43 protein-coding genes and 1 pseudogene (2 of these 44 running past the window's edge) are annotated in these 57,671 nt (G+C 66.9%); 20 read left to right on the top strand and 24 right to left on the bottom strand.

Annotation, left to right across the window (positions count from 1 at the left end):
- Positions 1 to 517, bottom strand: the 5' portion of a protein-coding gene (gene eccD, locus AB0I14_RS22395) for a type VII secretion integral membrane protein EccD (protein ID WP_358026056.1). It extends 989 nt beyond the left edge of the window; the window shows 517 of its 1,506 coding nt (coding positions 1–517); the start codon lies at positions 515 to 517; its stop codon lies off the left edge, out of view.
- Positions 518 to 562: 45 nt separating this feature from the next.
- On the opposite strand from eccD (AB0I14_RS22395), the gene eccCa reads away from it, so the two are divergent.
- The 13 genes and pseudogenes from eccCa (at position 563) to AB0I14_RS22330 (ending at position 30,837) form a co-directional block, all read left to right on the top strand.
- Positions 563 to 4,600 carry a type VII secretion protein EccCa gene (gene eccCa, locus AB0I14_RS22390; RefSeq protein WP_358026054.1) on the top strand — a complete coding sequence of 1,346 codons (4,038 nt, stop codon included), beginning with the start codon at positions 563 to 565 and terminating at the stop codon, positions 4,598 to 4,600.
- Positions 4,597 to 6,033: a type VII secretion integral membrane protein EccD gene (gene eccD, locus AB0I14_RS22385; protein WP_358026052.1), complete on the top strand. Its 1,437-nt coding sequence runs from the start codon at positions 4,597 to 4,599 to the stop codon at positions 6,031 to 6,033. Before eccCa ends, eccD (AB0I14_RS22385) begins: the two co-directional genes overlap by 4 nt.
- A gap of 26 nt (positions 6,034 to 6,059) precedes the next feature.
- Positions 6,060 to 7,415: a type VII secretion-associated serine protease mycosin gene (gene mycP / locus AB0I14_RS22380; protein ID WP_358026050.1), complete on the top strand. Its 1,356-nt coding sequence runs from the start codon at positions 6,060 to 6,062 to the stop codon at positions 7,413 to 7,415.
- A 51-nt stretch (positions 7,416 to 7,466) separates the two neighbouring features.
- A pseudogene (locus AB0I14_RS22375) lies at positions 7,467 to 8,963 on the top strand (AAA family ATPase); the annotation flags it as partial.
- Between the two features lie 249 nt (positions 8,964 to 9,212).
- On the top strand, positions 9,213 to 9,677 hold the full coding sequence (locus AB0I14_RS22370) for a YbaB/EbfC family nucleoid-associated protein (RefSeq protein WP_358026048.1): 465 nt from the start codon (positions 9,213 to 9,215) through the stop codon (positions 9,675 to 9,677).
- 4 nt (positions 9,678 to 9,681) lie between these two features.
- A complete protein-coding gene (locus AB0I14_RS22365) occupies positions 9,682 to 9,978 on the top strand; it encodes a hypothetical protein (RefSeq protein ID WP_358026046.1) in 297 nt (98 codons plus the stop codon).
- A 55-nt stretch (positions 9,979 to 10,033) separates the two neighbouring features.
- Positions 10,034 to 27,001: an alpha/beta hydrolase gene (locus AB0I14_RS22360; protein WP_358026044.1), complete on the top strand. Its 16,968-nt coding sequence runs from the start codon at positions 10,034 to 10,036 to the stop codon at positions 26,999 to 27,001.
- Positions 26,998 to 27,258 (top strand): hypothetical protein, encoded by a 261-nt coding sequence (locus AB0I14_RS22355; RefSeq protein WP_358026042.1) that lies wholly within the window; start codon positions 26,998 to 27,000, stop codon positions 27,256 to 27,258. The genes AB0I14_RS22360 and AB0I14_RS22355 overlap by 4 nt, the downstream gene beginning before the upstream one ends.
- A gap of 2 nt (positions 27,259 to 27,260) precedes the next feature.
- Positions 27,261 to 27,497, top strand: coding sequence for a hypothetical protein (locus AB0I14_RS22350; protein WP_358026040.1), 237 nt, complete (start codon positions 27,261 to 27,263; stop codon positions 27,495 to 27,497).
- Between the two features lie 4 nt (positions 27,498 to 27,501).
- Entirely contained in the window at positions 27,502 to 29,043 is a 1,542-nt protein-coding gene (locus AB0I14_RS22345; protein WP_358026038.1) for a hypothetical protein, read from the top strand.
- Positions 29,044 to 29,149: 106 nt separating this feature from the next.
- Positions 29,150 to 30,091, top strand: a complete 942-nt coding sequence (locus AB0I14_RS22340; protein WP_358026036.1) for a hypothetical protein — start codon at positions 29,150 to 29,152, stop codon at positions 30,089 to 30,091.
- Between the two features lie 6 nt (positions 30,092 to 30,097).
- Entirely contained in the window at positions 30,098 to 30,544 is a 447-nt protein-coding gene (locus tag AB0I14_RS22335; RefSeq protein WP_358026034.1) for a YbaB/EbfC family nucleoid-associated protein, read from the top strand.
- Positions 30,541 to 30,837 carry a hypothetical protein gene (locus AB0I14_RS22330; RefSeq protein WP_358026032.1) on the top strand — a complete coding sequence of 99 codons (297 nt, stop codon included), beginning with the start codon at positions 30,541 to 30,543 and terminating at the stop codon, positions 30,835 to 30,837. Before AB0I14_RS22335 ends, AB0I14_RS22330 begins: the two co-directional genes overlap by 4 nt.
- 4 nt (positions 30,838 to 30,841) lie before the next feature.
- On the opposite strand, the gene AB0I14_RS22325 is transcribed toward AB0I14_RS22330, so the two are convergent.
- The 13 genes from AB0I14_RS22325 to AB0I14_RS22265 form a co-directional block, all read right to left on the bottom strand.
- Positions 30,842 to 32,602 (bottom strand): hypothetical protein, encoded by a 1,761-nt coding sequence (locus tag AB0I14_RS22325; protein ID WP_358026030.1) that lies wholly within the window; start codon positions 32,600 to 32,602, stop codon positions 30,842 to 30,844.
- A 30-nt stretch (positions 32,603 to 32,632) separates the two neighbouring features.
- Positions 32,633 to 32,953, bottom strand: coding sequence for a hypothetical protein (locus tag AB0I14_RS22320; RefSeq protein ID WP_358026028.1), 321 nt, complete (start codon positions 32,951 to 32,953; stop codon positions 32,633 to 32,635).
- Between the two features lie 39 nt (positions 32,954 to 32,992).
- Entirely contained in the window at positions 32,993 to 33,691 is a 699-nt protein-coding gene (locus AB0I14_RS22315) for a 3-oxoacyl-[acyl-carrier-protein] synthase III C-terminal domain-containing protein (RefSeq protein ID WP_358026407.1), read from the bottom strand.
- 304 nt (positions 33,692 to 33,995) lie between these two features.
- Complete coding sequence (locus AB0I14_RS22310) at positions 33,996 to 34,775, bottom strand: ESX secretion-associated protein EspG (RefSeq protein WP_358026026.1); 780 nt, start codon at positions 34,773 to 34,775, stop codon at positions 33,996 to 33,998.
- A gap of 89 nt (positions 34,776 to 34,864) precedes the next feature.
- A complete protein-coding gene (locus AB0I14_RS22305; RefSeq protein ID WP_358026024.1) occupies positions 34,865 to 35,155 on the bottom strand; it encodes a hypothetical protein in 291 nt (96 codons plus the stop codon).
- Between the two features lie 20 nt (positions 35,156 to 35,175).
- Positions 35,176 to 35,445 carry a WXG100 family type VII secretion target gene (locus tag AB0I14_RS22300; RefSeq protein WP_055118232.1) on the bottom strand — a complete coding sequence of 90 codons (270 nt, stop codon included), beginning with the start codon at positions 35,443 to 35,445 and terminating at the stop codon, positions 35,176 to 35,178.
- Between the two features lie 77 nt (positions 35,446 to 35,522).
- Positions 35,523 to 36,335, bottom strand: a complete 813-nt coding sequence (locus tag AB0I14_RS22295; protein ID WP_358026022.1) for an ESX secretion-associated protein EspG — start codon at positions 36,333 to 36,335, stop codon at positions 35,523 to 35,525.
- Complete coding sequence (locus tag AB0I14_RS22290; protein WP_358026020.1) at positions 36,332 to 37,417, bottom strand: PPE domain-containing protein; 1,086 nt, start codon at positions 37,415 to 37,417, stop codon at positions 36,332 to 36,334. Before AB0I14_RS22290 ends, AB0I14_RS22295 begins: the two co-directional genes overlap by 4 nt.
- A 48-nt stretch (positions 37,418 to 37,465) precedes the next feature.
- Positions 37,466 to 37,759 (bottom strand): PE domain-containing protein, encoded by a 294-nt coding sequence (locus tag AB0I14_RS22285; protein WP_358026018.1) that lies wholly within the window; start codon positions 37,757 to 37,759, stop codon positions 37,466 to 37,468.
- Between the two features lie 25 nt (positions 37,760 to 37,784).
- On the bottom strand, positions 37,785 to 38,849 hold the full coding sequence (locus AB0I14_RS22280) for a hypothetical protein (protein WP_358026016.1): 1,065 nt from the start codon (positions 38,847 to 38,849) through the stop codon (positions 37,785 to 37,787).
- A 249-nt stretch (positions 38,850 to 39,098) separates the two neighbouring features.
- On the bottom strand, positions 39,099 to 39,383 hold the full coding sequence (locus AB0I14_RS22275) for a hypothetical protein (protein WP_358026014.1): 285 nt from the start codon (positions 39,381 to 39,383) through the stop codon (positions 39,099 to 39,101).
- Positions 39,384 to 39,651: 268 nt separating this feature from the next.
- Positions 39,652 to 40,005: a YbaB/EbfC family nucleoid-associated protein gene (locus tag AB0I14_RS22270; protein WP_358026012.1), complete on the bottom strand. Its 354-nt coding sequence runs from the start codon at positions 40,003 to 40,005 to the stop codon at positions 39,652 to 39,654.
- Positions 40,002 to 40,319: a hypothetical protein gene (locus tag AB0I14_RS22265; protein WP_358026010.1), complete on the bottom strand. Its 318-nt coding sequence runs from the start codon at positions 40,317 to 40,319 to the stop codon at positions 40,002 to 40,004. The genes AB0I14_RS22270 and AB0I14_RS22265 overlap by 4 nt, the downstream gene beginning before the upstream one ends.
- Positions 40,320 to 40,432: 113 nt before the next feature.
- On the opposite strand from AB0I14_RS22265, the gene eccA reads away from it, so the two are divergent.
- Both eccA and AB0I14_RS22255 read left to right on the top strand, forming a co-directional pair.
- On the top strand, positions 40,433 to 42,241 hold the full coding sequence (eccA, locus tag AB0I14_RS22260) for a type VII secretion AAA-ATPase EccA (protein ID WP_358026008.1): 1,809 nt from the start codon (positions 40,433 to 40,435) through the stop codon (positions 42,239 to 42,241).
- Between the two features lie 16 nt (positions 42,242 to 42,257).
- Positions 42,258 to 43,286, top strand: a complete 1,029-nt coding sequence (locus tag AB0I14_RS22255; protein WP_358026006.1) for a MinD/ParA family protein — start codon at positions 42,258 to 42,260, stop codon at positions 43,284 to 43,286.
- A 6-nt stretch (positions 43,287 to 43,292) separates the two neighbouring features.
- Here the strand turns inward: AB0I14_RS22255 and AB0I14_RS22250 are convergent, their stop codons facing one another.
- Positions 43,293 to 44,057 (bottom strand): methyltransferase domain-containing protein, encoded by a 765-nt coding sequence (locus AB0I14_RS22250; protein ID WP_358026004.1) that lies wholly within the window; start codon positions 44,055 to 44,057, stop codon positions 43,293 to 43,295.
- Between the two features lie 9 nt (positions 44,058 to 44,066).
- Between AB0I14_RS22250 and glpK the strand changes: the two genes are divergently transcribed.
- Positions 44,067 to 45,587 (top strand): glycerol kinase GlpK, encoded by a 1,521-nt coding sequence (glpK, locus tag AB0I14_RS22245; protein WP_358026002.1) that lies wholly within the window; start codon positions 44,067 to 44,069, stop codon positions 45,585 to 45,587.
- A gap of 4 nt (positions 45,588 to 45,591) precedes the next feature.
- Here the strand turns inward: glpK and AB0I14_RS22240 are convergent, their stop codons facing one another.
- From AB0I14_RS22240 to AB0I14_RS22230, 3 genes are all read right to left on the bottom strand, one after another.
- The gene (locus AB0I14_RS22240) at positions 45,592 to 46,269 is read right to left on the bottom strand and encodes a hypothetical protein (protein WP_358026000.1); all 678 of its coding nucleotides are present in this window, start codon (positions 46,267 to 46,269) and stop codon (positions 45,592 to 45,594) included.
- A gap of 19 nt (positions 46,270 to 46,288) precedes the next feature.
- The gene (locus AB0I14_RS22235) at positions 46,289 to 47,023 is read right to left on the bottom strand and encodes a PadR family transcriptional regulator (RefSeq protein WP_358025998.1); all 735 of its coding nucleotides are present in this window, start codon (positions 47,021 to 47,023) and stop codon (positions 46,289 to 46,291) included.
- A 72-nt stretch (positions 47,024 to 47,095) separates the two neighbouring features.
- Positions 47,096 to 47,614, bottom strand: coding sequence for a PadR family transcriptional regulator (locus AB0I14_RS22230; protein WP_358025996.1), 519 nt, complete (start codon positions 47,612 to 47,614; stop codon positions 47,096 to 47,098).
- A gap of 58 nt (positions 47,615 to 47,672) precedes the next feature.
- Between AB0I14_RS22230 and AB0I14_RS22225 the strand changes: the two genes are divergently transcribed.
- Together AB0I14_RS22225 and AB0I14_RS22220 are read left to right on the top strand one after the other, a co-directional pair.
- Positions 47,673 to 48,983 carry a carotenoid oxygenase family protein gene (locus AB0I14_RS22225; protein ID WP_358025994.1) on the top strand — a complete coding sequence of 437 codons (1,311 nt, stop codon included), beginning with the start codon at positions 47,673 to 47,675 and terminating at the stop codon, positions 48,981 to 48,983.
- Positions 48,984 to 48,998: 15 nt separating this feature from the next.
- Positions 48,999 to 50,159 carry a cation:proton antiporter gene (locus AB0I14_RS22220; RefSeq protein WP_358025992.1) on the top strand — a complete coding sequence of 387 codons (1,161 nt, stop codon included), beginning with the start codon at positions 48,999 to 49,001 and terminating at the stop codon, positions 50,157 to 50,159.
- Here AB0I14_RS22220 and AB0I14_RS22215 read toward each other — a convergent pair.
- On the bottom strand, positions 50,125 to 51,057 hold the full coding sequence (locus AB0I14_RS22215; protein ID WP_358025990.1) for an AraC family transcriptional regulator: 933 nt from the start codon (positions 51,055 to 51,057) through the stop codon (positions 50,125 to 50,127). The two genes, AB0I14_RS22220 and AB0I14_RS22215, sit on opposite strands and share 35 nt — an antisense overlap.
- A gap of 16 nt (positions 51,058 to 51,073) precedes the next feature.
- Positions 51,074 to 51,832 carry a methyltransferase domain-containing protein gene (locus tag AB0I14_RS22210; protein WP_358025988.1) on the bottom strand — a complete coding sequence of 253 codons (759 nt, stop codon included), beginning with the start codon at positions 51,830 to 51,832 and terminating at the stop codon, positions 51,074 to 51,076.
- Positions 51,833 to 51,930: 98 nt separating this feature from the next.
- On the opposite strand from AB0I14_RS22210, the gene AB0I14_RS22205 reads away from it, so the two are divergent.
- On the top strand, positions 51,931 to 52,410 hold the full coding sequence (locus tag AB0I14_RS22205; RefSeq protein ID WP_358025986.1) for an anthrone oxygenase family protein: 480 nt from the start codon (positions 51,931 to 51,933) through the stop codon (positions 52,408 to 52,410).
- On the opposite strand, the gene lfrA is transcribed toward AB0I14_RS22205, so the two are convergent.
- Genes lfrA through AB0I14_RS22190 form a run of 3 tightly spaced genes read right to left on the bottom strand, consistent with a single transcriptional unit; the run spans position 52,401 to position 55,416 of the window.
- Positions 52,401 to 53,927, bottom strand: coding sequence for an efflux MFS transporter LfrA (lfrA, locus tag AB0I14_RS22200; protein WP_358025984.1), 1,527 nt, complete (start codon positions 53,925 to 53,927; stop codon positions 52,401 to 52,403). The genes AB0I14_RS22205 and lfrA overlap by 10 nt on opposite strands.
- A 27-nt stretch (positions 53,928 to 53,954) precedes the next feature.
- On the bottom strand, positions 53,955 to 54,530 hold the full coding sequence (locus AB0I14_RS22195) for a TetR/AcrR family transcriptional regulator (RefSeq protein ID WP_358025982.1): 576 nt from the start codon (positions 54,528 to 54,530) through the stop codon (positions 53,955 to 53,957).
- A 52-nt stretch (positions 54,531 to 54,582) separates the two neighbouring features.
- On the bottom strand, positions 54,583 to 55,416 hold the full coding sequence (locus AB0I14_RS22190; RefSeq protein ID WP_358025980.1) for an RDD family protein: 834 nt from the start codon (positions 55,414 to 55,416) through the stop codon (positions 54,583 to 54,585).
- A gap of 32 nt (positions 55,417 to 55,448) precedes the next feature.
- Between AB0I14_RS22190 and AB0I14_RS22185 the strand changes: the two genes are divergently transcribed.
- Positions 55,449 to 56,441 carry a stage II sporulation protein M gene (locus AB0I14_RS22185; protein WP_358025978.1) on the top strand — a complete coding sequence of 331 codons (993 nt, stop codon included), beginning with the start codon at positions 55,449 to 55,451 and terminating at the stop codon, positions 56,439 to 56,441.
- Here AB0I14_RS22185 and AB0I14_RS22180 read toward each other — a convergent pair.
- Positions 56,438 to 57,671, bottom strand: partial view of a DUF58 domain-containing protein gene (locus AB0I14_RS22180; protein WP_358025976.1) — the 3' portion only. It continues 89 nt past the right edge of the window; the window shows 1,234 of its 1,323 coding nt (coding positions 90–1,323); its start codon lies beyond the right edge, outside the window — the gene reads right to left on this strand; the stop codon is at positions 56,438 to 56,440. The two genes, AB0I14_RS22185 and AB0I14_RS22180, sit on opposite strands and share 4 nt — an antisense overlap.

Here is a 57,671-nt window from a genome sequence, read left to right as displayed (position 1 = left end):
CGGGTCGGCCCGCCCAATGCGACAGCACCGAAGCCAGCGTGACGGCGGCGGCCGCGGTGACGCCGAAACCGGCCAACGCGGTCGCGTTGCCGGCGAACCAGCGACGTACGGTCCCCAGCGCGACGTCCTGGGTGTCGTCGACGTCGTCGAACAGCAGTGGACTGACCGGCTGGCCCGCCGCGCAGATCATCAACAGATCGCCGTCGTGGATCCCTGCCTCACCGAGTGACAGATGCGGGGCGATCGGTGCGCCACCCAGCGGGGCCAGGGTCCACTGGCCGTCGGCGGCGTCGAACTCGATGATCGCGTCATTCGCTGAGATCTGTTCATTCGCGATATCGATGACATCGGGAATGTACTGGGCGATGCTGACGTGTGCAGGCAGCCCGACGTCGATGTTCAGCCCGCCGACTACCAGCGTCAGTCGGCTGAGTTCGGGTTCAGCTTCGGATTCGAGATCCGACTCAAGTAGGGTCACAATCCAGTCGGCCTCCTGCGCAATGGGATTGCTCGACACGAACAATACCCAGCATCCGGCTCCGCAGCTTCCGGGGAGGGCAGGTTGAGTACGCAGGGATTCGTCCGCCGACTTCGGGTGGCGCCGCCGAGGATGCCCGGTGGCGAGGTCAGCCTGGCCCCACCGCCAGAGGTTCCGCGGGCCATCCCGGGCAACCTGATGATGCGCCTCATGCCGTTCGTGATGCTGGTCGCGGTCATCGGCATGATCGCGCTGATGATCACGGTCGGCGGCCGGGACATGGCCAGAAGCCCGATGTTCCTGCTCTTCCCGATGATGATGATCATGTCGATGGTCGGCATGTTCATGGGCGGCGGGAAGGGCAATGGCAAAGCCGCCGCCGAGCTCAACGAGGAACGCAAGGACTACTTCAGTTATCTGGCGAATCTTCGCGAGGAGGCAGATACCACCGGGGCCGAACAACGTACGGCGCTGGAGTGGAGTCACCCCGATCCGCGCGCGTTGACCGATGTGGTGGGCACCCGACGGATGTGGGAGCGGCGGCCCAGCGACGCGGATTACTGCCATATCCGGGTCGGTATCGGGACCCACCGGTTGGCGACCCGATTGATGGCCCCCGAGACCGGCCCGCCCGAGGACCTGGAACCGGTGTCGACCGTGGCGCTGCGCCGGTTCGTCAAGACCCATTCCGTGGTGCACGCGCTGCCGACCGCGGTGTCGCTGCGGGCGTTTCCCACCATCACCTTCGAAGGCGAACGCACCCTCGCGCGGCAGTTGGTGCGCTCGATGGTGTTGGAACTGTGCGCCTTTCACGGACCCGACCATGTGCAGGTGGCGATCGTCACGGCCAACCCGGACGGGGAGAACTGGAGCTGGGTCAAATGGCTGCCGCACGCGCAGCATGCGTCGACCCGCGACGGCATGGGTTCGATGCGGCTGCTGTTCCCCACGCTGGAGCTGATGGAGACCGCGCTCTCGGCGGAGCTGGCCGAACGCGGCCGGTTCACCCGCAACTCGCAGCCGACCCAGGGACTCAAACAACTCGTGGTCGTGCTCGACGACGGATTCGTCACCGGTGACGAGCAGTTGATCACCGATGCCGGGTTGGACAGTGTGACGCTGCTCGACCTCAACGGCCTGCGCGCCGGCGCCTCGGCCCGCCGCAGCCTGCAGCTGGTGGTCGAGGGCGATGACGTGGCCGCGCGCACCGCGGTGGGCGTCGAACGATTCGCCACCCCGGACACCATCACGATCCCCGAAGCCGAGACCACGGCCCGGCGGATCGGGCGTTACCGCCCGGCCAACGCCGCGCACATCGTCAGCCTGGAAGCCGATTCGCGGGCGGTCGATCCCGGTCTGATGTCGCTACTGAAGATTCCCGACGCCGCCGGGATCGTGCCCGAACAGGTGTGGCGGCAGCGGTCCCCGCGCGAGCGGCTGCGCGTGCCGATCGGTATCACCCCGAACGGTCAGCCCATCGAACTCGACATCAAGGAGGCCGCCGAGGGCGGGATGGGCCCGCACGGGTTGTGTATCGGCGCCACCGGATCGGGAAAGTCGGAATTTCTTCGCACCCTGGTGCTTTCGATGATCACGTCGCACTCGCCCGAGCAGCTCAACCTGGTGCTGGTCGACTTCAAGGGCGGGGCGACGTTCCTCGGCCTGGACGGGATCGCCCATATCGCGGCCATCATCACCAACCTCGAAGACGAACTGACCATGGTGGACCGCATGCGCGATGCCCTGGCCGGTGAGATGAACCGCCGCCAGGAACTGCTGCGCTCCGCCGGAAACTTCCCTAACGTCACCGAATACGAGCGCGCCCGGGCCGCGGGTGCCGACCTCGACCCACTGCCCGCACTGTTCATCGTGGTCGACGAGTTCTCCGAGCTGCTGTCCCAGAAACCGGATTTCGCCGAGCTGTTCGTGATGATCGGCCGGCTGGGCCGGTCCCTGCACATGCACCTGCTGCTGGCATCGCAGCGCCTGGAGGAGGGCAAGCTGCGCGGCCTGGACTCGCACCTGTCCTACCGGATCGGTCTCAAGACGTTCTCGGCCGGTGAATCGCGCAGCGTGCTCGGCGTGCCCGACGCGTACCACCTACCCAGCGTGCCCGGTTCGGCGTTCCTGAAATGCGATGCGTCCGAACCCATCCGGTTCAACGCGTGCTACGTCTCGGGGGACTACGTCAAGCCGCGGGTATCGGCGCGCACCGGGCGGGTGACGCACTTGGGCGCGCTGGCGCCGAAGCTGTTCACCGCGACGCCGGTCAAGAAGGATCCGGTGGCCGCGAGAATGCCGTTGCCGCACGAGATGCCGGAGTCGGAGCCCGAGCGGGCGAGTTCCGGCCCCACCAAGACGACGTTGCTCGACATGGTGGTCAGCCGGTTGCGCGGCCACGGCAGGCCCGCACACGAGGTGTGGCTGCCGCCGCTCGACGACAGCCCCGCGGTGAACGAGCTGCTGCCGGAATCAGATTGGTCGGCGCCGGCGAACGTCAACGGCCGGTTGTGGATGCCGATGGGCGTGGTGGACCGGCCCTACGATCAGCGTCGCGACGTGCTCATGGTGGACCTGTCCGGCGCCCAGGGCAATGTCGCTGTGGTCGGCGGGCCGCAGTCGGGCAAGTCCACGGCACTGCGCACGCTGATGCTGTCGGCGGCCGCTACCCACAGTCCCGAGCAGTTGCAGTTCTACTGCCTGGACTTCGGCGGCGGCACCCTGAGCAGTCTGGCGAAGTTGCCGCACGTCGGCGGGGTGGCCGGCCGGATGGACGCCGACGCGATTCGGCGCACCGTGGCCGAGGTGGCCGGGGTGCTGCGGTCCCGCGAGCAACTGTTCCGTGAACTCGGGATCGAATCCATGCGGGATTTCCGTCAGCGTAAGGCGCGGCTGGCCGCTCTGCCGCCGGCCGAGGCCGCGCAAGATCCGTTGAGCCAGGACAAGTTCGGCGACGTCGTGCTGGTGGTCGACGGGTGGGCGTCGATCAAGAGTGATTTCGAGACACTCGATGCGGTGATCCAATCGCTGGCCATCCAGGGCCTGTCGTACGGCGTGCACCTGGCGATCACGGCGTCGCGCTGGATGGAGATCCGGCCTGCGGTCAAGGACATGCTCGGCACCCGGGTCGAGCTCCGTCTGGGCGACCCGATCGACAGCGAGGTGGCGCGGCGGTCCGCTGAGCTGGTGCCGATCGGGCGGCCCGGACGCGGTATCAACTCCGAGCGGCTGCACATCCTGATGGGGTTGCCCCGACTCGACTCCAGCTCGGCGGTCGAGGATCTGCCCGCCGGAGTGGCCGGCGCCGTCGAGGCGGTGCGCGCGCGCTACCAGGACCGCGAGGCGCCGAAGGTGCGGATGCTGCCGCACGACGTGAACCGCGACGACGTCGTACGGGCGGCCCGCGATACCGGGCAGCTGAGCAAGGCCCGAATTGCGATCGGGATCAACGAAGAAGAACTGGCCCCCGTCGTTCTCGACTTCGATTCCCAGCCACACCTGGTGGCCTTTGCCGACACCGAATGCGGGAAGACCGGTCTGCTGCGCAACATCGCGGCGGGCGTGATGGAGAACGCCGGCCCGGTGGAGGCCAAGATCATCCTGGTCGACTTCCGTCGCTCGATGCTGGGCGTCGTCCCCGACGAATACCTCGGCGGCTATGCCACGGCCCCGCAGTCCTGCAACGATCTGATGACCGCACTCGCCGGTGCGCTCAAAGATCGCCTGCCGCCCAACGACATCACCCAGCAGCAACTCAAGGAACGCTCCTGGTGGTCGGGGCCGGATCTGTTCGTGATGATCGACGACTACGACCTGATCCCCGGCGGATCGCTGAGCCATCCGCTCGGCCCGCTGGTGGAGTATCTGCCGCAGGCCCGTGACATCGGTCTGCGCGTCGTGGTCGCCCGGCGCAGCGGCGGTGCCGGGCGGGCGATGATGGATCCGATCATCGGGCGTCTGAAGGACCTGTCCTGCAACGGTTTGGTGATGAGCGGTAGCAGAGACGAGGGCGGGCTGTTCGGCGGATACAAGGCCACCGCGATGCCTCCCGGCCGCGGCATGCTGGTTTCCCGGACCACCCGTAGCGGCGTGGTCCAACTGTCCCGGATGCCCGACCTGTGACCGGGGTCGAGGAGCTTCGCGAGGTCCACGTGGTGTCCGCGGCGCCCGAGGCGATCCGGGTGTCGGTGGTGGGCGGCCGCACCCAACTCGATGTCGCGCTGCCGGCCGATGTCCCGGTGGCGGCGTTCCTGCCGGAGTTGGCCCGGTTGATCAAGTCCCGCGACGCCGAACGCAACGACGACCTGGCCGACCGCGACGAGCGACGGACGTTCTGGGTGCTCAGCCGTGCCGGTGGGACCGGCGTGCTCGAGCCTGATCTGACCCTGCGGGCCGCCGGTGTGGAAAACGGTGAGCTGCTGCATCTCTCGGCCCGCCGGGCGTTGTCCCCGCCCACTCTGTACGACGATGTGGTGGATGCGGCCGCCCGGCTGAACCGCGCCTCATATGCGGCCTGGAGTGCCACCGCGGCGGCGACGATGGCCTTCACCGGGTTGTGGCTGTGCTCGGCGGTGTGGGTGGTGCTTCTGCTGGCACCCGCGTTGTCGGCGTACCGGTCGGTGATCATGGGCGCGGCGGCGCTGACGATCGCGGCGCTGGTCGTCGGCGGCGCACTCGTGCGCCGGACGCTGACGCGGGCCGACATTGCCGCAGCGGTGGGGCCACCGGTGATCGCCATCGGCACCGCGGCAGGCTGGGTGCTGGCCGCGCCGCGCGGGGCGATCGGCCTGGCCTGCGGATGCGCAGTGTTGTTGGGGCTCACCGCGATCTGCTACCGCGTGATCGGTGCGGGCCACTGGTCGTACGTCACGGCGGCGGTCGTGCTGGGTTTCGGGACGGTGGCGTTCGCGAGCCGCGCGTTGGGCGCGCCCGTCGCGGTGGTGGCCACGGTCGTCGCGGTGGTTGCGGTATTCGGGTGTCTGGCCGTGCCGGGGCTGACGGCACGGCTCGACCAGTACCCGGTGTCCTCGGCCGACACATCGCATACCGACGACCCATTCACGACGTCGGCAGGACAGGCCCCGTCGGGCACCCCGATGCCCAGCGCCGAGCAGGTGTGGGCCAGGGTGCATTCAGCCGTGCTGACCCGCTCGGGCCTGCTGGCGGGTGCGGCAGCGGTGGCCCTGATCGCCGCGACCGCGCTGATGCGGGTCGAGACAGGTTGGGCGGCATTTGCTTTCGCTCTGATCTGCGCCGCGGTGTTGGCGTTGCATGCCCGCCGGGCGGCCACCTGGCCGGAGCGCGTTGCGCTTGCGGTGCCCGCCCTTGGGCTCGTGCTGATCACCTGCGTGCAGGCCCAGTCCGGGGTATGGCTATTGCAACTCACCGGGGTCGTCGTACTCGCCGCGGTGGCTGTTGGCGGCGTGGGCCGCGTGGCTGTCCGTGACAGCCGTAGGCTGCGCGCGGCCATGGTGTACCTCGAGTACGTGGCCGTGGCGGCGGTGATACCGCTGGCGCTGTGGCCGCTCGGACTGTACGAACGGCTGGGCCGGTAGTGAGCACCCGACGGTGCGCGGCGGTCGTGACCGTCGTTCTGACGGTGGCGCTGGCCGGCTTCGGAGCACCCCCGGCCGGTGCCGTGACACCGCCCGTCGTCGAACCCGGTCCGCCGCCGAGCGGGCCCGTCGCACCGGCGCAGCCCACCGAACTGAAGGCGATCTGCGGTATCCCCACCGGCGTGCTGCCGGGCACCGACTTCACCAAACAGACCAGCGCCGAGGCGATGCTCGAATACCGCAGGGCCTGGCGCTTTTCCCGCGGTGCCGGACAGAAGGTGGCGGTGATCGACACGGGCGTCAACCGTCATCCGCGGCTTCCCGCGCTCGAGCCCGGCGGCGACTATGTGTCGAGCGGCGACGGCCTGGTCGACTGCGATGCGCACGGCACCCTGGTCGCCGGGATCATCGCCGCGACGCCCGCCGACGGGGACAGTTTCGCCGGGGTTGCCCCCGAGGCCTCGATCCTGTCCATCCGCCAGAACAGCGGCGCCTACAGCGTCGCAGGCACGAGCAGCAGCCAGAACGACGATCCCAATGCGACGTCGATCGGCTACGGCAACACGCACACCCTGGCGCTCGCGATCACCCGGGCGGTGGATCTCGGTGCCACGGTGATCAACCTGTCCGAGGTGGCCTGCGCACCCGTTTCGGCCGGACTCGACGACCGTGAACTCGGGCGGGCGGTGCGCTACGCCTACGAACGCAATGTCGTGGTGGTGGCCGCGGCGGGCAATTTCAACAGCCAGAGCATGTGCAACGCGCAGAACAACATGAACGATCCGAACCAGCCGCTGCACAACGGGTGGAACAGCGTCAGCACGATCGCCAGCCCGGCCTGGTTCGCCGACTATGTCCTGACGGTCGGCGCGGTGACGACATCGGCCACCCCGGCTGACTTCAGCCTGCACGGGCCGTGGGTGGCGGTGGCTGCCCCCGGTGAGCGGGTCACCTCGTTGGACCCGGGCGGCCCCGGACTGAGCAATGGACAGCTCGGCCAGCAGGGGCTCGCTCCGCTGAACGGCACGAGCTTCGCGGCGCCGTTCGTCTCGGGCGTGGTGGCGCTGATCCGGTCGCGGTATCCCGGCCTGACCGCCGGCGAGGTCAAGGATCTCGTCGAACGCACCGCCCGCACCCCCGGGAATGGACCCAACCAGGCCACGGGTTATGGAGTCGTGGACCCAGTCGCGGCACTGACCTACCAGCTCCCGCCTGCGGCCGCCGGTCGCGATGTCGCTGCCTCTTCACCGATCAGCGGGCCACCGCAACCTGATCCGGGTAATGTGCGGGCCCGCAGGATCGTCTTCACCGTCACCGCGGCGTGTCTTGCGTTGATGGTGGCGGCGGTAGCGGTGGCTGCTGCCCGGCGACGGACCAGGTGAGTGAGGGGAAAGATGCCGGACGAGAATCGGCCGATCGGCGAGCCCACATCGCTCGACGACATGGCTCCTGGTGAATTGGACGAGGTGGAGGCCCGGGCCGCCGCGTTGCTGGAACAGATTGCGGCGCAACGATCGGCCCGGCAGATCCATACCGCCACGTCGCCCGCCGATGACGTGACCGATGCCTTCACGAAGCCGGCTCCCGATCCCGAGCCGGCTCCTGAGCCGCCGGCCGCTGCGCCGGTCCGGAGGCTGGCCCCGCCGCCGTGGCAGATGCACAGCTCGATCGGATCCAGGGAATTCGCTGAGCGGTTCGACCTCGACGAGCCGCGCAGCCCCGAGCCGCAACCTGAGCCTGCCGCGCAGCAGCGCCCGGTGCCTGAGCGACCGGAACCGCGGGTACCCATTCCGCCGCTGCCGGAGGCGGCAAGACATGCACTGCCGGAGGCGGCAAGACATGTACTGCCGCCGGAGGCCGCGAGGCCGCCGGTGCCGCCACCGCCGCTGCCGCTGCCGCCATTGCCGCTGCCACCGCCGGGTTTCATGCCGCCGCTGCCTCCGCTGCTGCCACAGCCGCCGGGCGCGGTCCAGCCACCGCAGTACTCGCCGCCACCGCCGTCGCTCGATGACGCCGGGATCCTCAACCGTTCCCGCACCGCACCGCATTCCGGATGGCGCCGTGCCGTACACCTCGCGAGTGCCGGACGGGTCAGCCCTGGTGAATCGCGCAAAGAGCGGGAGCACGAAGACCTCCTGGCCCAGATCCGTCAGCCGATCGCCGGCGACTTCCGGATCGCCGTGCTGTCGATCAAGGGCGGCGTCGGAAAGACCACCACCACCTTGGGATTGGGTTCCGCGCTGTCGATGATGCGCCACGACCGGGTGATCGCGGTGGACGCCAACCCGGACCGCGGAACGCTCGCCGAACGGGTGCGGGATGTGTCGAGCGAGTCCACGGTGCGCGATCTGCTGTCGGATCCCAACATCGAGCGCTACGCCGACGTGCGCAGCCACACCCGGATGGCGGGCAGCCGGCTGGAAGTCCTGGCCAGCGAGCAGGAACCCGCAGTTTCGGAAGTGTTCGGCGAATCCGACTACCGACGCACCGTCAGCATCCTGCGTCGCTACTACAACATCATCCTCACCGACTGCGGCACCGGCATCATGCATTCGGCCATGGCGGGCGTGCTCGATCTGGCGCATGCGATCGTGCTGGTCAGCTCGCCGGCGATCGACGCGGCGCGCAGTGCGTCGGCAACGTTGGATTGGCTCATGCAGCACGGACACTCGGCGTTGGTCCGCGAAGCCCATGTGGTGCTCAGTGCGTCCCGCCCCGGCTCGGCCAAGCTCAAGCTGGACAAGGTCTACGAACACTTCGAAGCCCGATGCCGCTCGGTGCACATGATCCCGTTCGATCCGCACCTGGCCGAGGGCGCCGACGTCGACTTCGACCTGCTGGACCCGTCCACCCTCCAGGCCTATCTGGAACTTGCCGCGGCGGTTGCGGAGAAGTTTCCCCGACTGCGTGGTGGACCCCAGTACCGCTGACCGACCTGTTTCATGTCCGAGGCAAAGAAGGCTTGGATCGGCCAAGGGTATGGGAGCTATCGGCGAGCGGCACGGATTGTCGAGTTGATCTCGGTTATCTACGCGCCGGTGGCAAATTACGGTGTGAGTGGCATTGCGAGGATGGCAATTTCGCAAGCGTAATTGTTCGGGCGCTCAAATATGGTCGGCCGTAATTGAATTCGGCTAAGGGCGTGGCAGCGCCTGTGTGAATCTGGAAGACTTGCCCGAATGAGCAACGATGCCCTCCGGCATCAGATGACCGAGGTGCTGGCCTTGGTCTCCGAGCAGATGGCCGATATCGCCGCGGTGCAGCGGGAGCAAGAGCAGCTCACCGCGACCGCTGACGCGGCCGCTGGTTTGGTCGAGGTGACGGTCAACGCGCGAGGTCATGTGATCGAGACCGTGATCGACGAGTCGTACCTTGATGAGTACGAACTGGAGGAGCTCGGGGGCCATGTCACGGCGGCCGCGCAGTCCGCGGCGCAGGTCGTAGCGCAGCGGGCGGCCGCGCTGATGGTCCCGATCAGCGAACGCCGCAAGATGTTGCCGTCACTGTCGGACATCGTCGACGGTGCGCCCGATCTACGAGACCTCACCGACGCAGTATTCGGCCGCGAAGATGCGGCCGCCCAAGCGCACGCGCCGGAGCACGACGACCGGGACGAATCCGCTTTCCCCACCGTGAGGAGCTGAATCGATGGCCGAGGAGTTGGGTGTCGGACCGTCTGACCTGCGGGCGACTTCGAGGAACCTCAATGATGTCAGCGTGAGGATGAAGAACGTGCTGTCGTCCCTGCAGTCGAATCTGGCGGCCGAAGGTGTCGCGTGGGGTGACGACAAGATGGGTGACGGGTTCGCGAAAGGCGGCGGAGGTTATCTGGCGCAAAAGGATTGGGTCGACGGCTCCGTGGTCGTCAAGACCGATCTGCTCGACTACTACTCGGACGGCTTGAAGGGCTCTGCGGACTCCTTCGAGCAGAACGATCAGGCGTAACGCCGACATCACGGGGTGGTGCGCCGGATAGGCCACCTGCCACACCGATTCGCTTATGGACATTGAGATCCCGCCCTCGATCCAATGGGTGTCATATCTCGCGGGCGGTGAGTGGCCCCAAGGTAGCGAGTCCCGCACCCGCCGAATAGGCGAGCACTATCAGTCCGCGGCCGAAGCGCTGCAGGACCTCGTCCCTGAATTGAACAGGGTCCGCGGTGAGACGATGTCGGTCCTGTTCGGCGACACGGCTGAGGCCGCGGAGCAGCAGTTCGCGATGCTGTTCGACGGTGACTACGCGGTCGACAGACTCGCCGAGGGCATTTCGGCGATGGGCGAGGGTGCCACCAATTTCGCAACCGAGATCGAATACAGCAAGCTGTCGATCATCGTCGGGCTGATCCTGGCCGCCGCCGAGATTTCGTATTCCCTTTCGATGTCAGGTCCCACGATGGGCGCGTCGACAGCGGCAATTCCGGTGATCGAGATGACGACGATGCAAGCGATCCGCCGGATCGTCATGGCGGCGTTGCAACGCGTTGTGGCCAGGATGCGCGAGCTGCTGACCAAGACGATGGTCGACCGACTGTTCCGTAGGCAGTTGATGACCCAGATCCTGAAGGAGACCATTCAGGAAACCTTTGAGGAGCTGGGGCAGGGACTGCTTCAAGAGGGCATCGTCCAGGGCATCCAGGCGAACAATGGACACTCCGGGTTCCGGTGGGACCGGTTCAAGCAGACGGCGATCTCCTCGGCAGTCGGTGGTGGAGCGGGCGGCGCCTCCGCCGTGCCCATGGGCCGCGCATTGGGGCCCGGCCGGAACCGGATCATGCGCGCCGCCAAGGGTGGGACTGTCATGTTCACCGCCGGGCTGGTCGGAAACGTGGCGGGCACGCTGTCGGTCGGCGGAGAGTTCGATACCGTGTCGATCCTCGCCGGCTCGACCACCACCAGTATCGGTGGGCTCAGGGGTGCGGGCCTGGGCCATCACCCCACCACGAACACCACGAGTCCGACTGCCAGAACACAGCTTGAGCCACCCAACGTCGGACTGCGCGGCGAGAACCCGGACGGCGAATTCGACACCGGCAAGCAGGACAGCGACGACGACGGTGAGACCGACACCGGTCAGAAGAAGCAGGACGATGCCGCCAGTCCCGCCGCGCTGCCACCCAAGGCGGGTCTGGGGCGCGGAAATAGTGCGCAGACGAACAACGTCACTCCACAGGCTGATTCGAAGTCCGCGCCCCGAAACGGCGAATCGAAAGACCCCGTTCATCATTCGGCGGACCAGGAAACCTCTGAGGCGCCAGAGAAATCCGACAAAGCCGATGCCGAAACCGACACCAACACCGACGTCGACACCAACGACGACACCACCACCAACGACGACGTCGACCCCAACAACGACGTCGTTGCCAGTACCGATACCGACCCCGAAACCGACACACAGCGTGGCGACCCCGAACAGGATGCTGCGCAGCCCGCTCACACGGCCACGCTCAGCTCAGATCAGGACGTCGCAGGGCCGGCGGCGGATGTGTCGGTTGCAGACGCCCCGATTGCGGACGTTTCGAGTACCGAGGTTTCAAGCCCCGAGGTTTCAACTGATGCTGTAGCGGCCTCGGTTGATGCCGGGCCGGTCACGGACGTCGCGCCGGTCGCAGACGTCGCGCAGGCGTCCGATGTGGCTGCCGAACCCGTGCAGCAGGACCCCGTGCAGCAGGGACCGGTGGTCGTCGGTACCCAGGCATCTCCGATGAGTACAGCGACTCCGAGTACGACGCCGACTGTGCCCGCCTCGGTCAACACCACCACTGCAACCACACCTGAGCAAGCCAAACCGACTGCCACGAAACCTGATCCGAAGTCTGCCGAGCCCAAGGATGCACCTTCGACAGCGCGGCCCAGCGGGCCGGAATCCCAGGTGGCGGGAGTGCCCACGGCCCGCGCCCAGAACACCACCCAGCCCGTCGCCCAGGGCACCGACGAGGACGTCACACCGACGAAGGTGACATCCGAGGTCACCGAAACCGGCGGTCCGACCCGTGGCGACCAGAATTGTGTGCTCGTCGCGGCCCAGGATCTGTCGCAGCATTTCAAAAAGGCCTACCGGGTCGACGGAGAGGCGTCGCCCACCGGAATGCCGGCGCGGGCCTTGTTCGAGGCCACCGGTTCGCGGGCCGACTTCGCCACCGACTATGACGACATCGAGGCCACGCTCAAGGGCATGAAACCCGGCTCGGCCGCGATCATCGCGTCTGCGTGGACCGGAGACGGACAACGCCAGGGCGGGCATGCCTATGTGGCGGTCTACGACGGCACGGACGTCTATCTGCTGCACCGCGGGAAACGCTTGGGCTGGCCACCGTTCTGGGGGCAGAGCGCCGTGTCTGTCACCGCCGTCGGTTACCTTGACGCACAGGGAAATCCGGTGGACAAGCTCGGGGCCCGCCCCGATGATCTCGACGCCGCGATCGCGGTGGGCGACGTGCAGGGCACGCAAGACCAGGCGCCGGGTGAGCAGTGGCGAGATGTCACACGGCAGAGCCAGGTCGCTGATCAGGCGCTCGCGAAACGCGTACCTCCGGTCGACGTCGGTGACGTGCGAAACCCACTGGGGCTGATGGAATCAGCCGATGCGCGGGCGCGTGCCAATGCGACCTGGTGGGCCGGATTGTCCGGGCCGGAACAGCGTGCCTTGATCGACGTGCACCCGCAGCACATCGGCAACGCAGAGGGCATCCCACCGTCCGCCCGCCATGAGGCGAACACTCAACTACTGGAGACGCAACGTCGGCAGTTGGAGTCCTGGCGGGACAGCGGGCATCGGCTCAGCCGCAGCCAGAGCAAGATGCTGGCCCGGCTGGACCGGATCCACAGCGCGTTCACCGACGCACAAGCCCGTGCGCAGGAGGTCGGGGTCGACGCACCGATGCTGTTGGCCTTCGACGCGTCGGAATTCGGTGGTCAGGGTCGCGCGATCGTCAGCTTCGGTGCCGATCCGTATCTGGCGGATTCGGTGTCGTGGCACGTGCCCGGGCAGGGCACGACGATCGACCGGATCGGCGCCTGTATGGACGGTGCGCTCAACCAGCTGCAGTCCACGCTTCAGCAGAATCCGACGCAGTCGGCTGCCTCGATCGCATGGCTGGGCTATAACGCACCCAGCGGCTGGAGTGGTTGGCGCGCCGCCGGGCATGGGCTCGCTCGCGAGGGCGGCGCGATCCTCTACAGCGACATTCGGGCATTCAACGCGGCCCGCGATACCCGGGCCGCGGACGGCAGTCACTTCACCAACAACCACATCTACGCCCATTCCTACGGTACGACCGCCGTTGGCTACGCCGGGCGAGACAGTCGGCTGGCCAACGATATTCGCAGCGTCACTCTCACCGACTCGCGGGGAACCGGGCCGGTGAATCGTGCCACCGATTTCGGCATCGGGGCGGACAACGTCCACGTCGTCTCCTCTGCGCGAGACCTGCCCACGGGATTGGCCGGGCGAACTCCGATCGTCGACGTGAGCCTCGGTGCCGACCCCTGGACGGAAGCATTCGGGGCCAATCGGGGCACCCCTGGCACCCAACTCGACTCGTCGTCTGAGACCGACGTTCCGGCCCTGCACCCCGCACCCGCCGCCGTCCAGAGCGCTCGCGAGATCGCCGATGAGGCGCTGGCGCAGCGGGATCCACCCGCAGGCGCTCAGGATGTGGCCAACCCGTTGGGTGTCGCCGAGGACGCCAGAACGCGGGCCGAGGCAAACGTGCGTTGGTGGGCGGGTCTGTCCGAGGCGCAACGCGATGCCCTCGTCAAGACCTATCCCGCCCAGATCGGAAACTCCGAGGGCATACCGCCGGCCACCCGCGACCTGGCGAACCGCACCGCGTTGCAGATGGCCAGGGATCATGTGCAGCAGAAGCTCGGCCGCGGCGAAAAGCTGACGAAGCCGGAAAAGAAGTTCCTGCTGCGGATGAACCGGCTGAACGCCGCATTGCAGCAGATGGGACGCGAGGCGTCGGAGGCCGGCCTTGACGCGCCGCTGGTCCTGGCGTTCGATCCGCCGGCGTTCGGTGGCGACGGCCGGGCAGTGGTGAGCTTCGGCGCGGATCCGTATCAGGCGGATTCGGTGTCGTGGCTGGTGCCGGGATTGGCCACGACGATCGACAAGCTCGAAGGGAACATGCGCAATGCGCTGAACCACCTGCAGTCGACGCTGCGGGAGAATCCGACACTGGCGGCGACGTCGATTGCCTGGATCGGCTATGACGCACCGAATGATTCGGCGACTGGCCGAGTTGTCAGCCCCAAACTCGCCCGCCAGGGCGCTGAGATTCTGTACAGCGACATCCGAGCGTTCAACGCGGCACGTGACACCGTGGCCGGCGACGGCAGTCATTTCCGTGACAACCACATCTTCGCGCACTCGTACGGCTCGACCACGGCGAGCTACGCCGGTCGGAACCAGCGGCTGGCCAACGACATCCGCACGGTGACATTGCTCGGGTCACCGGGCGCCGGTCCGATGCGCAATGCCAGCGAGTTCGGTCTCGGAAGAAACAACGTCTTCGTCGCATCCTCGTCGCTGGACCCGGTCACCGGATTGGGCGGCTGCGAGCCCGGTGAGAATGGCAGGTTCTACGGTCGGGGCCTCGGCCTGGATCCCGCGATGGATACCTTTGAGGCGGTACGGATCACCGCCCAGTTCCCGGCGTCGATGAACGACGGTGGCAGCGTCGGAACCCACCGAAGTTACTACCGGTACATGGACGGCGACGCCGATCCCCGGGTGCGTACGGAATCGTTGGCCAACTTCGGGCGGATCGCTGCGGGTCGCACCGAGGAAGTGCACCGCGAAAGGTATCGCAGGGTTGTCGACGGGCGCACCGTCGAGCCGGCCGAGGGGCGGGCCCTGCGACTGGACGGCGACGCCGACACCAACCAGCCCGGAGAGCGGCGCCGATGGAATCCGCGGTGGCATCCGGGCGAAGTCGAGCCGTCGGCGGCGCAGGTGGCGGCGGACCAGGCACTGGGGCAACGGATCCCGCCGGTGGGCATCAACGATCTGGTCACCCCGCTGGGGAACGAGCCGCAGGCGGTGGCCCGGGCCCAGGCCAATGCCGCCTGGTGGTCGGGGCTGACCCAGGATCAGCAGCAGGCGCTCATTGCGGCGTACCCCTACCAGATCGGCAACGCCGAAGGCATCCCCGCCGCCGCTCGCGATACCGCCAATCGTCGTGTACTGCAACGCTATCTGGACCGTGCCGCCGACATCCAGGCTCAGATCGATGCCGGTACCCGCCCCAACGACACACAGCTCGACTTCCTGCTGCGGGTGAATCGACTCGAGAGTGCACTGCAACGCGCGGACGCTGCCGCTCAGCAGGCCGGCGTGGGGGACCCGTTGATCCTGGCGTTCGATCCGCCGGCATTCGGCGGCGACGGTCGTGTGCTGGTGAGCTTCGGTGCCGACCCGTACGTGGCGGACTCGGTGTCGTGGTACGTGCCCGGCATGGGCGCACAGATCAACAAACTCGACTACCTGATGCACTGCGCGGTGAACATCCTGCAGTCGACGCGTACCGAGAACCCGTCCATCTCGGCCGCCTCGATCGCCTGGCTGGGTTATGACGCACCGAATGACTCGGGGACGGTGCGGGTCGGTAGTTCGACTCTCGCGGAGGCCGGCGGCGACATCCTGCACGCCGACATCAGTGCGTTCAACGCGGCGCGGGACGCATTCGCCGGTGACGGTAGCCATTTCACCGGCAATCACATCTTCGGGCATTCGTACGGGTCGACAACCACCTGTTATGCCGGACGCGGTGGGCGACTCGGAGAGCATGTCAGCACGATCACGTTGCTCGGTTCGCCCGGAGCGGGTCCGTTGCAGCGCGCCAGCGATTTCGGGATCGACCCTCGCAACGTGTTCGTCGCCTCGTCGTCACGCGACTTCGTAACGGGTCTTGGTGGGCGGACCTCGGATTCGAAGGGCCGGTTGGGGAGGGGGCTGGGCACCGATCCGGCGATGGACTCCTTCGGCGCGCAGCGGGTGCGCGCGGAATTCCCGGCGTCGATGGACCGCAAGGACACCACCGCCACCCACAACGCGTATTTCGACTTCCAGGAGACCGACGGCCCGGGCACTCGGCAGTGGCTGGTCACTCCGGCGCACGCGGTCCGATCCGAATCGCTGGCGAACCTGGGCAGAATCGCTTCAGGGCACACAGAACGACTCGACCTCGAAACCCACCGCACCATGCAGGAGCGGCCCGGGCGATTGTTCGGAACCCGCAGGGAGACTGTCGAACCCGCAGGGGCCCGGAACAACAGTCAGGGTCGCAACTGGTGGAACCCCCGGTGGCGCGATGCCGACATCGAAGTCGACCCGCAGCACGCCGTCACTGAACCCGACTGGTCCGCGGCCGGTGGCCAGTCACAACACGCGGCGACCCGGGCCGTGGCGGATGCGGCGTTGGCGCAGCGGATTCCGCCCGCCGGGGCCGCCGATCTGGTCAACCCGTTGGGCCGGTCCGGCGATGCGGTGGCGCGGGCCCACGACAACGCGGCGTGGTGGTCGGGCCTGACCGACGCACAGCGTCAAGCGTTGATCGAGTCGTATCCTGCGCGGATCGGCAACGCGGAAGGTATCCCGCCGGCGGCGCGGGATACGGCGAACCGCCTTGCGATCAAGCGTTTCCAGGACCACGTGCAGTCGATGATCGACCGTGGTGTGCGACCGGGGAAGAACGAACTCGCCAATCTGTTGCGGGTGAACCGGCTGGATGCGGCGTTGCAGGCAGCGGCGGCGAATGCGGCGCAGGCGGGGGTCGGCGGGCCCATGGTGCTCGCGCTGGACCCGTTCGAGTTCGGCGGTGACGGTCGGGCAGTCGTGAGCTTCGGGGCGGATCCATACCAGGCGGATTCGGTGTCGTGGTTGGTGCCCGGATTCGCGACTACGGTCGACAAGCTCGAAGGGAACATGCGCAATGCGCTGAACCACGTGCAGTCGACGACACGTGAGGACCCCACGCTGGCGGCCACGGCCATTGCCTGGATCGGCTATGACGCGCCGAACGGTGCGGCCAGTGGCCGGGTGCTGAGCCCGAAACTGGCGCGCGCCGGTGCCGAGATCCTCTACAACGACATCCGGGCCTTCAACGTTGCGCGCAACACCATGGCCGGGGATGGCAGCATGTTCACCGGCAATCACATCTTCGGCCACTCCTACGGGTCGACCACAGTGAGCTACGCGGGCCGCGGTGGCCGGCTGAAGGATGACATCCGCACCGTGACGCTCCTGGGTTCGCCCGGCGCCGGCCCGATGCACCACGCCAGTCAATTCGGGCTCACACCCGGCAACGTGTTCGTCGCGTCCTCCTCGCAGGACCCGGTCACCGGTTTCGGTGGGCGCAGGGCGGAGCAGAACGGCCGCTTCGCCGGGCGTGGTCTGGGCATGGATCCGGCGATGAATGAATTCGGGGCGGTGCGGGTCACCGCCGAGTTCCCGTCCTCGATGAATACCACCAGCACCGTCGGTACCCACAAGAGCTACCACCACCACGTGAATCAGGGCGACGGACCACCGGTACGTTCTGAATCTCTGGCCAACTCCGGGCGGATTGCCGCCGGCCGCACCGACAGACTCGACCTCGAAGGGCACCGCCGGGTTGTCGACGGGCGCACGGTGGATCCGGCCGAGGGGCGGGCGTTGCGGCTGGATGGCGATACCCACGCGGACCGCGACGGCCCGCGCCGCCCGTGGAATCCGCGATGGCGTGCGGGTGATATCGAGCCGTCCGCAGCCAGTGTGGTGGCGGACGAGGCGCTGGATCAACGGATTCCACCGCTGGCCGTCGATGACCTGGTGCATCCCTTGGGCAAGGAACCACAGGCGGTGGCCCGGGCGCGCAACAATGCGGCCTGGTGGTCGGGGCTGTCGGAGGAACAGCAACAAGCGCTGCTCCAGACGTACCCGCAGCAGATCGGCAACGCCGAGGGCATCCCTTCCGCCGTCCGCGATTACGCCAATCGCGAGGCCCTGCGGCAGCACGCCCGAGAGGCCGCCAAGGTGCAGGCCAAGATCGACGCGGGCCAGAAACCCACCTCGAAGGAAGAAGCCTTCCTGGTCCGGATCAACCGGCTCGAAACCGCGATGCAACGGGCCGACGATGCTTCCCAGCAGGCCGGGGAAGGCCGCCCGCTGTTGCTGGCGCTGGACACCGGCGCGTTCGGCGGTGACGGCCGCGCGCTGGTCAGCTTCGGAGCTGACCCGTACACGGCGGACTCGGTGTCGTGGTACGTCCCCGGCCTGGGCTCACAGCTGGACAAGCTCGACTACATCATGCACTGCGCGTTGAACATTCAGCAGTCGGTGCACGCCGAGAACCAGTCGTTGTCATCCGCCTCGATCGCCTGGCTTGGCTACGACGCACCGAACGGATCGGCGTCGGCGCGGGTGGCAGGTACCACTTTGGCGCAACGTGGCGGCGAGATGCTCTTCACCGACATCAGCACTTTCACCGCGGTACGGGATGCCTTCGCCGGGGACGGAAGCCATTTCAAGGGCAACCACGTATTCGGCCACTCGTACGGCTCGACCACCACCAGCTACGCCGGGGTCGACGGACGGCTGGCCCCCCACGTCACCACGGTGACACTGGTCGGCTCACCGGGTACCGGCCCCTTGCAGCATGCCGGCGAGTTCGGCCTCGCCGGCGGCAGGGTATTCGTGGTCTCGTCGTCGCGGGACTTCGTCACGGGCCTGGGCGGCCGGACACCAGGTTCGATGGGGCGCTTCGGGACCGGCCTTGGCACCGACCCGGCGATGGACACGTTCGGCGCGCAGCGCGCCAGCGGCGAGTTCCCGGCATCGATGGACCGCAAAGACACCCTGACGACACACAACGCGTACTTCGATTTCCTGGAAACCGACGGTCCGGGTACCCGGCAGTGGTTGGTCACCCCGTCACATGCGATCCGCACCGAATCGCTGACCAACATCGGCCGCATAGCCGCCGGGAATTACGACGACGTTCACGCCGAACTGCACCGTACCGTCAATGAAAATGGTTCCCGTACCGTCGAACCCGCGGCAAGCCGACCCGTCATGCGCCTCGACGACGCACCCGGTGTCATGCACCCAACCGACACACACAACCGGAATCGCGTCCCGCGCTGGACCCGGGGCAGCGACTGCGCCCAGGTTCTGGCGGCAGAGGTGTCGGCACGGACCGGCCGAGACATCCAGCTCGACGTCGCGCCCTCACGCCGCGGGACGCCGGCGCGGGCAATGTTCCGAGCGTTGGGCTCCAGCGCCCATTTCGCGACGTACGCGGAGATCGAACGGACGCTGCTGGGCAGGCCCTCGGGCTCGATGGCGGTGATGGCGTCGCGCTGGAGCGGGGGACAACCCGTCGGCCACGCGTACATGGCGGTAAATGTAAACGGCCAGGTACAGCTTTTCGACCCGCACACCCGGCAGTATTCGGGGTGGCCCCCGCACTGGGGGCAGGACGCGGTGACCCAGACCGCCGTCGGCTATCTGGACAAAAACGGTAAACCATTCGAAAAGGGGCGGTGGCACAACCAGTTCGCCGCGGCCGCCATCGGCAGGGTGCAAGGGCTTCCCGATGGTCTGGCACACGGAAACGTCGACAACAGGACGGCCGCCGATCGAGACACCGCGAATCGTGCTGCACTGCAGCACTATCGAGACCGGGCCGACAACATCCGGACAAAGCTCGACCAGTTCGGCCGGGCCACCCGCGAAGAACGTGCCTTCCTGGACCGTGTCGACCGCCTCGACCTGGCGGTGCGGAAGGCTGACGCCGACGCTGCCCGGGCCGGCCTCGATGCTCCGCTGGTACTCGCCCTGGACACCACGGCCTTCAACGGCGGCGGTCACGCTGTCATCAGCTTCGGCGCCGACCCGTTCCACGCCACGAGCGTGACGTGGCAAACCGCTCGCGGATCCATTGAGCAGCTGGGTACCGTGACCGTCCGCGCGCTCGACGGGCTGCAAAATACGACCGGGCAGCAGGATTCCGCGGCCATCGCCTGGATCGGTGCCGACACCGGAGCGCTGCACCAGGACCTGGCCGCCTTCCATGCGACGCGCGAATCATTGGGCGAGACCGGCCCGTTCACCGGCAATCACGTCGTCACCCAGGCAGGCTCACGGACCTTCGCGGAGCGTTCCGGAACCCAGGTGGTGGCCCACCGCGGGGCCTCCCACGACTTCCCCGAGCAGACCCGAGCCGCGTACACCGAAGCGTTGCGGCAGGGTGCCGACGCCCTCGAATGCGATGTCCGGCTCACCAAAGACGGCGAACTGGTGCTCATCCACGACAAGACCGTGGACCGCACGTCGAACGGCACCGGCCGGGTCGGCGATATGACGCTGGCCGAGTTGCAGGCTCTCGACTACAACGGCCACGGCATCCTGACCCTGGACGAGTTCGTTCAGTTGGCGCTCGACGCCGACCAGTCGGTGCGGCTGTTCATCGAGACCAAACATCCGGCGCAGCAGGGCTGGAAGCTCGAGCGGCAGGTCGTCGCGGTGCTGGAACGCCACGGGCTGACCAATCCTGGCTCGGACCAACAGGTTCAGGCGGCGGTGATCTCGTTCTTCCCCGATGCGCTGCTGCGGGTCCGCATGGCCGCGCCGAACCTCACCACGGTGCTGTTGGGTCCGTCGGCCCGATATCTGGCCGGCCTGGTCGGCGCCAGTGCGATCGGCCCGTCCATCGACACCTTGCGGAGTAACCCCGAACTCGTCGGTGCGGCGGCGGCGCGGGGACTGGCAACCTACTGCTGGACGGTCAACAACGAAGCCGACGTGCAGTTCGCCCGGGACCTGGGCGTGGACTGGGTCGCCACCGATCATCCGGGCCGAACCGATGCCTTGCTCGGGGATACCACGACACAACAGCATTCCGGAATGGTGCCTGACAGCGTCAGCGGCACGACGGAAACGGTTGATCGCCAGGCGGTTCAGCTGGTGGCCGATGACGCCCTGTCGCGGCGTATTCCGCCGGTGCGGCCCGACGAACTGCGCAACCCGATGGGGCCGGCCGAGGAAGCCTCGACCCGCGCGGCGAACAACGCCCGCTGGTGGTCCGGACTGACGGAGGAACAGCGCAACGCCCTCGTCGAGACGTACCCGCAGCACGTCGGCAACGCCGAAGGAATCGCGGCGGCGGACCGTGACCGCGCGAATCGTCATGTTCTGCAGCAGATGCGCGAGCAAGCGGATGCGATCCAGTCGAAGGCGGATCGCGGGGAGCGGCTGACCGGTAACGAGCGGAAGTTCCTCCGCCGGGTGGACAAACTGGACCTTGCACTGCGTAAGGCGGCCGTCGACGCCGCGCAGGCCGGGGTGGACGGCCCGCTGCTGTTGGCCTTCGACGCAACAGAATTCGGTGGCGATGGCCGCGCAGTGCTCAGCTACGGCGCCGACCCCTACACCGCGGACTCGGTGTCCTGGCACGTGCCGGGAGTTGCCACCACGGTCGACTCGCTGCTCGGCTTCAACTCCACGTCCGCGCTCAACCATCTGCAGGCCGTGCAGCAGGAGAACCCGGACTTGTCGGCGGCCTCGATCGCCTGGGTCGGATACGACGCCCCGAGCGGCGGGAACATCTTGCGTGCCGCCGGGCACGGCATGGCCCGCACCGGTGGCGACATCCTCTACAGCGACATCAGGGCATTCAACGCGGCCCGCGATACGCTCGCCGGCGACGGCAGCCATTTCTCCGGCAACCACGTGTTCGGCTACTCCTACGGATCGACCACCACCGGATATGCCGGTCAGAACGGCAGATTCGCCGGTCAAGTCCGCACCGTGTCCCTGGTCGGCTCGCCCGGGGCAGGTCCGGTGCGTACTGCCGGTGAGTTCGGCATCGGCGCCGACAACGTATTCGTCGCCTCCTCGTCGCGCGATGTGGTCACCGCGTTGGGCGGTCGCAGCGCCGGCTCCAACGGCCGGATCTTGGGTATCGGCCTCGGCACCGACCCGGCGATGGATTCCTTTGGCGCCGTGCGGGTCACCGCTGAACCTCCGGTCGCCATGAACCGTCTGGCCACCGGTGGCACCCATCACGCGTACTTCCTGAACACTGAGGCGACGACCAATTTCGGTCGCATCGCTGCCGGGCGTACAGATGCCGTCACTACCGAGCAGCACCGCACCGAGCTGGGCCGGAGTCGGCACGCGCCGTTGCTGCGCACCGTCGAACCCGCCGGAGATCGGGTTGGCGGCCGCCGTTTCTGGAATGCGCTGTGGCGCCGGCCTCCCAACTGCGCGGTGACGGTCACCCAGGAATTGTCCTCACTGTTCGGCGGCCGGAAGTTCGAGCTGGGCACCTCACCGTCGCGGCGCGGTGTACCGGCCCGGGCGTTGTTCCAGGCGGTCGGCTCCGACGCGCGGTTCGCGACGTACGACGAGATCGAGGCCACGCTGCTGGGTGATCCGTCACTGAGGGTGGCCGTGCTGACGTCGCAGTGGACCGGTGGGCGCCAGGGCGGGCACGCCTACCTGGCCGTCAAGATCGACGGTCAGGTGCAGCTCTACGATCCGCACAACCGGAAGTACTCACCCTGGCCGCCGCACTGGGGTCAGCACGCGGTGTCCCAGACCGCCGTCGGCTATCTGCGCACCAACGGCGATCCGGTCGGGCCGATGACCACCGATGTGCCGCTGCAACTCGATGCCGCCGACGCCGTCGGCCATGTCCAAGGCCCGCAGACTGATTCGGACTTCTCCCGGCGGCAGGCCGAATACCGGGCGCAGGACCCCGCCACGCGGCTGGTGGACACCCGGTACGCAGAGCCGTTGGGTGACGTGGTCGACAACGCCTCCGATCACGCCCGGGTCCGCAGGCTCGCCGAGGACCTGTCCGGCAGGTATGGCCCCTACCGGATCCAGTTGCGCGCCGAAAACCTGACCGACGAGGTCCTGCTGACGGGCGATATCTTCAACGGTGACACCAAGATCGGCACCATCCAGCGGTCGTTCTCCAGGGATGCCGACGGCAACCTCGTCGCCTATCACACAGGCGTGGTCATCAAGGACAAGAATCTGCGCGGTCAGGGATTCTCCAAAGCCCTGACCGCGGAGCTGGAACGCTTCTACGTGCACTCGGGTGTCGACCGCATCGAGCTGACGACCCACGACAAGGGTGCCTTTGCCTGGGCCCGCAGAGGTTACGCGTGGGATCCTGGTTCACGTCAGCTGCAGGAGTCACTCGACCGGGTGAAGATGTCGGCCGCTTCGCTACGGGAAACCGTCAGTGACGAAGCCAAGATTCTGCTGGATCAGGTTGTATCGCAACTCGATCCGAGCAACCCAAGGCTGCCGGAACCCATCGACCTGGCCAACCTGGCGACCACCGCCGAACCCAAGCTCGGCCGCGACCTGCTCGACGGCACCGGGGCGGTGCCGGGCCGCAACGGGGTGCACTACGTCAAGTACCTGGACTCTGCGCCGGTGGCTCCGGCCCGCACCGGATTGAAGGGGTGGATTCAGAATCTGTTCGGCCGCGACTCCGCGCCGAGCCGGGCCGACGACAACTGCGCCTATGGCGTGGCCGGCGAGTTGTCGAGGATCTACCCCGGGCGCTTCGATCTGTCCGTTGCACCCTCGAGCACCGGCGTGCCCGCCTGGGCACTGTTCGACGCGGTGCAGTCCCGCTCCCAGTTCGCGACCTACGACGAGATAGAGGCCGAACTGCTGGGCCGGCCCGCCGGATCATCGGCAGTCGTGGTGTCGCGCTGGGCATCCGATGGTGGCCGCCAGGGTGGGCACGCCTACCTCGCCGTCACCGACGGCCGGCAGGTGCGACTCTACGACCCGAGTACCCGGCAGTACTCGCCGTGGCCACCGCACTGGGGCGAAGGCGCAGTCGATCGCATCGCCGTCGGCTACCTCGATGAAAACGGCGAACCGGTCCACCCGATCGGCGACGAGCCCGTACAGGTTTCGCTGCATGCCGCCGACAGCGTCGGCGACGTCAAGGGCCTCCCATCCGCCGACAGCGATTTCCTGACCCGACAACAGGAGTACCGCGCCCAGGACCCCACCACCCGCCGCGTCGACACTCGCTATGCCCAACCGCTGGGTGAGGTCATCGACAACTTCGACGCCGAACAGGTCCGGCAATTGGCCGCGGATCTCTCCGGTGTCTACGGCCCGTACCGCGTCGAGATGTTCCGGGCGATTGCCGAAGGGCGCTCCGGCGAGGTCATCGTCGGCGGCATGATCCTCAGCGGCGATGAAGAAGTCGGGTTCATGCAGCAGACCTACGTCCGCGACAGCGCGGGCGAACTGGTCGCTCAGCAGAACGTGATCGACATTCCCGACAAGGGCTTCCGCGGCAAGGGTTTCTCGAAGGCGTTGCGTGCCCAGTTGGAGGGCTACTACGCGATCTCCGGCGTCGACCGGGTCGAGCTGCGTACCGAACAGGACGGTGGGTACGCGTGGGCCCGCCAGGGTTTCACCTGGAACCCCGATCCCGCGAAATTGCAGGCGTCGCTCGACGACGTCAGGAAGTCGGCTCTCCGGCTGCGAGATCAGGTCAGTCCCGAGGCGCGGGTCATCCTCGATGATGTTGTGCAGCGCCTTGATCCGAGTCGGCCGGACCTCCCCGAGCCCTTCGACCTGGCAGGCCTGGCCACTGTCGAGGAACCGCATCTGGGTCGCGATCTGCTGACCGGTACCTACTGGAGCGGGGTCAAGTACCTCAGTGCCGCCGATGCGATCGGCGACGTCCAAGGTCATCCGGGGGACAGTGATTTCTCAGCGAGCCTCGGCGAGGCAGTGGACAGCACCGACCTGGTTCAGGCGCGCCGGCTCGCCGCGGATCTGTCCGGTAGGTATGGGCCGTATCAGGTGGAGTTCCAGGCCGCGCAGAATTTCGACGGTGTGGGCTTCGACCTGCACGGCGTGATCCGGAGCGGCGATACCGAAATCGGCAACATCACGCGGCAGTTCTATCGGGACGGCGACGGCCACCTCGTGGTGAGGAACGTCCTCGTCGAGATCGAGAACCCCGTCCACCGCGGAAAAGGCTTCTCGAAAGCGCTGACGTCGAAACTCGACCAGTTCTACGTGAATTCCGGTGTCGATCGCATCGAGTTGATGTCCGACATGCAGGGCAGCAACGCCTGGGCGCGTAGGGGATTCACCTGGGACACCAACCCGGAACTGCTGCAGGAGTCGCTCGACGGCATCAAAGACGCCGCGCGCGAGCTGCGCGACCAGGTGAGTCCCGAGGCGCAGGCCGTTCTCGACGAGATCGTGTCCCGCCTCGAAGTCGGCCACCCGCGGCTGCCCGAGCCGATCGATCTCGCGATCCTCGCGACCGACGCCGAACCGACTCTGGGCCGGCAACTGCTCGACGACACTTCGATCCACTATGTGAAGTATCTGCCCGGCCCACCGATCGTGGAGCCCGGCGGTGATACCCAAATCCCAACGCAGAGTTGCGCACACGATGTCGCCGACCGTTTGTCGGAGCGATATGGGCGCACCTACCGGGTGGACGCCGACGCTACGGGCGCCGGTGTGCCGGCCCGGGTGCTGTTCGACGCCATCGGATCTTCGTCGCGCTTCGCCACCTACGACCAGGTGGCCGAGGCCCTACGGCGATTGGGCGATGGCTCGTCGGCGGTGTTGGCCTCGCGCTGGCGGGGCGGCCGCGGCGGCGGCCATGCGTACCTGGCGGTCAACGACGGCGACGTGATCTACCTGATCGATCGAGCCACCGGGCAGCGTTCAGGATGGCCGCCGCACTGGGGTCAGGGGGCTGTCGACCGCACGGCCGTCGGCTACCTCGACGCCGACGGCGAAGCGGTGACCCCGCTGCACGACGTCCCGCTGCGGCTGGGCACCGCCGCGGATGCCGTCGGTCCCGTCCGGGCGCATCCTGACGGACCGGATTCCGTTGCGCGGCAACTCGGCCTGCCCGACCACGCACCGGGCACCCTGTCGGAAGGACAGGCGATCGGGGTGTTCAGCGACGGCGAACTCCGGATGCGCGCGCTCAACGACCGACTGGCCGAGGCGGGTGTCAGCGCCGAAGACCGGGCCCGGCAGCTCTCGGACCTGCGGAACTCCCTGCGCACGTGGACCTACCAGCTCATGAGCAACCAGGACGCAGCAGAGTTCCTGTCCCGCAACACAACCAACCCGACGTTCGAGGACCTGGTCACCCGCAATGCCGAGCGGGGTCTGACCGGCGATGCGATCTACGAGGCGATCGTCGACACCTCCACCCACAGCCGCCTGGCCCCGGGCAGCCTTTCCGACATCGAAACCGGCGCGGTGTACTCGCAGTTCGAACTCGGACTGCGGGCGCTCAACGAGCAGATGACCCGCGACGGCGTCAGTATCGAGGACCGCGCCAGGACCCTGGCGGGCATGCGCAGCTCGCTGCGGGCCTGGACGCGGGAACTGATGGAGAACCGGCCGGCGGCAGATTGGTTGTCGGCAAACGAGAGCGCCCCGACGTTCGACGATCTCGTCGCCCGCTACGAACGCAAGGGCTTGTCGGGCGATGACGTCTACCAAGCGATCATCGACGGCGCCACCCACAGCCACTACGCGGCCGGGACCCTGACCGACGAGGAGACCCGCACCGTCTACACCACATTCGAGTTGCGGATGCGGGAACTCCGGGATCAACTCCTGCGCGACGGGGTCAGTGCCGAAGAGCGCGCCAGGACCATGTACGGGATGCGTGCGACCATCCGAAGCTGGACCCGCTCACTGATGGAGAACCGGGAAGCGGCCGAATGGCTCAACGCCAACGAACCGAATCCGACCTTCGACCAGCTCGTGGAACGGAACCGCGCCAAGGGGCGCGTCGGAGATGAGATCTACGAGGCCATCGTTGCCAGCTCCACCCGAAGCCGTGGCAGTGTGAACGCAGACCTGGGGATCGATCCGGACAATCCACCCGATCTGCCGCCCATGCGGGGGCCCGACGATGACCGTCCGCAGGATCAGGAAGAGGACACCACATGACCGACCAGGCGAATCCCACGCCGCTGCGCTACGACCAGACCGGCCTGCGTGGCAAGCGTGCGCACGTCCTGGTGGAGGAGCCGACGGACGAGATCGACTGGCCGGCGAACCTCCCGGCCGGGATAAGAAGCGTGATCATCGTCGACGACGCACCGAACCCGCACCACACACTGCGGGTTCACCCGACCGATGACCCCGACCGGGTGGCACTGGTGGTTTTCGACCAGTTGGCGCTGTACGAAGGTGAAGAGGAGTAGTCATGGATCCGCGACGAATCGAGCTCAACCGCAAGCACAGCCGGGAGATGGGTGCGTTGTTCAACCAGTTCCTGGAGATCCATCCAGATGTCGAATCCGAGGTGCAGGGCACTCAGATGACGCCGGAGCAGGACGCGGCCTGGACGGCGTTCAGCGCGGAGCTGCTGGCACGCCACCAAGCCGAGCGCTCGGCACTGGCCGACGAAATCGAAGCCGAACAGCAGAAGCTGGGAAGGTAGGGCAATGGAAGCGGCGCAGGCAATCTCCTTGGTCACCGACTGGATCAGGTCCCGAGGGCTCGACTATCCGACCGTAGGTCTGGCAGCCGATCGTTTCGACCGGGGCTGGAGTGTGTACGCACCGGTGGAGATCGACGACACCGATCCGATGGCGTTCCTCGACATCCCGGTCGGACGGTCGATCTTCCTGGTCGGCGACTCCGGGCGCATCGAAGAGGTGTCGTCGTCGATCCCGCCGCAGCAGGCGCGCGACCAGTTCAGCGCGCAGGAGCCTGTGGCTCAGCCCAACGGCAGAGCGCAGTCGGGCGGCGCGGCCTCCGACGAGGCGGCGTTCATGGCCGAGTTCGAGAAGCAGTTCCGGCTCGCCGCCGCCGACGACCCCTCGGCGATCGCCGACTTCACCATCGTCGACGAGCCACCCGCGCCGGTAGGCGACGCGCCGAGCAGTGCGGATGCCGCGACGGCCGAGGAAGCGTCGCGCCTCATCGACGCGATCGTGCAGCGGCTGGCCCAGCTCGGCCCGGAAGGTTGGGACGAGTTCTCCGCGGTGTTCGCCTTCACCGTCACCTCCCAGATCGCCCAGCTGCAGTTCTGGGCACAGGACCGCACCGGTCTGGTCCCGGTGCCGCAGTCGATCGCCGACCTCGTGCGTGAACAACGAGAGGTCGCGGCCCACATGAGTGCCGGACCGTGGTGGCGGCTGCTGTTGAACGTCACCAATCGCGGTGAGACGACGGTCGACTACGACTACGGTGACGAGCCGTTCCCAGACGATCAGATCGTGGAGGCCGAGCACTACCGCAACGACCTCGACGCCTATCCGCGCACGCAGGTGCCGGTGTGGCTCGCCGGGTACACCGCCGGGCCCGACGCACAGGGACGCGATGCCGCCCGAGCAGCTGCCGCCGCGGCCGCCGACAAGGCCGCAGGCCGCACCGCCGTCGCCACCGACCACATCCCGCCGCTTCCTGACCTGCTGGCGCGCTGGGCGGTGTTGTCGGTCGCCTATGCCGGCACCGGATCGGGCTGGGGTCCACGCATCTACCCCGGCTACGCCTGGTTCGAGAGTGACCGTCGCAGCGGGTCGACGCTGTTCCTGCTGCCGGGGGACCGCGCGGTGCTCTCCGGTGGAAAATGGAACTCCGACTTACTCGACGCTGCCTACAACGGTGGCGGACCGCTGCCAGATCTCTACGGGGGAGCGCCCGCCTGGGTCAACGACTCGGTGCTGAACACTCGAAATCGCAACGGGCTGCTGAGTTTCTGCTTCTGGTGGGCGAACGGCCAGTGGTATCGCGGCGCTGCCGACACGTCCGGTGAACTCGATCTACCGGTGCCGGACATCTGGACGCCGGAGGCCACGGTCGCTGCGATGGCAGACCAGACCGGCGCGGCCACGCTCGATCGGTGCCGGGCCCTGCTGGAGGTCGCCACCGAGCACACCGCCACCGTCGACGACGTGGCGGCGGTGTTCGGCGACCGTGACGACGCACAGGTCGATGCGGCGGCCAACCAGCTGAGCTTGGCGGGACTGTTGGCTCAATAACAGCTGAACTCTCGGCGAACAAGACCGTCTGACATGGCGGTCTGCGGTAACGCGCAATAACGTGAATTGCGATGCTGCATGGAAGTTTTCGTCGATGGGGGATCGCGTGACCCTGCAGATTCCCGGCCCTTTACAGTGGGTGTCCTACCTGGTCGGCTCACAATGGCCGAAAGGCGATGAGGACGCCATGTACCGCATCGGCGGTGAATGGGCTGATCGCGCCGAACAATTGACGGCACTGATACCCGAACTGAACCGGATGCGGGCGAGCACGAGTGCGGTCTTGCAGGGTGTCACGGCCGGCGCAGCTGACGGCGAGTTCGCATTGTTGTTCGACGGGGACGCCTCGGTCGACAAACTCGCCGAGGCGATGGCGGCACTGGGCACTCTTGCCGAAAGTACCGGAAAGAACATCGAATACACCAAGCTGCAGATCTTGACGTCCTTGGCGATCGCCGCGTTCGAGATCTCCTGGGCACTGGCTCAGACCTCGGTGACGTTTGGTGCATCGGCAGCCGAGATACCTCTCATCGAGGGCACGACGGCTGCAGCGATCCGCCAGACAATCTCGGTCCTGCTCAAAGACGTCATGACCGACCTGGGCAAGGCGATGACGAAGACGACCGTGCACCGGATCATCAAGAAATCCGGCGTCGAAGCGGCCGAAGCGCTGGGTCAGGAGCTGTTCATTCAGGAAATTCAACGGTCCGAGGGGCATCAGACGGGCTTCGACTGGGACCGGCTCGGCGTCGTCGCTCTGGCGAACTTGGCCGGCGGTGCAACCCAGGGCACCGTCAGCATTTACGGCCAGCGCGCCCTGGGCAATTCGGCGGTCAAGGGTGCGGCGGTCGGATACGTCGCAGGCATGTCGAAGAAGGTGGCCGGGGCCTTGGCCACGGGCCAGAACATCGACCCCGTCTCAGTCCTCGGATCGGTGCCGACATCCATCACGGGCGGCGTTCGGGGCAGGGCTGCAGCGCGCAGCGCCAAGGCCTCCACGCCGGATGGGGGTGGCGCCGCGGTGGCCAGTGGGGGAGACGGGGACTAGCACGATATGGACAACGACGCTGCGCGGCATGAACTGATCGACGCATTGGCTCTTGTGCAGGAACAGATGGCTGATCTGGCCGCAGTGGAGACCGCGCGAGCGGGGTTGTACTCGGCGGCATCCACCGCTGAAGGGACCGTCACGGTGACCGTCGACGCGTACGGTGTCGTCATCGAGACTGCGGTCAGCGAGTCCTATTTCGACGACCACGATCTGGCCGACCTCGGACACCACATCACCGCTGCGGCCCAGAACGCCACCCGCGACGTCGAGCGGAAAGTCGCCGAACTCCTTGCGCCGCTGGCTCAGCGACGTGAGGAGATGCCCTCTTTGTCGGACATCATCGACGGTGCCCCCGACATCCGGGATCTGTTGTCGACGGTGGTGACGGTGCCGCACGGTGACGGCGAACAAGAGCCGGACGATTACCCCACTGTGAGGAGTGTGCGATGACGATTCCGCTGGGTGTCACGCCGAGTGAGCTGCGGGGTACCGCCCGATACCTCGCCGAGGTCAGCACCGAGATGAAAGCCGTGCAGTCCGGACTGATGCAGATGCTGCACGGTGAAGGCGAAGCCTGGGGGCACGACAAGATCGGCAAGCAGTTCGCTGACGGCGCGAAAGGCTATAAGGCGCAGCTGGACTGGGTCGATGGGTCGATCACCGCGAAGACCGACCTGCTCGACTACTACGCCTTCGGCCTACGGCTCACCGCCGACGCCCTGGAACAACAAGACAAACCCTGACGCCTCACTCCGAGCGACCCGGCGTGAACTGCGGCGCCGGAGTCTGTCGCGCCGGCCCGGGCTGGACAGCCGAGTCGGGTTGCCAGGTGTTGCCGCGCTGCGGAATGCGGCGGCGGAACTCGTTCTGCTCCACCGGTGCGCTCTCCGGCAGCTCGTCTTCCTCATTGGCGCCGACCACGGGTACCGAGGCATCGGCGTCGCCGATGACATCTTTGCCGTTCTTCTTGCGTCGCAATGCCTTGTTGACCTGATGGCCCTTGCCGTTCTGATCACCGCCGCGCTGTCCGGCAGCCGGGGCGCCCGCACCGGGGCTTCCGGCACCGGCGCCCAGGCCCGCTCCCGCTCCGGCCGCCGCGGCAGGTACTTTCGCGGTGGCGGTTGCGGGCGTTCCCGTCGGAAGGGCGCTTGGCAGCCCGCGCAGGGGAACCCCGCCCCCGGCTCCGCCGGCCCCCTTGCCGGCGCCGGCGCCACCGAGCCCTTGCGGTCCGAGGCCGAGAACACCTTCAGGCGGGCCCTTCGGCATGTCGCCCAACGGGTTCTGTGCCGCGTTCTTCATCGCATCCGCGAGCTGGCCGGCCGCATCCTTGGCGGCGCCGGTGGCTGAATCGATCGCGGACTTGACGGGATCGGTCAGGCTGTCGAGCGCGTCCTTGGTGGGATCGGTCGTGGAATCCTTTTGGTCAGTCGGCTTTTGGTCGATGGGCTGGTACTTGTCGAAGTCGGTGGGTTTGTCGGTTTTCAGCTTGTCGAAGGCCGACTTGTCGAACGGCTTGGTGCCTCCACCGCCACCCGGGGTGAACGGCTTGGTGCCGCCGGGCCCGCCGGGACCGGTGGGGTCGCCGCCCGGGCCGGTGGGATCCCCGTACTTCATGTTCGGCGGGGTCGGGAGATGAGGGAAATTCTGGGTGACCGCCTCGACCGCCGGGGTGTAGACGTTTTCAAATAGCTGGACGGCCGTCCGATAGGCCTCGATGGAGTGGTTGATCTCGTCCAACTCTTTGAGAGCGTCGGCGGCGGTCACATAACCCCCGCCATCCCTTTTACGAAGATGACCGCTGCCGTCGATCTCATACCTGTTGTTGTATGAGGTGATGGCGTCATCGAGTTCTTTTTTGTTGAACTTTCCGTCATCGAGCAAATCGGTGTTGGCATACTTGTCGGGGAAGCTGCCCTTGATTTGAGAAAACGCCTCGTGCAGCACATCGAGTCGTTTCGCTACGGCTTCGGCCGCCGATTTGAAGTCGTAGATCGCGCTCTTGGTAACCTGCTCGGACGCGGCTTCGGCCGCCTCGGCGCTTTCGCCGGACCATTTTCCGGCTATTTCCTTGTTGACGCCGTCCTTGAACTTCTCCGAGTTCTTCTTGATGTCATCGCCTCGGTCCCTCCAGTTCTTCGCCAGGTCCCTGATTGCGTCGATATTGAGCGAATTCTTCTCCGCCTGCATGAAGACGAACTCTTTGTCTTCCCAGTTCAATTTCCCTGGGCCATTGAGCTTGTCCTGGACCTCCAGGTACGTGCTGTTGTCCGATATCAAGCCGGGCACCTCGCCGAGCAGATCGCTCTTCGGCTGATACTTCGCGATCTCCTGCTTTTCCTCCCATCCCTTCTCTACCTGGTCGAATTCGCCTTTGCCATCGACCAGCGCAGCGCGTTTGGGATAGTTGGAGTTGGTGACGAACGAGTTGTCATAGACGGCGCCACTTTTGCCCTCTTCGTTGGTGCTGGTGCCCATCGTTGCGCCGAGGTAATTGCCGAAGCCGCTCATGATCTTCTACGCCGTCCGTCCGTGGTGTGACTAGTCGTTCTGGTTCGAACGCATGGCCTCTGCTGCGTCCCGGGCAGTCTTGATGAAGGCCTGCGACTGCGACAACTGCTCCGTGGCGTAATCGGTCAACTCCTTGCCGCGGGCATCAAAGAGTTTCTGAACGAGGACCGCCAGTGGATTCGCCGACGTGCCGAAGTAATCCGTGGTTTCGTCGAGTGAATTTCTGATGAGCGTTTCAAGGGTCTCTTCGTACGGTTCGTAGACCGTGTTGATCGTCGAGATGACCTTGGGATCAAGATAAAGCTGCTTCTTCGTGGTGGCGGCATCCAGGCCGCCCCATGGGTTGGTCATGATTCTCCTCCGTGGTGATCGGTCATTCGAATCTCGGTGTCACGCCGGCATATTGAATGGCAGGGTCACCTCTTTCTCGATACGCAGGAGGACCGCTGCCGAGTTGACGAAATTACCGGCGGCGTACAGCATGACGAGGTCGCCTGCCTTGGCGATCTTGTTGTTCATCAGATAGGCGAGGTTCACGCCGAAATCTGAGACGGTCAGATGTCCGAATTGCGAGGCGAAAGAATGCAGACCCGGTGCGGGCCGCAGGAAGGTCTGCTTCGCGAGCATGTCGGTGACGTAGCTCGGCTCGATGAAGGACGGGGCGAACCAGTCGATGTCTTCTGGCTTCAGGCCCGCGCGTTCATAGCATTCGGTGACGGTTCTGACCGCTACCCGAAAACTCGCTATTGCGTTGTCTCTCACCGTGTCCGGACCACGGCGGTCATAGTTCTCCCACCGTGCAATCCAATCTGCCAAGGTCGGAAAGGCCGGATCGTCGATGGCGCCGTCAGCCCGGCCGTGCATCATGCCGGCCGACGGATTGTGTGACCGCGCCGAGGCCGACACGACCCGGGCGAATCCATCGTCGCGGTTCAGCAGCGCGCAGAAACCACTGTCGCCCAGCAGCGAACCCTCAGTCGCCGGGCTGGCGGCATACTCGTGCCGGTCGAAGTAGAAGATGCTGTCGCCGCCCGTCACCATCGCGTAGTCGCCGGCCCAACCTGCCTGCAGCACCGCGTCGGCGAGCATCACGCCGTACAACCCGCCGGAACAGAACTGCCGGATCTCCGTCGCGGAGCCCGCGGACGTCATGCCGAGCACGGACTGTTGAAGTGAATTCTGTATCGGCCAGAAATGTTCCCCCTGATACAGGGTGCCGCAATGAAACGATGCCGCCATGCTGTCGGCTGCCGCGGACAGCGCAGAACCGTCGATCTGACGCGCTGCGTTCTCCACCATCTCGTGAACTGACTGCATCTCGGAAGCTGCGGTCGCAAGATGCTTCGGGCGGCCACCGCTGTCCGTGCCCTCGGGCACGTAGACGGAAACGGTGTCAAGGTAGGGCATCGAAATCCCGGTCCGCTTGCTCTGCAGTGAGCTTCTCCGTCAACGCCTCTGACTGCCGCTTCTCGATCTTCTTGAATACCTGCATCAGATTGGGCACGGTCGCCGGAATGATCTGGAACGCATTCGTGCCCTCGTTGACCACATATGCGCCGTCATCGGCGATGTTGATCACCGTCAGGTGGGTGGCATCGCGTAGTTGGTAGTCCATGCTGAACTCAGCGGATCCGCTGAGCAGAATCGACCCGGTGATCTCCGCGTCCCGCAGCGCCGAGGTTGGTGTCTGGTCCTCGAGCAGCTCTTCCTTACGGGGCCGGGTGCCGGGCTTGTACGCGGGGAGCGCTTCGAGGACAACCTGCGGAAAATCGATGTTCACACAACCGATGATCTGTACGTCCTCGCCGAAGATGAGTTGCTCACTGGGATCCTGCGTGATGACCGCGCAGTAACCCGTCGTGCCTATCACCCCGAGCAATCGATAGATCTGGCCGCCCTCGATCTGACCGAACCCCTGCAGTAGATAGGCCGGGTACCGCAAAGCCTCAAGAATGCGAACACGATTCGGGTTCAAGCTGGCACGCAACCGGGCCAGTGCCTCCCGGCGATCGGACTCCACCTCCGACATATACGTGCGTCCACGATGACGGTACGACAGCGGGGACGGCAGACGGTCGAGGCCGAGTGCCTCCACGGCACAACGGAACTCGAAGCCGCTCATGAACCACGGCTCGACGGCATGGCGTAGCGGGGCCACTTTATCGGTGATCACGTTGAGCCCCTTTCTCTCTGGCCGACGGACGCGCAAGCGGGCTCGGTTGCGATGGTGCCGCCAACCGAGCCCGCTGACGAGCTGCCGTGCTAGAAGCCGCCGGCAAGATGCTTGTCGAGCGCCGCGGCGTCCTCCTGCGACTGATTTCCCCCGGACCGGGTCTGGGTGATCTCGTTGAGGATCGCGTCCATCTGCTGCAGGATCTGAGTCTGCTTCTGGTGCAGCGTCGCCGCGGCGTCGCCCTCGTACACGCCCTGCAGCGCGGCGAACACCTGGCTGACTTCCTCACGCATCTGCTGCGCGTTGTTGGTAATCCCCTGAATGTCGTCCAGGGACGCGTAGTTGGCGCCGTACTGGTACCGAATGCTATCCGTATCCATTGATCAAAACCTTTCGATGTCTAGTCGGCGTCGTGGCTGACGAGTGCGTTGATGTCGGACTTTCCCTTGTCGACGATGTGCTGCAGGTTGTTGATGACGTAGTTGAAGTCCTCGTGATGCTGCGTCATGATGCCGCGAAACTTCGCCGCCTTGCCGCCCGTCCACGAACTGGCGGTCATCGACTCGGTTTGGTCGAGGATCTGGGAAGCCAGCCGCCTGACATCCATCATCTGTTTGTCGATGTTCTCGATCTTGCTCTGGGCTTCCGCGGGCGTCAGATGGAGCGTCATGCCTTACCTCTCTTTGTCAGAACCGGCATGAATCGCCGGACGGTGGTTGAGAATTCGCTGTTGAACACGGAGCGGATCTAACAGTCCCCCCATCTGTAGCCGGACAGCTCGACAAGCTGGCCGATGGCCTGCTTGACGGTGTGATCCGACCCTGGCTTGAGGGTGGTCCACAACTGCCCGCTGGGTGAGGAGCTCGGGGCGCCGACGATCCGTCCGCGTTTGGTGTAGAAGACGCCGACCGCCCCGGCGGAACGTGAGACGCGGTCCACGTCGCCATCGAGTGCGTAGTAGACGATCTCGGCGAAGGCCAACCGTGCGGCCAGTGCCGAGCCCAGCATCATCGCGGTTCGGGTGTCGGCTCCGAGAGCCCGGATCCGGTCGGACAACTCGGTGGCGTCATGGGTGTCCGACAGTGCCTGGGCGACCTCGGTCAGTGGGGCGCCGACGGGACTGATCTCGGCCGGGACGGACGCCGGGAGCCGACGCAGCAGGGCGCCGGTGGCGCTGGGCAGGTTCGCTCCGTCGTCGATCACATCCAAGGTGATCTCATCGCCGACCCGGCAGGCCGAGACGCACTGTGTGCCATGGCGCACGACCGTGACGCGGGCCAGGCCATCGGGGGTGACCAGGCGCATCGCGAGCTCACGGTCGGGCCGTTGCAGCGATTGCACGACCTCGGCGAGTTCGGTGCCGACCTCCCCGGCCGACAGCAGGCCGCGCTCGGTCAGCCTCCGAGCGGCTTGACCGGCGGCCTCGGCCCGTGCGGTCTGGGTGGGGTGTCGCGGTCGTAGGCCCAGTACCACCGGTAGCGCCTGGACTCCGAGACGCGCAGCCAGAACATGCATTTCGTCATCGGTGAGGACAAACTGTGGAGCAAGCGATGCCGTCATAGGTTGAGCCCCCGGTCGACGCCGATCACCGGGGGAGTGACCCAGCGATTGTCCACCTGTTCGAGGGTGCGCTCCGGTGCGTCGGCGAAGCCCTCGCCGGCGGGCACCTCCGGTGCTGCGAGTTCGTCGAACACCGCGGTGTCGGGACCCCAACTGACGTTCGACACCATGAACGGTGCGTCGTTCTGCTGTGCGGTGGGAAGCCAGGCCTGCCCGGCGTCGGACACCCCGGCACCCGGTTCGCCGGCCCCGTCCAGGGTCGCCGCGGGTTGCACCGATTCGTAGTCGCGACTCTGGTCGTTACGGCCCATGGCGCCCACCGGTGCATAGGGCGCGCCACCCATCCCGCCGGCACCCGAGGAACCGCCGGTGCCGGCGAATCCGGTCTTCTGCAACGCCTTCGGGTCGGTACTCGACTTGATGCCCGGTGCGAACATCGGCGCCAGCGGCGGTGGCGGCAGCGCCGCGGCGCCACCGGCTGCCGCGCCGCCACCACCGGGTGCACCTTCACCGCCCTGTTCGGCCGCCAGCGCATTGCCTTTCGACACCTGCGGAGGTGGGGGCTGCTCCCACGGCTGGGCCAGGGGTGCCGCCGCCTCCTCGTACTGTTGCATGACGGCCGCAGCGTTGGCCGCATCGGCGGTTGCGGCTGCGTCGAACTCGGCGAACGTCCCGGTCAGTACGGCCCCGTTGTAAGCGGCCAGTGAGGCCATCATGTCCTGGGCGGTCTTCGCCTCGATGGCCTCCGACACGCTGGGCATCGCGAGCACCGCCACCGTGTTGGCGACCGCGGCCTCCTCGGCGCGTTGACCGTTGCCGGCCGCGCTGAGGCTGATCGCCTGCAGCCACTTGCCGAATTCTTCCAGGCGCTGCGCCGCCGCACTGGAGGCCTGGCTCTCCCAGGCAGTCCCCAGACGTGCCACGAGCTTGTCGAAATCAACGGAGACATTGGCCAATTCGTTGGCGACCCGCATCCAGGCCGCGCCGGCACCGCCGACCGATGCCGGACCGGGCCCCTCGGTGAGGTCACGCGCCAGTTGCTCGGTGCTGCGTGACTCCCACGCAACGTCGGTGAACCCCACGCCCAGAAACCTCCCCTCGAAGAACAGAACCAGATGTGCGTGTGAAGGTCAGCCGGCGAAGTCCTCCGAGGCGGCGATGTTGGACGAATGACCGCGCAGTGTCGCGGCCACTTCGTGGACCTCGGCCATACCCTGATCGGTGGAGGTGCCGAACGAGGTGTGGACCTCGTTGAGTGTCTGGGCAACCCGTTGCGACACCTCGTCACGGGCCGACGGGGTCACCGTGAGGTTGGGTGCCTCATCGGTCATCACCCGCTGTACCCGGTTGGCGAGTTCATCGAGTTGGCGGCTGATCTCCTGCACCTCTGCGGGCTGGATGGACATTCCGTCGCTGTCGGCCATGACCGTTCTCCTTGGTTGGGGATGACTAGATCCGGAGTTCGACGTCCGGGGGCTGATACGGGTCGGCCTCCCCGAGTACCGGGGGTGCCGCAGTGCCGAGATCGCCGACGATCTCGCTGCCTTGGTCGGTCGTGTGCAGGAACGATGCCGACGTGTGGTTGTTGCTGGACGAGGCGTTCGCGCCCTGGCCGGCGCCCATCGCCCCCATGGGTGCGCCCCCCATCATGCCCGGTGAGCCGACACCGCCCACCCGCGGCGCGGCTGACTGTGCTGGGGCGCTTGCACTTTCGGCCTGAATCATCGTTGACATCGGTAGTGACCGGGGCGCGGGCGTTCCGCCGCCCCCGATTCCACCGCCGACACCGCCGGCACCCATTCCCCCGCCCGCGAGCGCGGAGTCGCCTTCACCTTCTCCCGCAGCGTCGGCGGCCGGGTCCATCGGATCGATGGCGGGATTCGCGGCGTTCTGACTGGCCGCCGAGGCCGCGCCGGTCCCGGCCTGAACCCCTGCCTCGGCGCCTTTGATCGCCATCGGCATCAACGGGGCCAGTCCGGCCAGCGACGAGGCACCCTCGGGTGCGGCGGTGATGCCCACCGGTGCACCGGTGGCAGTGACCTGGGCGGCCTGGGTGGCCAGTGAAGTCTGCAGTTCGGTCATCACCTCGGCAGTGGTGGCAATTGCCTTGTTGGCAGCGGCGATTGCCGCGGCCCATCCCCACGGGAAGATGATCATGGGCCCGATGGCCGCGATCGTCGCGGCGAACTCGGTGATGATGGCGATGAGCCGGACCCTGGACTGGCCGACGTTGGCGGCGGCCGCGGTCAGACTGCTACTCAGGGCATCGGATTGGGCACCGACCTCGGCTCCGTTGGAAATCGCGGTCGTGGTCTTGGCTGCCGCGGCAGTGCCGGACGCGCCCTGCCAGGCATCGCCCGCCGCACTGACCGACTTCGCCATGGGGCCGCCGGTCGACTGGAACATCTTGGCGATGGCCGGCAGCATCGTCGTCGGATCGACCCCGTCGAACATGCCGCTGCCCAGCGTGCTGAGCGCATCGGTGACCGGGCTGATCAACGCGCTCGGGTCCATGGGATTTGCGGGTGGCTGTTGTTCGGGTTGACCTTCGGGCGGCGCCTCTTCTGCCGGCTTTTGATCCGCAATTGGTGGCAAACCCAGACGATCGAGAATTTGTCGGACTGGCAAATTCAGAAAGTCTTGCAGGTTCTGTTCTTGAGCAGCGATAACCGGTGTGGCGTCGTAGCCGGGAACGCGTTGAGCCAACTGTCCAACTGGGGTTACCGGCTGGGGAGGCAAAACAGTAGGCATATGGCGTCCGGCCTAGGCGTCGTCGTTGGACAGGACGGCGGACCGGGCGCCTTCGGTGGCGGCTCCGGTGGCGGCGTGCACTCCGCCGACGAGCAGTGTGCCGGCCAGATTGTTGGCTTGAGCTGGGCCGAATGCCGCCAGGTAGACCGCTCCGATCGGACCGAGCGCAGCTGCCGCGGACATCAGCATCGCCGCTGAGTCGGCCGATCCAGCTGTGGTTATCGCGGATGCGGCCGCCTCGTTCGCAGCGGAAAAGGTAGCCATCCCCGAGGGTTGGGCGGCGAAAATGTTGCTCATCGTGCTAATACCTTTCCAGCTGGAAGCGGGGGCTGTGTGGGCACGAGACCAATAAACTATAGCCGCGCCCACCGTGCGCAGCTAACTGAATTTTCCGCGAATAACGCGTGTAGATCGTTCGTTTTGGTAATTAGCGCAATGGAAAAAATTGCTGGATAAACGATTCTCATGCGCATTCTGCCGACGTGACGGGTGCTGCGTCGCAGTTCAGAGGTCAACCGGTTGGTCGAGCCCGTCTTGGCCGGAGTGGTTTGCCCAGCGACGCAGGCTAACGCTCAGGTTCGAAAGCGCTGCCGTCCCAGCGCGTCAGCGGAGCCTCGTTCAATTCCTGCAGACGCTGCGCGAATTCCCGGGACAGATACTGCTGGCGGGCCGCCGCCACCTGCGCGGCAGCGCCGGCGGTTTCGACAATCAGCTTGGCGAGCCCGTCCGCGCCCAGCTTGTGCGCGGTGGGCCCGAGCCACAGCCCGGTCATCGCACCCATGCCGTCGACCTCGGCGCTGACGTTCCCGTCACGGCTGGTGACACGCGCCGAAATCGATTGGCAGTGCTCATCCATCGCCTGCACCAGGTCACGCTGCTTGCGGATGCGGCCGAGGAGGGAATCGGCGAGCCCGGTCATACCGACCTGCCCCAGGTGGACGGGAGCTCGCCCTCCTCGCCGAGGACCTCGTCCTCGGCGTGAGCCAGCTCGTCCTCGGTCGCCAGCTGCAGCGGATCGATGACCGATGTGCTGTAACCCTTTTCGGCCAGCTCACGCCTGCGCTCGACCTGGGCCCGTGCCGCCGACAAGCGGCACAGCGCCATGATCTCGTCGGCCAGTTGTGTGGACGGCTTCTTCAACTCGACGGGGTCGAGGCGAAGGGCTACCGGCAGACCGCGTTCGGTGGTGTGCACCGAAATCGTTCCGCCAGCTGACTGCACCGGCTGTGCCATTCTGCTCAACTTAGTACACTCGCGGGCGTCCGTCCGGAGCTCAACCGGGACGCACTGGTGAGACAGCGGGCGAGTCGCGGCTGACCGTGCAGTGAGGAGATGTGTCACCTCCGATGAATGGATCCACCGATGCGCAGCGGGTTTTCGATGCCGGAGTGCTGTCGCTCGGCATTCCCATCGACGGATTGGAGACCGAGCGCGACCTGCCGTACGCGGCGCTCGCGTTCCGCCGGGCCACGGAGTACGACCCGGATATGTGCGATGCGTGGTTGGGTCGCGCCGCCACCGGTGACACCAGCTCCGAGGTCATCTATCACCTGTACCGAACCAGCACACTCTCGTTGTTCCGCGAACAGCGCCGACTCGGTCTGCCGCAACGGTCCTTGAGTGGACGCTTCCAGACCGGGCTGTACCTCGACTACCCGTTGAGCACCAAGACCGAGATGTGGCTTGCCTACGCGGCCAGCATGATCGGCGCCAAAGATTTCGACGAGGCTGAGCAGGTGCTCGACAAGCTGGAGCAGGCCACGACCGCGACGGACGGTGACACCGGCGAGATCTGTGCGTATATCCGTGGCGTACTGCACTTCACGACGCAGCGCTGGCCCGACGTGCTGAGTGCGCTGAGCAGGTCGGGATCGTTCACCGACAACTACATCGGCGCCGGCGCCGATCTGATGGTCGGATCGGCGTGCGCGCAGATGGGATTGTTCGGGGAGGGCATCCGCCGACTCGACCGGGCCATCGAGGGCCCGGTTCCGGGAGCGCGGCGTGCCGCGGAGTTCTGCAAGGGGCTGACCCTCCGGGAGATGGGCGAAGAGCAGGACGCCCGGGTGATCTTCGAACGGATCTACAGCGAGGACCCCGGATTCGAGGCGAACGCCGCAGCGCTGGCCGATCCCAAGTACCGGCTGGTGGTCACCTCGAAGGAGATCGTCGACTCGCGCACCGACCGTTGGGACCCGGCCAGCGTGCCGTCGGCGGAGGACCTCCTGGCTGACGATCTGTCGGAGCGGGGCAACGAATACCTGCAGGCGGCACAGCAGGAACTGGATCGCCAGATCGGCTTGTCAGAGGTCAAACTCCAAGTCGCCAAACTGAAGTCGGCGGCGATGCTGGCAAAGGTTCGCGGGGACAAGGGGCTCAGTTCGGCGGCGCGCAGTCTGCATCTGGCGTTCACCGGCCCGCCCGGCACCGGCAAGACCACGATCGCCCGGGTGGTGGCACAGACCTATTGCGGTCTGGGGCTGCTGCGCACGCCCAACATCGTGGAGGCCAAGCGCCACGACTTCGTCGGCCAACATCTCGGCAGTACCGCGATCAAGACCACCGCGCTGATCGACTCGGCGATGGACGGGGTGCTGTTCATCGACGAGGCGTACACGTTGATCCAGACCGGGTTGTCCGGCGGCGACGCCTTCGGCCGTGAGGCCGTCGACACCCTGCTGGCCCGAATGGAGAACGACCGCGACCGCCTCGTCGTGATCATCGCCGGCTACGACGCCGAGATCGATCGCTTCCTGGCCTCCAATGACGGTCTGGCGTCGCGGTTCACCAAACGAATCCGGTTCGGCTCCTACGGTCCGCACGAACTCGGGGACATCGGCAAGCTCGTCGCCCGCACCAGGGATTCCGAATTGTCCGAGGCCGCCTACGAAGAACTCGTCACCGCATGCGTCACGCTGTGTCAGAGCGAGGCACTCGACTCATCGGGACAACTGCGCCCCGGTATCGATCTGGCCGGCAACGGCCGGTTCGTGCGCAACGTGATCGAGGCAGCGGAAGAGGAACGCGAATACCGGCTCAGTGAGATCCACGGCATGAATCTGTCGGATCTCGACGAGACGCAGCTGATGCGGATCGAACCGGTCGACATGCGGGCCGCACTCAAGCAGGTGCTCGGCATGACGGCATCGAGTTGACGGAAGGGAAGTAGCCATGACCGACAGCGACGACGAGCGGTTGAGCCTTGGGCCGCCGGAGCCGACTCCGTTCACGTCCATCAAACCGCGGACCGCAGATGGTCAGCGCCCGTCGGTGGTGCCCAGCAACGGCGAACTCGGCCTGGTCCGTGCCGCGCCCACGCCGAAGTCGGGCTGGCGCAAGGCCGTCTACCGGGCCACCGGCATGAATCCCGGTGTCTCCGAACAAGAGTCCACCCACAAGACGCTCATGGATCGGGTCAACCAGCCGGTGGTGGGCGGGCCGTTCAACATCGCCCTGCTGTCCCAGAAGGGCGGGGTGGGCAAGACCACCACCACCGTCGGGCTGGGGGCCACCCTGGCCGCGACCCGCGGCGATCGCGTGATCGCGGTGGACGCCAATCCGGACTTCGGCACGCTCGCCCAGCGCGGTCCCAACGAATGCCATTCCACCGTGCGCGACGTGCTCCTCGACGACGGCATATCGCGGTACTCCGACATCCGCCGCCACACCTCCCAAAGCACCAGCCGCCTGGAGATTTTGGCCTCCGAGCGCGACCCGGCCACCTCGGAGGCGTTCTCGGAGCACGACTATCGCGGTGTGCTGAGTGTGTTGCAGCGCTTCTACAACATCATCCTGACCGACTGCGGCACCGGGCTGGTGCACTCGGCGATGGCGGGAGTGCTGGATGTGGCGGATGCGATCGTGATCGTCGCATCGCCTGCCATCGACTCGGCACGTAGCGCCCTCGCGACGTTGGATTGGCTTGAGCGCAACGGCTATTCACACCTGGTACCGAAAGCGGTTGTGGTGGTCAGTGCCTCGCGCCCGGGCGCACTCGGGCTCGACATGGGGCAGCTGTCGAACCATTTCCTGCCCAGGGTGCGGGCCCTGCACGTGATTCCGTTCGACGATCACCTCGCCGAAGGTGCCGAGGTGGACCTCGGTTTCCTCGGCCGGCCCACCCGGCAGGCGTTCCTGGAACTGGCCTCCACCGTCGCCGACCTCTTCTCGGTGGCGCCGCAGGTCCAGAGACGCGCCTGACGGGATTCACGGGCCGCGTCTGGCAATGACGACCTGCGGCTGGTTCAGTCCGCTGCGCAGCGTGAGCTCGATCGACGGGTCGGCGTGGCGGGCCAGGCTGCGCAGTGCCGAGGGGCTGTAGCTGCGCAGTGAGCTGATGACCCCGTCGTGCACGAACGGCAGCACCGCGGCCATGGGCAGCATCGTCGCGAGCCGCAACAGGTGCAGCGGGGCGGGCGGTCGCGGCAGGTCGATGATCAGCAGCGTTTCGGCAACCCGGGTGCCCTCGGCGAACACCCGCGCGGCCTGCGCCGGGCGCAGATGGTGGAACGACAAGGCGAACAGGACGAGGTCGTAACTGCCGTCGGCGGCATCGATCTCGGTGGCATCCATCTGGCGGACCTCGGCGCGGGGATGGCTGCCGAGGTCACCCGCGGCGATGCGGGCCACCGATTCCGGATCGAGGTCGGTGACGGTGACCCGCGCGGACGGATGGTCGGCCAGCAGTTGACGCGACACCCCGCCGTGCCCGGCACCCAACTCCAGAATTCGCGGATCGGGCACGTCGGCGAGCAGATCGAGCGCGATCGCGGCGAAGCGCTGATGGTTCTTGAAGAACCGGCCGGTCCAGTCCAGCGCGCCGATCACCTGATTCTTGATCGAGGTATCCACGTCGTCGCGGTCCAGATACTCCTGCCGATCCGTCTCCAGCAGCCGGTCCAGGCACGACGCGCGGAACCCGCCGCGGGGCATCCGGTCGATATCTGAGGGGTCGGGAGCCATGTAAGCCATCATGTACGAATGTCCGCGGACTTCGTAGCTGCAATCGACCAGGGCACCACCAGCACCCGATGCATGATCTTCGATCACGCCGGCGCCGAGGTGGGTCGCCATCAGCTCGAGCACCAGCAGATCTTCCCCAAGGCCGGGTGGGTGGAACACAACCCGGTCGAGATCTGGGAACGCACCTCCGCGGCGATCATGACCGCACTGAACAAGACCAACCTGGTGGCCGGGGACCTTGCCGCGCTGGGCATCACCAATCAGCGGGAAACCACGCTGGTGTGGAATCGTCACACCGGCCGGCCGTACCACAACGCCATCGTCTGGCAGGACACCCGCACCGACCGCATCGCCGCCGCGCTGGACCGGGACGGCCGCGGCGACGTGATCCGCCGTAAAGCCGGGCTGCCGCCCGCGACCTACTTCTCGGGCGGAAAGATCCAGTGGATCCTGGACAACGTCGAAGGAGTCCGGCGCGACGCGGAGAACGGTGACGCGATCTTCGGCACGCCCGACAGCTGGGTGACCTGGAACCTCACCGGTGGCTACCGCGGCGGTGTGCACGTCACCGACGTCACCAACGCCAGCCGCACCATGCTGATGAACCTGGAAACCCTGGACTGGGACGACGAGCTGTTGTCGTTCTTCTCCATTCCGCGGCAGATGCTGCCCGAGATCAAGCCGTCGTCATACCCGGCCTCGTTCGGCAGCACCCGCGACAACGGGCCGCTGGCCGGGCAGGTACCGGTGACCGGAATCCTCGGTGACCAGCAGGCGGCCATGGTGGGTCAGGTGTGCCTGGACCCCGGCGAGGCCAAGAACACCTACGGCACGGGCAACTTCCTCCTGCTCAACACCGGCGAGAAGATCGTGCGCTCGGACAACGGACTGCTCACCACGGTGTGCTACCAGTTCGGTGACTCGAAACCCGTTTACGCTCTTGAAGGTTCGATCGCAGTGACCGGTTCGGCGGTGCAGTGGCTGCGCGATCAGCTGGGCATCATCAGCGGTGCGGCACAGAGTGAGGCGCTGGCCCGGCAGGTGCCCGACAACGGCGGCGTCTACTTCGTACCCGCCTTCTCCGGGCTGTTCGCCCCGTACTGGCGCTCGGACGCCCGGGGCGTCATCGTCGGGCTGTCCCGCTTCAACACCAACGCCCACCTGGCGCGGGCCACCCTGGAGGCGATCTGTTATCAGAGCCGCGACGTGGTGGAGGCCATGGAAGCCGATTCCGGTGTGCACCTTGAGGTTCTGAAGGTCGACGGCGGTATCACCGCCAATGCGCTGTGCATGCAGATCCAGGCCGACGTGCTGGGCGTCGACGTGGTCAAACCCGTGGTGGCCGAGACCACGGCGCTGGGAGCGGCGTATGCGGCCGGGCTCGCGGTGGGATTCTGGGCGGGCCCCGAAGATCTACGGGCCAACTGGCAGGAAGGCCAGCGCTGGGGCCCGCAGTGGGATGACGAGCAGCGCTCCGGGGGTTACGCCGGTTGGCGCAAAGCTGTTTCGCGCACCCTGGACTGGGTCGAGATCGACTGACCTACTACCGCTGGCATTTGGCGATGATCGCGTTGAACTCGTCGGAATACTGTGCGCCGAGGACAGCGTGGGTGGCCTTGTCCTTGTTGCGGACGGCGTCGGTGATCTGTCCGGCCAACTCACCCATCTTGTGGGCGTGCGGGCCGATCTCCCCGTCGGTCACCTGGTCGGCCGCCTCGCGGATGAGTTTCGACCAGTTCTCGAAGTCGCCGATCGTCGGGCCCTTGTTGGCCTCGAACGCAGGCATGATCGCGCCGGAGCTCGCGCGGGTGTAGTCCACCAGTAGTTGGGCCTGCCGGCAGCCCTTGTTCCCGGTGTACGTCAGTGCGGTAATCCCAACGATCACCAGGACCGCACACGCGGCGGCGGTCGTCGCGATCGCGATATTGCGGGGCTCGGCGTCAGGGACGCGCCGCCGCCACATCACATGGGCGACGACGACGGCAGCCACGCCGACCACCGCCATGATGATGGCTTCGCGGAGGTCCCCGGCACCGACACCGGATGCCGAGCCGATGGCCCCCATCGTCGCGGCCGCGGCGAGTAGGACCAGAAGCCACTGCCAGATACCGCGCCGGCGCTCGTACGCGTCGACATCACGGAATTGGATACCGATGATCGCGCCGGCCGCGGTCAAGACTGCGACGACGGCCGGCGCGATGATTGTGACGAGGCTGCTCACAAAGGCAGCCTACGGGCCGCTACTCCTCGCCGAGGACCTGGTAGACCTCGCGGCGGGCATTGTTGACGATGTCGAGGATGCGCTGTTGCTGGTCCTCGCTGGCGGTGAAGCTCGACTGCCCGACGGCGGCCATCAGCTGGCCGAGGGCGCCGCGGAGGTTCATCGCAGCCGGGTCGGCGTCTTCGGTGATCTGGTCCCAGGGCGCGGTCTCGATCGCTGCCGCGGCCTGACGCCCTTCCTCGGTCAGCTCGAAAGTCTTCTTGCTGCCCTCGGTTTCGGCCGGCGTGATCAGGCCTTCGTCGACCAGCAGTTGCAAGGTGGGGTACACCGAGCCCGGGCTGGGCTTCCACAGGTTGTGGCTGCGGGCGGCGATCTCCTGGGTCATCTCGTAGCCGTGCATGGGCCGTTCGGCCAGCAGGGTCAGGATGGCCGCGCGGACGTCGCCGCGTCGTCCGCGTCGTCCGCCGCGTCCGCCCCGGCCCCTGGGGCCGCCCAGGTTGCCGAATCCGAAGCCGAGGCCGCCGCGCGGATCGAAACCGGGTCCGAAGCCGCGTCCGGGTCCGAAGCCTGGGCCACCGAAGCCGGTCTCGCAGGTGGCGTCGGCGCCTTGCTCGCGGGCCGCGTGGGCCTGGGCGCGCATCTGCTGGCGCATGTCGCGGCGTGCGGCGCGGGCCTGGTGGAACATGAGGCGGGCCTCTTCGCGGCCAAGGGGTACGAAGCCGAAGCCGCCGGGTGAATTGAATGGGTTGGTCATTGGAGGTAGTCCTTCGTTGTCGGTGGGGAAGCATTTAACAACGCTTCCGATGCGTCAACGATATATCGCAATCTATCGGTTGTCGATAGTTTTGGTGAGCCAATGCGCCCACTCGGCTTGCATGGCGTTGAAGCGCAGGCCGTACTCCAGGGCCGCGTGCCCGTACCGGTCCTCGTCGGTGTCGGCCCAGGAGATGGATGCCTCCAGTTCCCTGAGCCGCGCAACCTCGGATTCGGAGTGGGCGGCCAGTGCCTCGAGATGGTCGAGCGCCTGGTCGCGGGGCAATTCGCCGAGCAGGAACACCCGCAGTAGCCCGGCGCTGCGCTCAGGCGGATCGTCGGCCGGATTGGTGATCCAGCGCTCCAGTTCGGTGCGGCCGGCGGGGGTGACGCGGTACTCCTTGCGGCCTCGCGGGCCGATTGCGGAGACCTCGATGAGGCCGGTGTCGGCCAGCTTGTTGAGCTCGCCGTAGAGCTGGCTCTGGGTGGCCGGCCAGACGTTCGCCATCGATTTCTCGAACCGTTTGAGCAGGTCGTACCCGCTGCCGGGGTGCTGTGCCAACAGGCCAAGTGCCGCCATTCGCAGACTCATGCCGCGAGTCTACATTCCACTATTGACATGTCAGTTATGGAATGTCACCGTTGGGTGCATGACCTCAGCCCTGCCCATCGGCGAACGCGACTTCTTCCGGCGCGGCAACTACGCCCCTGTCGCCGACGAACTCACCGAATACGACCTGCCCGTCGACGGCGCCATCCCCGCCGAACTCGACGGGTGGTATCTGCGCAACGGCCCCAACCCCCGCCAGGCAGGAGAACACTGGTTCACCGGTGACGGCATGATCCACGGCATCCGCATCGAAAACGGGGCGGCAAAGTGGTACCGCAACCGCTGGGTGCGGACCGACAGCTTCACCAAGGACTTTCCCCTGTACAACCCCGACGGCACCCGCAACCTGCGCTCGGCCGTCGCCAACACCCACGTGGTCAACCACGCGGGCAAAACCCTGGCGCTCGTGGAATCCTCACTGCCCTACGAGATCACCAATGACCTGGAAACCGTGGGCGCCTACGACTTCGGCGGCAAGCTCGTCGACTCGATGACGGCGCACCCCAAGATCTGTCCGACGACCGGCGAGCTGCATTTCTTCGGATACGGCAGCATCTTCGAGCCCTACGTCACCTATCACCGCGCCGACGCCGACGGTGAGCTGACCATTAACCGGCCGGTAGATGTCAAGGCGCACACCATGATGCACGACTTCGCGATGACCGCGGGCCACGTTGTCTTCATGGACCTGCCGGTGGTGTTCGACCTCGACATTGCGGTCAAGGGTGAAGGCGACATGCCCTACCGCTGGAGCGACGACTACGGCGCCCGCTTCGGCGTGCTGCGCCGGGACGATCCCGATTCGCCGATCCGGTGGTTCGACATCGATCCGTGCTACGTGTTCCACGTCGTCAATGCCCACGATGACGGTAGTTCGATTGTGCTGCAGGCAGTTCGCTACCCCGAAATGTGGCGTAGCCACGGGGGGTTCGACGTCGAGGGTGTGTTGTGGGAATGGCGGATCGACCTGAGTACCGGGACCGTGCGCGAACGCCGGCTCGACGACCTCGGGGTGGAGTTCCCGCGCATCGACGATCGGCTGGCCGGTCTGCCCGCCCGGTACTCGGTGTCCGTCGCGGACAACGCCTGGATCCGCTACGACCTGACCACCGGCGCCGGAGTGCGGCACGAACTCGGATCCGGCGGACCGGGGGAAGCCGTGTTCGTCCCCGGCGCGGGTCCGGCCGACGAGAGCAACGGCTGGTACCTGGGCTACGTCTACAACCCCGAGCGGGACGGCAGCGACCTCGTGATCCTCGATGCATCCGACTTCAGCGGAAAGCCCATTGCCACCATCAAACTGCCGCAGCGTGTTCCCTACGGATTTCACGGCAACTGGATCAGCGGGTAAGTAACGTCCCAGCCCATGGCGGGCTTCGGCTTTCACACACTGGCGCTGATCGCGATCATCGGCCTGACCGGCCCGGTCCTGGCCGCAGTGCCGCGGCTGAGGGTGCCGGTGATCATCGGTGAGTTGGTCGCCGGAATCGTATTCGGTAGAACCGGATTCGGGGTCATCGACCACAGCGATCCGACGTTCACGCTGCTGGCCAACATCGGGTTCGCGTTGGTGATGTTCGTCGTCGGCACCCATGTGCCGGTGCGCGACACCACGCTCCGCGCCGCGATTCCCAAGGCCCTCCTGCGCGCGGTGCTGGTGGGTGCGGTGGCCGCGGTGCTCGGGGTGGTCATCGCGCACACGTTCGGGACGGGGCACGCCGCACTGTATGCCGTGCTGATGGCGTCGTCGTCGGCTGCGCTCGCACTGCCGGTGATCGACAGCCTGCATCTGAAGGGACCGCACGTGCTGTCGGTCACCGCCCAGATCGCCATTGCCGATGCGGCATCGATCGTGTTGCTGCCGTTGGTGATCGATATCCAGCGCGCACCGCGGGCAGCGCTCGGGGCACTCGCCATCGCGGGCTGCGCAGCCGTGCTGTTCCTGGTGTTGCGGGCCGGGTATGCGCGGGGCCTGCGCAAACGCGTGCATCACTACTCGGAGAAGCACGAGTTCGCGCTCGAGCTGCGGTTCAGCCTGATCCTGCTGTTCGGGCTCTCGGCGGTCGCGTTGAGCACGCACGTCTCGATCATGCTGGCCGGGTTCGCACTCGGCTTGGTGGTGTCCGCCATCGGTGAGCCGCGCCGGCTGGCCAGGCAATTGTTCGGCATCACCGACGGATTCTTCGGCCCGCTGTTCTTCGTATGGCTCGGCGCTTCGTTACAGGTACGCGAACTGGCCGACCATCCCGAATTCATCGCGCTCGGTATGGCTTTGGGCCTCGGTGCGGTGCTTGCCCACGGCGCCGGCCGGTTGTTGGGTCAGCCGGTGACACTGGCGGTGTTCTCCGCTGCCCAGCTCGGCGTGCCAGTCGCCGCCGCGACCCTGGGCACCGAGCAGCACCTGCTCGCGCCGGGTGAGCCTGCGGCGCTGATGCTCGGTGCGCTGGTCACCATTGCGACCACCTCGATCGCGGGGGCGGTGGCAGCGCGGGTCAACCAGCCTGCTCCCGATGCGCATTCGGGCTGACCCCGTAAGACCGCTTGAACGCGCTGCTCAACGCGAACGGTGTGGAGTAGCCGACCTGTCGGGCGACGGCGGCGATCGTGGCCTCGCTGTCACGCAGCAGGTCCGCCGCAAGCGCCAGACGCCATCCGGTGAGGAACGCGATCGGCGGCTCACCGACCTGATCGGTGAACCGGCGGGCGAACACCGCACGTGAACATCCCACTGCCGTAGCGAGATTGGACACGGTCCAGGGGTGGGCCGGATTGTTGTAGATCAGCTTGAGGGCAGGCCCGACGACGGGATCCTGTTCGGCCTGCCACCAGGGCGGTGCGTTGCCGTCTCGGTCGAACCAGATGCGCAGGACCGCGATCAGCAGCAGGTCGAGCAACCGATCCAGATAGGCCTCCTGCCCGGACCCGTCGCGGCCGGCCTCGGCCGACAGCAGATCGATCAGCGGGGTGTCCCACTCTTCGGCGCGAAGGACCAGCACGGCCGGCAGCGCGTCGAGCAGGCGGGCGCTGACCTCGCTGCGGCCTTCGTAGGCGCAGACGATCGACTCCGCGGCCCCGTCGGCGCTGTTGCCCCAGCTGCGTAGCCCGAGCGACATCTCGAACTGCAGATCCTCGCCGGACAGAGTGGTGCACTGCTGTCCGGGGTTGATGACGACGGAGGGCGGCGTAGCCGGATCGTCGGCGAATACGTAGTTCTCGGTGCCGCGGGTCAGCGCCACATCGCCCGGGCCCAGATGCAATGTGCCGCTGTGCTCACCGACGATGACGGCGTCGCCGCGCGTCTGGCAGATCAGGGCCAGCGGCGCTTCGTCGCGGATGGCCAGTGACCACGGCGGATCCATGCGGAGCCGCAATACGAAGGCGCCCCGTGCGCGTACGCCGTCGAGCAGTCCGACCAGGGCGTCCACCTCGGTAGGGTAACGCTCATCCAGGCTTGCGCGCCTCGATCAGGTGCCGCGATGAGTGCGCGATGAAGGATCCGTCGGCCTCGATCCGCCGGTGCAGTGTGGCGAGTGTGTCGCGACAGGCCGCGACCGTGAAGCCGGGCACGATCCAGATGACCTTGCGCAGGAAATACACCACCGCGCCGATGTCGAAGAACTCCATGCGCAGCCGCTCGGCACGCAGGTCGATGATGTCGAGGCCCGCGTCCCGCGCCGCGGCGCACTCGACGTCGGGATCACGGGCCCGACGGGCCTGCGGCTGCGGGCCGAGGAAGAACTCGGTGAGCTCGAAAACGCTTGCCGGTCCGACATGTTGGGCGAAGTACGTGCCGCCGGGGCACAGCACGCGCGCGATCTCGTCCCACCACACGGTGGCCGGGTGCCGGCTGAGGATCAGCTCGAACGCCGCGTCGGCGAACGGCAGCGGCGGCTCATCGGGATCGGCGACCACGACGACCCCACGTGGTCCCAGCAGGCGGGTTGCGCGGTCGAGGTTGGGCGGCCAGGATTCGGTGGCTGCCATGGCCGGTGGGAACACCGCCGCCCCGGCGAGCACTTCACCGCCACCGGTCTGGATGTCCAGCGCCGACGATGCCGTCGCCAACCGTTCGCTCATCAGGCGTTGAAACCCCCAGGACGGTCGGGCTTCGGTGGCCCGCCCATCCAGCCACGAGAAGTCCCAGCCGTCCACGGATGCCGCGTCCGCTTCAGCCACCAACTCGTCGAATTCGCGGGTCATGTTCTCCATCCTCGCAGTTTCGGCCGGCGAGACGATCACGTATGGAATCAGGATTCTCGACCATGGAACGTCTCGGGCCGGCGCCGTTGACTGAAGCCATGACCATCAGCCCCGTCGTCGCCCTCACCGCAGCCGCCGCCCTCGGCAGTGCCGCGAGCGGTGGAATCTTCTACGTTTTCTCGACATTCGTGATGCGCGGCCTCGACCGCACCGGTCCCGTCGCCGCGATCACCGCCATGCGCGGCATGAACGCCGAGGCCAACACCAACGCACCGTTCCTGCTGTTCCTGCTCGGCTCCGCGCTGCTCTCGTTGGCCGTCGGAGTGGTGGCCCTGACGCAGATCGGCCGGCCGGGCAGTTGGTTCCTGCTGGCCGGCGCGATCTTCGGCGTCCTCGGGGTCCTCATCACGATGCTGTTCAACGTGCCGCTCAACAACCACCTCGACCAGGTCGACCTGGCCGACGCAGCCGCACAATGGCAGGCCTACTTCACCACCTGGACCGCGTGGAACCACGTGCGCACCGTCTCGGGATTCATCAGTGCGGTCCTGTTGCTGATCGGGCTGCGTTACCGCTGAGCATGCTTGCGGAACGCAGCCGCGACGATCCCGGCCGCGGCCAGCGCGAGCGTGGCCGCGATGATCGCCGTCGGTGCGATCCCGGAATCGAAGGCGGTGCGGGCGGAATCGAGCAACTGTGCCGCGGTGCTCGCCGGCAGATCGGCGGCCACCGAGGCGGCGCCGCCGATGCTCTCACCGGCGTCGGCCGCCTGCGCCGGGCTCAAGCCCGCCGGCAGCGCAATGTTGTTGCGGTAGAACGCGGTGAAGATGGTGCCGAGCGTGGCGGTGCCGATCACCGCGCCCAGCTCGTAGGCGGTCTCCGAGACTGCCGACGCCGCACCGGCTTTGGCGGCCGGCACCGAGGCGACAATGGTGTCGTTCGATACCGTCTGGGAAATGCCGACGCCGAGTTCGAGCACGATGAACGACACGATCACCGCGACGACCGACAGATCGTGGCGGAACAGCAGGATCAGGCTGAACCCCGCTGCCACCAGCACCAGCCCGGCGACCATCAGCGTCTGCGGGGCAAAGCGTTTCGCCAGCTGGACCACGCTGATGCCGGCGGCCATCGACACCACCGCACCCGGCAGCGTCACCAGACCCGCCGCCAGCGGCGACAGGCCGAGCACCAACTGCAGGTGTTGCGAGATGAAGAAGATGAACCCGATCAACCCCACGATGGACAGGAAGTTCGCCAGGATCGATGAGCTGAACGGGGCGTAGGAGAACAGGCCGATGTCGAGCATCGGGGTGGCACTGCGCTTCTGCCGACGCACGAACAGCACTGCCGAGCCGATACCGGCGACGAACGCCAACGCGACGACGATCGACAGCCCATCGTGGGCCGCGGTCTTGATGGCCCATACGAACGGCAGCATCGCGGTGAAGGACAACACCACGCTGGTCAGATCCAGCGGGCCCGGATTGGGGTCGCGGGATTCCGGCACCAGACGGGGCCCCAGCACCAACAGCGGCAGCAGGATCGGCACGGCCACCAGAAACACCGAGCCCCAGTGGAAGTGCTGCAGCAGGGCGCCGCCGACGATCGGGCCGAGCGTCGAGCCGGCAGTGAAACATGAGGCCCAGATCGCGATCGCGAGCCGGCGGGCTGACGCGTCGGCGAAGATGTTGCGGATCAACGAGAGCGTCGACGGCATCAACATCGCGCCGAATACACCGAGGGCGGCGCGGGCGATCACCAGGTACTGAGCGCTGGGGGCGAACGCGGCCGCGACGGACACCACCGCGAAACCGGTGGCGCCGACGAGCAGCAACCGCCGCCGGCCGATCCGGTCACCGAGGCCGCCCATGGCGACCAGCAACGCGGCCAGCACCAGTGAGTAGACGTCGACGATCCACAGCTGGGTGGAGGCCGCGGGCCGGAAATCTTCGGCGATCGCCGGCAGCGCGAAGGCCAGCACGGTGTTGTCGATGGCGATGAGAAGAACCGGCAGCATCAGTACGGCCAGTGCAACCCAGGCGCGTTTGGGGGTCGGCGTCACCGACGTGCTGCCGTCGAGGCAGGTGGACATGAGAATGGCTCCAAGAGAGTTTTGGGGTCAGCCGCGCGGGAGATTGATGGTGCCCGCGGTCAGGCTGGTCATGATGGCGTCGACGATTTGATGGCGGGGGGTGCCGTCCTGCTTGGCGGCTTCGTAGCCGGCCTGCAGTAGCGCCCAGAACACCCGCCGGGCCCATCCTGGGGGATATTCGGGCCTGTCGACAGAGGCCCGGTTGAGCACCTCGACGATTGCCTCGTCCCCGGTGTCCAGGTAGGCCGCCAGTTCGGGATCGGCCAGGATCGTCGGCTCGCTGTAGACGAACAGCACGATCGGGCCCAGGTCGAGTTGGCTTTCCACGACGCGGCGCAGTGCCGCATCGGCCGGACCGTGAGTGGGATCCGCGCGGTCGATCTCGGCGTTGCTGAGTTCGTGGACGTGGCGGGCCAGGGCGCACAGCAGATCGGAGCGTTCCGGGTAGTACCGGTGAACGGTGCTGCGGCCGACGTCGGCCGCAGCCGCGATATCGCTGAGCGAGGCGGACGGTTGGTCGGCCAGGACCGTCATGGCGGCATCGAGGATCGCCTTGCGGGTGCGCTCACGCGGCCCGCTGTGCGTCGCTGCCGAACTGGTCATGAATCAAAATGTAGCACGATCGGACCAAAATGGGACAGTGATGTCCCATACATTAGCTGGGTGGCGTGAACCCGCTGGTCGGAGCCGGTGGGGGAGAGCTCGGATACGACGCCGGATACGCCACTGCGTGGGCTTGCGGCATGAGGCGGGCCAGCGCACGACGGTGCCGTTCGGCCAGCACCGCGGCCAGCACGTACTCGACCGGCGCGCCCGGCGGCGGAGGGGGTGAGATACGCGAGGCCACCTCGGCGAAGATCCGGTGCCCCATCTCCTGACGTATCCGCGGATCGAGTTGGGCCGAGCGGGACAGGAACTGTCTGGCCAGTTCGGCCTGCTCGGGGCCGAGCCCGGACATTTCCAGCGAGCCGGCCCACCAGGCCAGCGCCGGCGGCATGACCGGCGGCGGGTTCAGCCTGGGCCCGCGCTCGCTGATCACCACGGTCCCGGCGAAGATGTCGCCGAGGCGTTTGCCCTTCGCCGACACCAGGCTGCAGATCACCGCGGGCCCACCGGTGAGCATCCAGATCTCGATGAACCCGGCCAGCCCGCGAAACAGGGCCTGGCGGAAACGTTCCGGGCCGCCGTCCTCGGCCACCACCCGAAGGCCCAACGCCATCTTGCCCAGTGACCGGCCACGGGTCGCGGTCTCCATCACCACCGGATAACCCACCAGGGTCAGCACCGTGAAGATGATCAGGATGGCCGCCGACAGCGCCTCGTCGAGCTGGCTCAGCGTGATCGACCACAACACGACACCCACCACGTATCCGACGGCGATCACCAGAATGTCGATCAACGCGGCCAGCGTGCGCACCGGCAACTGGGCGATCGCCACGTCGAGGACGACGGCGTCCCCGGTCACCACCGGCGCGGGCTGCCAAACCATACCGACACACGCTACCGACTACGCTTTGCCACGTGGATGTCGATGCGTTCGTCGTGGCTCATCGCCCCACCTGGGACCGGTTGGAGCAGTTGGTAAAACGACGCCGACGGTTGACCGGTGCTGAGGTCGACGAGCTCGTCGACCTCTATCAACGGGTCTCCACGCACCTGTCGATGGTGCGGTCGGCCTCGCAGGATTCGCTTCTGGTGGGGCGACTGTCGGGGCTCGTGGCCCGGGCACGTGCCGCGGTGACCGGTGCGCACGCCCCGCTCTGGCGCGAATTCGTCCGCTTCTGGACCGTGTCTTTCCCGGTGGTGGCCTACCGGGCCTGGCGCTGGTGGCTGGGATCGGCAGTTGCGTTCTTCATCGTGACCGTGGCCCTGGCGCTGTGGGTGTCGGGCAACTCGGATGTGCACGCGGCCATCGGAACCCCCAGCGAGATCGACGAATTGGTCAACCACGACTTCGCGTCCTACTACAGCGAGCACCCCGCCGCGTCATTTGCCCTGCAGGTGTGGGTGAACAACTCCTGGGTGGCCGCGCAGTGCATCGCCTTCGCGATCCTGCTCGGACTGCCCATTCCGTACGTACTGTTCCAGAACGCGGCCAACCTGGGCGTGATCGCCGGGCTGATGTTCAGCGCGGGCAAAGGCGATCTCTTCCTGGGCCTCATCACCCCGCACGGACTGCTGGAGATGACCGCCGTGTTCCTCGCCGCCGCGGTGGGGATGCGGCTGGGCTGGACGGTGATCGCGCCCGGCGACCGACCGCGGTCCCAGGTGCTCGCCGAACAGGGCCGGGCGGTGGTGGCGGCCGCGATCGGGCTTGCCGTGGTCCTGCTGATATCCGGTCTGATCGAGGCCCTGGTGACCCCGTCGCCATTGCCGACCTGGATGCGGATCGGCATCGGTGTGGCCGCCGAACTCGCCTTCCTGGGCTATGTGTTCCACTTCGGGCGCAAGGCCGCGCGTGCGGGGGAGACCGGCGACCTCGAGGACGCGCCCGACGTGGTGCCGACGGGTTAGAGCTTGCCCGCGGCCTTCATCGCCAGGTAGTGGTCGGCCAGGGCCGGCGCCAGGTCTTCGGGCCGGGCATCGACCACGTCGACGCCGTGGCCACGAAGCCGCGACGCGATGGCGCGACGATCATTGCGGGCCCGTTCGGCAGCGGCGGCGTCATAGACCTGCGCGGCATCGGAACGACCCGCCGCCAACTGGTCCACCCGCGGATCGGACACCGCGGCCAGCAGGACCTGATGGCGCGCCGACAGTAGCGGCAGCACCGTCATCAACCCCTCGTCGAGCGCCGAGGCGTTCAGATCGGTCAGCAGAACCACCAGCGCCCGGCCCCGCACCCGGCGTGAGACCGCCGAAACCATCGCGGTCGCATCGGATTCCACCAGCGCAGGCTGCAACGGCGCCATCGCCGCGACCAGCGCGGACAGCAGCTCGGTGCGCGAAGCGCCCCACACCCCGGCGCGAGTCACCCGGTCGATGGCCAGGAAGTCGACGTGATCCCCGGCGCGGGCGGCCAGCGCCGCGAGCAGCAGGGCCGCGTCCATCGACCAGTCCAGTCGCGGCCATCCGCCCGGATCCAGCGCGGTCGGATCCACCCCGACCCGGCCCGCCGAGGTGCGTCCGGTGTCGAGCACGATCACCACCCGCCGGTCGCGTTCCGGGCGCCAGGTGCGCACCACCACGTCGGCCCGCCGGGCGGTGGCGCGCCAGTCGATCGAACGGACGTCGTCGCCGACGACATATTCACGCAACGAGTCGAATTCGGTGCCCTGGCCGCGGATCAGCACCGGGATCGCGCCGTCCAACTGCCGCAGCCTGGCCAGTCGGGACGGCAGGTGCTTGCGGGACAGGAACGGTGGCAGTACCCGCACCTGGCCGGGCAGCCGTTGGGAGCGTTGGCGTCCGGCCAGTCCGAGCGGCCCGATCGAGCGCACCGTGACCAGCTCGCAGCGCTGATCGCCGCGGCGCACCGGGTGCAATCGGGTGGCCAGGGAAACCTTTTGCCCCGCATCGATATTCACCCGGTGGGCCCGAGGTTGCGCCGATGCGCTGGGCGGCCAGGCGTCGCGAACCGCACCACGCACTGCCCGTCGTCCGGTATTGGTCACGGTGAGCTCGGCGTCGACGGTCTGGCCCAGGCGGGCGGTGGACTCGCCGCCGCGGACGATCTCCAACCCGCCGATGCGGCCGGCGAGGGCCACATCCGACGCCGCCGCGACGGCAAGCAGCGCCGCCAAC

The sequence above is a fragment of the Mycobacterium sp. NPDC050441 genome, from assembly GCF_040655355.1.
Taxonomy (GTDB): Bacteria; Actinomycetota; Actinomycetes; order Mycobacteriales; family Mycobacteriaceae; genus Mycobacterium.
Note: the sequence above shows the minus strand (reverse complement) of the source record. Positions and strands in the feature narration are given on the sequence as shown.

Coding starts and splice junctions, on each gene's coding strand:
- AB0I14_RS22350 (WP_358026040.1), top strand. CDS start 27,261: ATGGATCCGCGACGAATCGAGCTCAACCGCAAGCACAGCCGGGAGATG.
- glpK (WP_358026002.1), top strand. CDS start 44,067: ATGTCCGCGGACTTCGTAGCTGCAATCGACCAGGGCACCACCAGCACC.
- AB0I14_RS22230 (WP_358025996.1), bottom strand. CDS start 47,614: ATGAGTCTGCGAATGGCGGCACTTGGCCTGTTGGCACAGCACCCCGGC.
- AB0I14_RS22320 (WP_358026028.1), bottom strand. CDS start 32,953: ATGACCAACCCATGGGGCGGCCTGGATGCCGCCACCACGAAGAAGCAG.
- AB0I14_RS22360 (WP_358026044.1), top strand. CDS start 10,034: ATGGACATTGAGATCCCGCCCTCGATCCAATGGGTGTCATATCTCGCG.
- AB0I14_RS22355 (WP_358026042.1), top strand. CDS start 26,998: ATGACCGACCAGGCGAATCCCACGCCGCTGCGCTACGACCAGACCGGC.
- AB0I14_RS22255 (WP_358026006.1), top strand. CDS start 42,258: ATGACCGACAGCGACGACGAGCGGTTGAGCCTTGGGCCGCCGGAGCCG.
- AB0I14_RS22205 (WP_358025986.1), top strand. CDS start 51,931: ATGACCATCAGCCCCGTCGTCGCCCTCACCGCAGCCGCCGCCCTCGGC.
- AB0I14_RS22210 (WP_358025988.1), bottom strand. CDS start 51,832: ATGACCCGCGAATTCGACGAGTTGGTGGCTGAAGCGGACGCGGCATCC.
- AB0I14_RS22220 (WP_358025992.1), top strand. CDS start 48,999: ATGGCGGGCTTCGGCTTTCACACACTGGCGCTGATCGCGATCATCGGC.
- AB0I14_RS22305 (WP_358026024.1), bottom strand. CDS start 35,155: ATGGATACGGATAGCATTCGGTACCAGTACGGCGCCAACTACGCGTCC.
- AB0I14_RS22345 (WP_358026038.1), top strand. CDS start 27,502: ATGGAAGCGGCGCAGGCAATCTCCTTGGTCACCGACTGGATCAGGTCC.
- AB0I14_RS22250 (WP_358026004.1), bottom strand. CDS start 44,057: ATGGCTTACATGGCTCCCGACCCCTCAGATATCGACCGGATGCCCCGC.
- AB0I14_RS22235 (WP_358025998.1), bottom strand. CDS start 47,023: ATGACCAACCCATTCAATTCACCCGGCGGCTTCGGCTTCGTACCCCTT.
- AB0I14_RS22270 (WP_358026012.1), bottom strand. CDS start 40,005: ATGACCGGGCTCGCCGATTCCCTCCTCGGCCGCATCCGCAAGCAGCGT.
- AB0I14_RS22365 (WP_358026046.1), top strand. CDS start 9,682: ATGGCCGAGGAGTTGGGTGTCGGACCGTCTGACCTGCGGGCGACTTCG.
- AB0I14_RS22295 (WP_358026022.1), bottom strand. CDS start 36,335: ATGACGGCATCGCTTGCTCCACAGTTTGTCCTCACCGATGACGAAATG.
- AB0I14_RS22280 (WP_358026016.1), bottom strand. CDS start 38,849: ATGGACCCGAGCGCGTTGATCAGCCCGGTCACCGATGCGCTCAGCACG.
- lfrA (WP_358025984.1), bottom strand. CDS start 53,927: ATGTCCACCTGCCTCGACGGCAGCACGTCGGTGACGCCGACCCCCAAA.
- AB0I14_RS22285 (WP_358026018.1), bottom strand. CDS start 37,759: ATGGCCGACAGCGACGGAATGTCCATCCAGCCCGCAGAGGTGCAGGAG.
- AB0I14_RS22370 (WP_358026048.1), top strand. CDS start 9,213: ATGAGCAACGATGCCCTCCGGCATCAGATGACCGAGGTGCTGGCCTTG.
- AB0I14_RS22195 (WP_358025982.1), bottom strand. CDS start 54,530: ATGACCAGTTCGGCAGCGACGCACAGCGGGCCGCGTGAGCGCACCCGC.
- eccA (WP_358026008.1), top strand. CDS start 40,433: ATGAATGGATCCACCGATGCGCAGCGGGTTTTCGATGCCGGAGTGCTG.
- AB0I14_RS22225 (WP_358025994.1), top strand. CDS start 47,673: ATGACCTCAGCCCTGCCCATCGGCGAACGCGACTTCTTCCGGCGCGGC.
- AB0I14_RS22330 (WP_358026032.1), top strand. CDS start 30,541: ATGACGATTCCGCTGGGTGTCACGCCGAGTGAGCTGCGGGGTACCGCC.
- AB0I14_RS22190 (WP_358025980.1), bottom strand. CDS start 55,416: ATGGTTTGGCAGCCCGCGCCGGTGGTGACCGGGGACGCCGTCGTCCTC.
- AB0I14_RS22335 (WP_358026034.1), top strand. CDS start 30,098: ATGGACAACGACGCTGCGCGGCATGAACTGATCGACGCATTGGCTCTT.
- AB0I14_RS22325 (WP_358026030.1), bottom strand. CDS start 32,602: ATGAGCGGCTTCGGCAATTACCTCGGCGCAACGATGGGCACCAGCACC.
- AB0I14_RS22265 (WP_358026010.1), bottom strand. CDS start 40,319: ATGGCACAGCCGGTGCAGTCAGCTGGCGGAACGATTTCGGTGCACACC.
- AB0I14_RS22300 (WP_055118232.1), bottom strand. CDS start 35,445: ATGACGCTCCATCTGACGCCCGCGGAAGCCCAGAGCAAGATCGAGAAC.
- AB0I14_RS22315 (WP_358026407.1), bottom strand. CDS start 33,691: ATGCTCGCCGACGCGGTGCTGCAGGCAGGTTGGGCCGGCGACTACGCG.
- AB0I14_RS22275 (WP_358026014.1), bottom strand. CDS start 39,383: ATGAGCAACATTTTCGCCGCCCAACCCTCGGGGATGGCTACCTTTTCC.